Origin of the sequence: Pandoraea aquatica (genome assembly GCF_902459565.1) — a bacterium.
Lineage (GTDB): Bacteria > Pseudomonadota > Gammaproteobacteria > Burkholderiales > Burkholderiaceae > Pandoraea > Pandoraea aquatica.
Map to the genome: position 1 here is coordinate 114,525 of NZ_CABPSN010000011.1, position 57,671 is coordinate 172,195.

52 protein-coding genes and 1 tRNA gene (2 of these 53 cut by a window edge) are annotated in these 57,671 nt (G+C 62.0%); 37 read left to right on the plus strand and 16 right to left on the minus strand.

Annotation, left to right across the window (positions count from 1 at the left end):
• The 25 genes from mlaE to tatC form a co-directional block, all read left to right on the plus strand.
• Positions 1-568 carry the 3' portion of a lipid asymmetry maintenance ABC transporter permease subunit MlaE gene (gene mlaE, locus PAQ31011_RS24955; protein WP_039393637.1) on the plus strand. The gene continues 200 nt to the left of window position 1, outside the view, so only the last 568 of its 768 coding nucleotides appear in the window; its start codon lies beyond the left edge, outside the window; its stop codon occupies positions 566-568.
• A gap of 53 nt (positions 569-621) precedes the next feature.
• Entirely contained in the window at positions 622-1,161 is a 540-nt protein-coding gene (gene mlaD, locus PAQ31011_RS24960) for an outer membrane lipid asymmetry maintenance protein MlaD (RefSeq protein WP_150578325.1), read from the plus strand.
• Between the two features lie 6 nt (positions 1,162-1,167).
• A complete protein-coding gene (locus PAQ31011_RS24965) occupies positions 1,168-2,058 on the plus strand; it encodes an MlaA family lipoprotein (protein WP_150578326.1) in 891 nt (296 codons plus the stop codon).
• Between the two features lie 177 nt (positions 2,059-2,235).
• Positions 2,236-2,856 carry an MlaC/ttg2D family ABC transporter substrate-binding protein gene (locus PAQ31011_RS24970; protein ID WP_150578327.1) on the plus strand — a complete coding sequence of 207 codons (621 nt, stop codon included), beginning with the start codon at positions 2,236-2,238 and terminating at the stop codon, positions 2,854-2,856.
• 4 nt (positions 2,857-2,860) lie between these two features.
• The gene (locus PAQ31011_RS24975; RefSeq protein ID WP_150578328.1) at positions 2,861-3,118 is read left to right on the plus strand and encodes an STAS domain-containing protein; all 258 of its coding nucleotides are present in this window, start codon (positions 2,861-2,863) and stop codon (positions 3,116-3,118) included.
• A 292-nt stretch (positions 3,119-3,410) separates the two neighbouring features.
• Positions 3,411-4,337 carry an ABC transporter ATP-binding protein gene (locus PAQ31011_RS24980; RefSeq protein WP_150578367.1) on the plus strand — a complete coding sequence of 309 codons (927 nt, stop codon included), beginning with the start codon at positions 3,411-3,413 and terminating at the stop codon, positions 4,335-4,337.
• Positions 4,334-5,089: an ABC transporter permease gene (locus PAQ31011_RS24985; RefSeq protein WP_039393623.1), complete on the plus strand. Its 756-nt coding sequence runs from the start codon at positions 4,334-4,336 to the stop codon at positions 5,087-5,089. The genes PAQ31011_RS24980 and PAQ31011_RS24985 overlap by 4 nt, the downstream gene beginning before the upstream one ends.
• A gap of 18 nt (positions 5,090-5,107) precedes the next feature.
• On the plus strand, positions 5,108-5,347 hold the full coding sequence (locus PAQ31011_RS24990; RefSeq protein ID WP_039393621.1) for a BolA family protein: 240 nt from the start codon (positions 5,108-5,110) through the stop codon (positions 5,345-5,347).
• A complete protein-coding gene (murA, locus tag PAQ31011_RS24995; RefSeq protein ID WP_150578329.1) occupies positions 5,344-6,684 on the plus strand; it encodes a UDP-N-acetylglucosamine 1-carboxyvinyltransferase in 1,341 nt (446 codons plus the stop codon). The genes PAQ31011_RS24990 and murA overlap by 4 nt, the downstream gene beginning before the upstream one ends.
• 32 nt (positions 6,685-6,716) lie before the next feature.
• The gene (gene hisG, locus PAQ31011_RS25000) at positions 6,717-7,370 is read left to right on the plus strand and encodes an ATP phosphoribosyltransferase (RefSeq protein WP_095178579.1); all 654 of its coding nucleotides are present in this window, start codon (positions 6,717-6,719) and stop codon (positions 7,368-7,370) included.
• The gene (gene hisD, locus PAQ31011_RS25005; protein WP_150578330.1) at positions 7,367-8,689 is read left to right on the plus strand and encodes a histidinol dehydrogenase; all 1,323 of its coding nucleotides are present in this window, start codon (positions 7,367-7,369) and stop codon (positions 8,687-8,689) included. Before hisG ends, hisD begins: the two co-directional genes overlap by 4 nt.
• A gap of 1 nt (position 8,690) precedes the next feature.
• Positions 8,691-9,266, plus strand: coding sequence for a hypothetical protein (locus PAQ31011_RS25010; RefSeq protein WP_150578331.1), 576 nt, complete (start codon positions 8,691-8,693; stop codon positions 9,264-9,266).
• 48 nt (positions 9,267-9,314) lie between these two features.
• Positions 9,315-10,379, plus strand: coding sequence for a histidinol-phosphate transaminase (gene hisC / locus PAQ31011_RS25015; RefSeq protein WP_150578332.1), 1,065 nt, complete (start codon positions 9,315-9,317; stop codon positions 10,377-10,379).
• Between the two features lie 27 nt (positions 10,380-10,406).
• Positions 10,407-10,994 carry an imidazoleglycerol-phosphate dehydratase HisB gene (gene hisB / locus PAQ31011_RS25020; protein WP_039393608.1) on the plus strand — a complete coding sequence of 196 codons (588 nt, stop codon included), beginning with the start codon at positions 10,407-10,409 and terminating at the stop codon, positions 10,992-10,994.
• A 130-nt stretch (positions 10,995-11,124) separates the two neighbouring features.
• On the plus strand, positions 11,125-11,751 hold the full coding sequence (locus PAQ31011_RS25025) for a MarC family protein (RefSeq protein WP_039393607.1): 627 nt from the start codon (positions 11,125-11,127) through the stop codon (positions 11,749-11,751).
• Positions 11,748-12,389: an imidazole glycerol phosphate synthase subunit HisH gene (hisH, locus tag PAQ31011_RS25030; RefSeq protein WP_039393605.1), complete on the plus strand. Its 642-nt coding sequence runs from the start codon at positions 11,748-11,750 to the stop codon at positions 12,387-12,389. The genes PAQ31011_RS25025 and hisH overlap by 4 nt, the downstream gene beginning before the upstream one ends.
• Positions 12,390-12,580: 191 nt before the next feature.
• Positions 12,581-13,330 carry a 1-(5-phosphoribosyl)-5-[(5-phosphoribosylamino)methylideneamino]imidazole-4-carboxamide isomerase gene (gene hisA, locus PAQ31011_RS25035; RefSeq protein WP_150578333.1) on the plus strand — a complete coding sequence of 250 codons (750 nt, stop codon included), beginning with the start codon at positions 12,581-12,583 and terminating at the stop codon, positions 13,328-13,330.
• Between the two features lie 38 nt (positions 13,331-13,368).
• Positions 13,369-14,142, plus strand: coding sequence for an imidazole glycerol phosphate synthase subunit HisF (gene hisF, locus PAQ31011_RS25040; RefSeq protein ID WP_039393600.1), 774 nt, complete (start codon positions 13,369-13,371; stop codon positions 14,140-14,142).
• Positions 14,143-14,168: 26 nt separating this feature from the next.
• The gene (hisI, locus tag PAQ31011_RS25045; protein ID WP_039393598.1) at positions 14,169-14,567 is read left to right on the plus strand and encodes a phosphoribosyl-AMP cyclohydrolase; all 399 of its coding nucleotides are present in this window, start codon (positions 14,169-14,171) and stop codon (positions 14,565-14,567) included.
• A gap of 5 nt (positions 14,568-14,572) precedes the next feature.
• A complete protein-coding gene (locus PAQ31011_RS25050; RefSeq protein ID WP_046293169.1) occupies positions 14,573-14,929 on the plus strand; it encodes a phosphoribosyl-ATP diphosphatase in 357 nt (118 codons plus the stop codon).
• 222 nt (positions 14,930-15,151) lie between these two features.
• Entirely contained in the window at positions 15,152-15,469 is a 318-nt protein-coding gene (locus PAQ31011_RS25055; RefSeq protein ID WP_150578368.1) for a DUF4870 family protein, read from the plus strand.
• A 54-nt stretch (positions 15,470-15,523) separates the two neighbouring features.
• Positions 15,524-15,898, plus strand: coding sequence for a histidine triad nucleotide-binding protein (locus PAQ31011_RS25060; RefSeq protein WP_039393594.1), 375 nt, complete (start codon positions 15,524-15,526; stop codon positions 15,896-15,898).
• Positions 15,899-16,213: 315 nt separating this feature from the next.
• Positions 16,214-16,456, plus strand: coding sequence for a Sec-independent protein translocase subunit TatA (tatA, locus tag PAQ31011_RS25065; protein WP_150578334.1), 243 nt, complete (start codon positions 16,214-16,216; stop codon positions 16,454-16,456).
• A 12-nt stretch (positions 16,457-16,468) separates the two neighbouring features.
• Positions 16,469-17,011: a Sec-independent protein translocase protein TatB gene (gene tatB, locus PAQ31011_RS25070; RefSeq protein ID WP_150578335.1), complete on the plus strand. Its 543-nt coding sequence runs from the start codon at positions 16,469-16,471 to the stop codon at positions 17,009-17,011.
• Between the two features lie 75 nt (positions 17,012-17,086).
• A complete protein-coding gene (gene tatC, locus PAQ31011_RS25075) occupies positions 17,087-17,890 on the plus strand; it encodes a twin-arginine translocase subunit TatC (RefSeq protein ID WP_150578336.1) in 804 nt (267 codons plus the stop codon).
• Between the two features lie 223 nt (positions 17,891-18,113).
• Here the strand turns inward: tatC and PAQ31011_RS25080 are convergent, their stop codons facing one another.
• Entirely contained in the window at positions 18,114-19,331 is a 1,218-nt protein-coding gene (locus tag PAQ31011_RS25080) for a Do family serine endopeptidase (RefSeq protein ID WP_150578337.1), read from the minus strand.
• Positions 19,332-19,349: 18 nt separating this feature from the next.
• On the opposite strand from PAQ31011_RS25080, the gene PAQ31011_RS25085 reads away from it, so the two are divergent.
• Complete coding sequence (locus PAQ31011_RS25085; RefSeq protein ID WP_150578338.1) at positions 19,350-20,099, plus strand: Nif3-like dinuclear metal center hexameric protein; 750 nt, start codon at positions 19,350-19,352, stop codon at positions 20,097-20,099.
• Between the two features lie 65 nt (positions 20,100-20,164).
• Here PAQ31011_RS25085 and PAQ31011_RS25090 read toward each other — a convergent pair whose 3' ends face one another.
• The 10 genes from PAQ31011_RS25090 to mscL all read right to left on the minus strand — a co-directional run bounded on the left by PAQ31011_RS25090 (position 20,165) and on the right by mscL (position 29,693).
• Complete coding sequence (locus PAQ31011_RS25090; RefSeq protein WP_150578339.1) at positions 20,165-21,766, minus strand: hypothetical protein; 1,602 nt, start codon at positions 21,764-21,766, stop codon at positions 20,165-20,167.
• An 11-nt stretch (positions 21,767-21,777) separates the two neighbouring features.
• Complete coding sequence (locus PAQ31011_RS25095; protein ID WP_150578340.1) at positions 21,778-22,707, minus strand: glycosyltransferase family 2 protein; 930 nt, start codon at positions 22,705-22,707, stop codon at positions 21,778-21,780.
• Complete coding sequence (locus PAQ31011_RS25100; protein WP_150578341.1) at positions 22,691-23,080, minus strand: GtrA family protein; 390 nt, start codon at positions 23,078-23,080, stop codon at positions 22,691-22,693. Before PAQ31011_RS25100 ends, PAQ31011_RS25095 begins: the two co-directional genes overlap by 17 nt.
• A gap of 1 nt (position 23,081) precedes the next feature.
• Positions 23,082-24,032, minus strand: a complete 951-nt coding sequence (locus PAQ31011_RS25105; RefSeq protein ID WP_150578342.1) for a transketolase family protein — start codon at positions 24,030-24,032, stop codon at positions 23,082-23,084.
• Complete coding sequence (locus PAQ31011_RS25110) at positions 24,029-24,841, minus strand: transketolase (protein WP_150578343.1); 813 nt, start codon at positions 24,839-24,841, stop codon at positions 24,029-24,031. The genes PAQ31011_RS25105 and PAQ31011_RS25110 overlap by 4 nt, the downstream gene beginning before the upstream one ends.
• Positions 24,838-25,893 carry an NAD-dependent epimerase/dehydratase family protein gene (locus PAQ31011_RS25115; RefSeq protein ID WP_217424896.1) on the minus strand — a complete coding sequence of 352 codons (1,056 nt, stop codon included), beginning with the start codon at positions 25,891-25,893 and terminating at the stop codon, positions 24,838-24,840. The genes PAQ31011_RS25110 and PAQ31011_RS25115 overlap by 4 nt, the downstream gene beginning before the upstream one ends.
• 4 nt (positions 25,894-25,897) lie before the next feature.
• Positions 25,898-27,223, minus strand: coding sequence for a lipopolysaccharide biosynthesis protein RfbH (gene rfbH / locus PAQ31011_RS25120; protein ID WP_150578344.1), 1,326 nt, complete (start codon positions 27,221-27,223; stop codon positions 25,898-25,900).
• A gap of 7 nt (positions 27,224-27,230) precedes the next feature.
• Positions 27,231-28,301, minus strand: a complete 1,071-nt coding sequence (rfbG, locus tag PAQ31011_RS25125) for a CDP-glucose 4,6-dehydratase (RefSeq protein ID WP_150578345.1) — start codon at positions 28,299-28,301, stop codon at positions 27,231-27,233.
• A complete protein-coding gene (gene rfbF / locus PAQ31011_RS25130; protein ID WP_150578346.1) occupies positions 28,298-29,071 on the minus strand; it encodes a glucose-1-phosphate cytidylyltransferase in 774 nt (257 codons plus the stop codon). The genes rfbG and rfbF overlap by 4 nt, the downstream gene beginning before the upstream one ends.
• Positions 29,072-29,246: 175 nt before the next feature.
• On the minus strand, positions 29,247-29,693 hold the full coding sequence (gene mscL / locus PAQ31011_RS25135) for a large conductance mechanosensitive channel protein MscL (RefSeq protein WP_150578347.1): 447 nt from the start codon (positions 29,691-29,693) through the stop codon (positions 29,247-29,249).
• A gap of 315 nt (positions 29,694-30,008) precedes the next feature.
• Between mscL and petA the strand changes: the two genes are divergently transcribed.
• The 6 genes from petA to PAQ31011_RS25165 all read left to right on the plus strand — a co-directional run bounded on the left by petA (position 30,009) and on the right by PAQ31011_RS25165 (position 34,187).
• Complete coding sequence (gene petA / locus PAQ31011_RS25140) at positions 30,009-30,623, plus strand: ubiquinol-cytochrome c reductase iron-sulfur subunit (protein ID WP_150578348.1); 615 nt, start codon at positions 30,009-30,011, stop codon at positions 30,621-30,623.
• The gene (locus PAQ31011_RS25145) at positions 30,624-32,009 is read left to right on the plus strand and encodes a cytochrome b (protein WP_150578349.1); all 1,386 of its coding nucleotides are present in this window, start codon (positions 30,624-30,626) and stop codon (positions 32,007-32,009) included.
• A gap of 31 nt (positions 32,010-32,040) precedes the next feature.
• A complete protein-coding gene (locus PAQ31011_RS25150) occupies positions 32,041-32,760 on the plus strand; it encodes a cytochrome c1 (protein ID WP_150578350.1) in 720 nt (239 codons plus the stop codon).
• Positions 32,761-32,842: 82 nt separating this feature from the next.
• On the plus strand, positions 32,843-33,454 hold the full coding sequence (locus PAQ31011_RS25155; protein ID WP_044457268.1) for a glutathione S-transferase N-terminal domain-containing protein: 612 nt from the start codon (positions 32,843-32,845) through the stop codon (positions 33,452-33,454).
• A gap of 76 nt (positions 33,455-33,530) precedes the next feature.
• The gene (locus PAQ31011_RS25160) at positions 33,531-33,992 is read left to right on the plus strand and encodes a ClpXP protease specificity-enhancing factor (RefSeq protein ID WP_150578351.1); all 462 of its coding nucleotides are present in this window, start codon (positions 33,531-33,533) and stop codon (positions 33,990-33,992) included.
• Positions 33,993-34,111: 119 nt separating this feature from the next.
• Positions 34,112-34,187 (plus strand) — tRNA-Thr (locus PAQ31011_RS25165).
• A 96-nt stretch (positions 34,188-34,283) separates the two neighbouring features.
• Here the strand turns inward: PAQ31011_RS25165 and PAQ31011_RS25170 are convergent.
• From PAQ31011_RS25170 to PAQ31011_RS25190, 5 genes are all read right to left on the minus strand, one after another.
• Entirely contained in the window at positions 34,284-35,393 is a 1,110-nt protein-coding gene (locus PAQ31011_RS25170; RefSeq protein WP_150578352.1) for a porin, read from the minus strand.
• 173 nt (positions 35,394-35,566) lie between these two features.
• A complete protein-coding gene (locus tag PAQ31011_RS25175; protein WP_150578353.1) occupies positions 35,567-36,355 on the minus strand; it encodes a 2-keto-4-pentenoate hydratase in 789 nt (262 codons plus the stop codon).
• A 7-nt stretch (positions 36,356-36,362) separates the two neighbouring features.
• On the minus strand, positions 36,363-37,208 hold the full coding sequence (locus PAQ31011_RS25180) for an alpha/beta fold hydrolase (protein ID WP_150578354.1): 846 nt from the start codon (positions 37,206-37,208) through the stop codon (positions 36,363-36,365).
• Positions 37,209-37,259: 51 nt separating this feature from the next.
• Positions 37,260-38,162, minus strand: coding sequence for a VOC family protein (locus PAQ31011_RS25185; RefSeq protein WP_150578355.1), 903 nt, complete (start codon positions 38,160-38,162; stop codon positions 37,260-37,262).
• On the minus strand, positions 38,159-39,712 hold the full coding sequence (locus tag PAQ31011_RS25190; RefSeq protein WP_150578356.1) for a bifunctional 3-(3-hydroxy-phenyl)propionate/3-hydroxycinnamic acid hydroxylase: 1,554 nt from the start codon (positions 39,710-39,712) through the stop codon (positions 38,159-38,161). The genes PAQ31011_RS25185 and PAQ31011_RS25190 overlap by 4 nt, the downstream gene beginning before the upstream one ends.
• A gap of 154 nt (positions 39,713-39,866) precedes the next feature.
• Here PAQ31011_RS25190 and PAQ31011_RS25195 point away from each other — a divergent pair, with 154 nt between their 5' ends.
• The 5 genes from PAQ31011_RS25195 to PAQ31011_RS25215 all read left to right on the plus strand — a co-directional run.
• The gene (locus PAQ31011_RS25195) at positions 39,867-40,523 is read left to right on the plus strand and encodes a TetR/AcrR family transcriptional regulator (protein ID WP_150578357.1); all 657 of its coding nucleotides are present in this window, start codon (positions 39,867-39,869) and stop codon (positions 40,521-40,523) included.
• A 475-nt stretch (positions 40,524-40,998) separates the two neighbouring features.
• Positions 40,999-43,020, plus strand: a complete 2,022-nt coding sequence (locus tag PAQ31011_RS25200) for a filamentous hemagglutinin N-terminal domain-containing protein (RefSeq protein WP_150578358.1) — start codon at positions 40,999-41,001, stop codon at positions 43,018-43,020.
• Positions 43,021-43,022: 2 nt separating this feature from the next.
• A complete protein-coding gene (locus tag PAQ31011_RS25205) occupies positions 43,023-44,855 on the plus strand; it encodes a ShlB/FhaC/HecB family hemolysin secretion/activation protein (protein WP_246179775.1) in 1,833 nt (610 codons plus the stop codon).
• 75 nt (positions 44,856-44,930) lie between these two features.
• Entirely contained in the window at positions 44,931-45,851 is a 921-nt protein-coding gene (locus PAQ31011_RS25210; RefSeq protein ID WP_246179777.1) for a peptidylprolyl isomerase, read from the plus strand.
• 190 nt (positions 45,852-46,041) lie between these two features.
• On the plus strand, positions 46,042-57,671 hold the 5' portion of the coding sequence (locus PAQ31011_RS25215; protein ID WP_150578359.1) for a beta strand repeat-containing protein. Its footprint extends 343 nt past the window's final position; the window shows 11,630 of its 11,973 coding nt (coding positions 1-11,630); it begins with the start codon at positions 46,042-46,044; the stop codon falls past the right edge of the window.

The window sequence follows — 57,671 nt, forward strand, 5'->3', positions numbered from 1 at the left end:
CCTGCAAGGCTATTACACGCTCAACAAGTACGGCTCGGAACAGGCCCTCGGTCTGCTCGTGGCGCTGTCGCTGGTGCGTGAGCTGGGGCCGGTCGTCACGGCCTTGCTGTTCGCCGGACGCGCGGGCACGTCGCTCACCGCCGAGATCGGTTTGATGAAGGCGGGCGAGCAACTGACCGCCATGGAAATGATGGCGATCGATCCGATCGCGCGTGTGGTCGCCCCGCGCTTCTGGGCGGGCGTGATCGCCATGCCGATCCTCGCCGCGATCTTCTCTGCGGTCGGCATTTTCGGCGGCTATCTCGTCGGCGTCGAAATGATCGGTGTGGATTCCGGTGCGTTCTGGTCGCAGATGCAAGGCGGCGTGGACGTATGGTCGGACGTCGCGAACGGCGTCATCAAGAGCATCGTGTTCGGCATTGCCGTCACCTTCATCGCGCTGTATCAGGGCTTCGAAGCACAGCCGACGCCGGAAGGCGTGTCGCGTGCTACGACGCGTACGGTCGTGCAGGCATCGCTGGCCGTGCTCGGCCTCGACTTCCTGCTTACGGCACTCATGTTCAGCTAACGGGCCGGCTCGCCTGCCAAGACATAGACAGACAGTTTGCGCACACTGACACAATGAAAAAACACCCTCTCGACTTCTGGGTCGGCCTGTTCGTGGTACTCGGCTTCGCTGCCCTCCTGTTTCTCGCGCTCAAAGCGGGCAACATGAGTTCGTTGTCGTTCTCGAATACGTATCCGGTCACGGTGCGGTTCGACAACATCGGCGGCCTCAAGCCGCGTGCGGCGGTCAAGAGCGCCGGCGTGGTGGTGGGGCGCGTGGCGTCGATCAAGTTCGACGACAAGCGCTATCTGGCCGACGTCACGCTCAATCTGGATTCGCAGTACCAGTTCCCGAAAGACTCGTCGGCGAAGATTCTGACGTCGGGTCTGCTCGGCGAGCAATACATCGGACTTGAGCCTGGTGGTGATGATCAGATGCTCAAGGGCGGTGATACGATCACGCTCACGCAGTCTGCCATCGTGCTGGAAAACCTGATTGGCCAGTTCCTGTACAACAAGGCAGCAGATGCCGGCGGCGCCCAGGCGGGCGGCGCATCGGCAGCACCGGCGGCAGCGCCGGCGGCTGGGGCAGCACCGGTAACCCAAGGAAAATAAGAGAAAATGACCAGCTTTCGTACTTCGGCAGTGTTGGCCGCTGGCGCGTTGGCGCTGGCAGGCTGTGCCACTGTCACGAACCCCAACCCCGCTGATCCCATCGAAGGTTTCAACCGTTCGATGTACAAGTTCAACGACACGCTCGACAAGGCCGTGCTCGTGCCCGTGGCGAAGGGCTACCGTTTCACGGTGCCGGAACCGGCGCGTGACATGGTCACGAACTTCTTCTCGAACGTTGGCGACGTGTACAACGTCGCCAACAACCTGCTTCAACTGGAAATCACGGCTGCCGTTCAGGACCTGATGCGCCTGACGATCAACACCTTCTTCGGTGTCGGCGGTCTGTTCGACTTCGCCACGCCGGCGGGCTTGCCCAAGCATAGTCAGGATTTCGGCGTGACGCTGGGCAAGTGGGGGGTTCCTGCAGGCCCGTACCTCGTGCTGCCGCTGCTCGGCCCAAGTACGGTGCGCGACGGCGTCGGCATGGCCGGTAACATGTTTATCGACCCGACGTCGTACATCAAGCCGGACTGGATCAGCTACTCGCTGTACGGTGTGCGTCTCGTGAATACGCGCGCCAACCTGCTCGACGCGTCGAACCTGCTCGAAGCCGCCGCGCTCGATCCGTACTCGTTCACGCGCGATGCGTATCTTGCACGTCGCAAGTATCTGGTGAACGGCGGGGCGACGAGCGATACGTCGCTGCCGAATTACGAGGATGAAGACGGCGCAGGCGCTGCCGGTGGTGCTGGGGCACAGCCGATGCCCGCTGCCAAGCCGGCGTCGGGTGCGAGCGCTCCGGCCTCCGCGTCGGGTGCCCAGGCGGAACCGGACGCGCCGCAAGGCTCGCCGGTGCCGGGCAAGATGGTGCCGGGCGGTCTGCCCTTCCGTCGCTAATCGTTACCGATTGTCGCTAACTGTCGTTGCACCGGGGCCGGGCGTGGTATCTACGCGATCGCCGCGCCGTCTCCGGGCAACAGTTTGTTACACGACACTCCCGACAATCCGAGAACTCACGACGCAACGCGGGTATCCAAACCCGCAACACTCGTCACTCGAAAGAGGAAGTCCACAATGAAGAAGTTCTGGCTCATTCCCGTCATGGCTTTCATGACGTACACCGCCGCTGGCTCGGCCATGGCACAGGCTCAATCCCCGGATGCGCTCGTTAAGCAGACCGTGACCGACGTGATGGCAGCAGCCAAGAGCGATCCGAACATCCAGAAGGGCGATCTGAACAGCATTACGCGTCTGGTCGAGCAGAAGATCATGCCGCACGCCGACTTCGCCAAGACGACGCAACTGGCAACGGGCGCTGCATGGCGCACGGCTACGCCCGAGCAGAAGAAGCAACTGACCGAACAGTTCAAGACGCTGCTGCTGCGCACGTATGCCGGCGCCATTGCCCAGATTCGCGACCAGCAGGTCAACTACAAGCCGTTCCGCGGTCAGCCGAACGATACCGATGCCGTGGTGTACACCGACGTCGTCAACAACGGTCAACCGATCGAACTCGACTACCGTCTGTACAAGACGGCGAGCGGCGAATGGAAGCTGTATGACCTGAACGTGCTGGGCGCTTGGCTGATTCAGACGTACCGCAATCAGTTCGCCGAGAAGGTCAACCAATCGGGCGTCGACGGCCTGATCCAGTTCCTGACGCAACGTAACCAGCAACTCGCAGGCGGCAAGTAAGCCCATGCTCGCGTTGCAAACCGACCTGACTCACGACACTGCCGGCGACGTCCTCGCGCAGGCCATCGATCGCATCGACGCGGGCGAGACCCAGATCGACTGCGCCGGGCTCACGCACTTCGACTCGTCGGCGCTCGCGGTGCTGCTGGCGCTGCGCCGTCACGCGAGTCGGCGGGGTGCGGTGTTGGCGTTCACTAACTTGCCGACGGGGCTGGCCAGTCTTGCGCTGGTGTACGGCGTCGATCATCTGCTTTCGAGCTGATTCGTCCGGCCGGACTGCCGCCCTTTCGAAGAAGCGCCGTCATGTGACGGCGCTTTTTTCATGGCCGCGCAGACCTGAGGCACAAATGCCGTGCCGCGAATGCGTTACCAGGGTTACAGGCCGGGTAAGGTGGGCGCAAGCACGGCCGCCACCGGCTTCCTTTATAATCAGGGGTTTTCTGCCGACTTTTGGGCAGTGACCCCCGTCCGGGCTCCGACGCTGCCACCCTGGGGCAGTCCCCCCGATCCGGAAAACAATAATGGCGCTCCCGCGAAGACGGGTGCGTGCAGTCATGGCCGCCATCGAAATCCGTAACGTCAAAAAACGCTATGAAGCGTTGCAGGCGCTCAAGGGCGTCAGCTTCTCGATCGAAGAAGGCGAATTCTTCGGTCTGCTCGGCCCTAACGGCGCGGGCAAAACCACGCTGATCAGCATTCTTGCGGGCCTCGCGCGCGCGGACTCGGGCAACATCAGCGTGCTCGGTCACGACGTGGTGCGCGATTACCGCGACGCCCGCCGCAAGCTCGGTGTGGTGCCGCAGGAGCTCGTCTTCGATCCGTTCTTCTCCGTGCGCGAGACGCTGCGTATTCAGTCCGGCTACTTCGGACTCAAGCGCAACGACGACTGGATCGACGAAGTGATGGCTAACCTCGATCTGACCGACAAGGCGGACGCGAACATGCGTCAGCTCTCGGGCGGAATGAAGCGACGCGTGCTGGTGGCGCAGGCGCTGGTGCACCGCCCGCCGGTGATCGTGCTCGACGAGCCGACCGCCGGGGTCGACGTCGAACTGCGTCAGACGCTCTGGAAGTTCATCTCGCGTCTGAACCGCGAAGGTCACACGATCGTGCTGACCACCCACTATCTCGAAGAAGCAGAAGCGCTGTGCGACCGCATCGCCATGCTCAAGCGTGGCGAAGTCGTGGCGCTTGAGCGTACGGCGTCGCTGTTGCAGCGCTTTGCAGGCACGCGTCTCGTGCTGCGCTTCAAGCAGGGCACGTTGCCGGCCGAGCTGCGTCCGTTGCTGGTCGACGGACAGGACACGAACGGCCATCAGTTCGCGCTGCGCCTGTCGGGCTGCGACGAAGTGGAATCCATTCTCGCCACCTGCCGCGCGGCCGGCGGCATCGTCGAAGACATCGACATTCAGAAGGCCGACCTCGAAGACGTATTCGTGCAGATCATGTCGGGTTCGCGCGCGCAGGAGGTGGCAGCATGACCGGCTTTAGCACGTTGTTCTACAAGGAAGTGCTGCGCTTCTGGAAGGTGAGTTTCCAGACCGTGGCTGCGCCGGTGCTCACCGCGCTGCTGTACCTGATGATCTTCGGCCACGTACTCGAAGACCGCGTGAAGGTCTACGACCAGATCAACTACACGTCCTTCCTCGTGCCGGGGCTGGTGATGATGAGCGTGTTGCAGAACGCGTTCGCCAATAGCTCGTCGTCGCTGATCCAGTCGAAGATCACGGGCAACCTCGTGTTCGTGCTGCTGCCGCCGCTCTCGCATTGGGAGATGTATGGTGCGTATGTGCTGGCCGCTGTCGTGCGCGGGCTGGCGGTCGGACTCGGCGTTTTCCTGGTGACGGTGGCGTTCACGCATCTCACGTTCGCTGCCCCGCTGTGGATTTTGGGCTTCGCCTTCTTCGGCGCGGCGATCCTCGGTACGCTGGGGTTGATCGCGGGCATCTGGGCCGAGAAATTCGACCAGCTCGCAGCGTTCCAGAACTTCCTGATCATGCCGGCGACGTTCCTCGCAGGCGTGTTCTATTCGATTCAGTCGTTGCCGCCGCTGTGGCAGGCCGTGTCGCACTTCAACCCGTTCTTCTACATGATCGACGGGTTCCGTTACGGCTTCTTCGGCGTGTCCGACGTGGCCCCGACGACGAGTCTCGCTGTCGTCGGCGTGACTTTCCTGATACTCGCAACCGTGGCGCTGAATCTGCTGCGCCGTGGCTACAAACTGCGTCACTGAACTTCTCCAGGATCAGCCATGCTGCCTACCCCCGAACAAATCAAACAGTACATCGAAGCCGGTCTGGCTTGCGATCACGTGGCCGTCGAAGGTGACGGTCAGCACTTCTTCGCGACCATCGTGAGCGCGCAGTTCGAAGGCAAGCGCCTCATTGCACGTCATCAACTCGTGTACGGCGCGCTGGGCGACCGCATGAAGGCCGAAATCCACGCGCTCTCGATGAAGACGCTCACGCCGGCGGAGTATCAGGCGCAATGAGGATTACGCAAGAAAGCGCTGGCGCTGCCGGCAACGGCGAGGCTCTCGCCGGCGAGCGTGTGGCCGCGGACCACCTGGAAATCGAAGGCGGCGAGCGGCTGGAAGGCGAGATTACCGTCTCGGGTGCCAAGAACGCGGCGCTGCCCATTCTGTGTGCGAGCCTGCTGACGGCCGAGCCGCTGGTGCTGGGCAATGTCCCGGACCTGCACGACGTGCGCACCATGCTGACGCTGCTCGCGCGCATGGGGGTGAAGGTCGAACGCGATGGCGAGTCGGTGACGCTGGACGCGTCGCAGATTACCGAGCCAGCTGCACCGTACGAACTGGTGAAGACCATGCGTGCGTCGATTCTGGTGCTCGGACCGTTGCTCGCCCGCTGTGGCGAAGCGCGCGTGTCGCTGCCGGGCGGATGCGCCATCGGTGCGCGGCCGGTCGATCAGCACATCAAGGGCCTGCAAAAGATGGGCGCCGAGATCACGCTGACGCATGGCGACATCGTGGCACGTGCCTCACGTCTGCGCGGCGAGACGCTGGTGACCGACATGATCACCGTGACGGGGACGGAAAACCTGCTCATGGCGGCCACGCTGGCCGACGGCGTGACCGTGCTGGCCAACGCCGCACGCGAGCCGGAAGTGACCGATCTGGCCCACCTGCTCGTGAAGATGGGCGCGAAGATCGACGGCATCGGAACCGATCGTCTGGTGGTCACCGGTGTCGCACGCTTGCATGGTGCAACGCACGATGTCGTGCCGGATCGTATCGAAGCGGGCACGTTCCTGTGCGCGGCGGTGGCCACGCGTGGTGACATCACGCTGCGCCGCGTGGTGCCGGGCACGCTCGACGCCGTCATCGAAAAATTGCGTGAGACCGGCGCGAATGTGACCGGCGGCGCGGATTGGCTGCGCGTGCAGATGGATCGTCGCGCGCAGGCCGTGAGTTTCCGGACGTCGGAATATCCGGCGTTCCCGACCGACATGCAGGCGCAGTTCATGGCGCTCAATTGCATTGCACAAGGCGCGTCGCAGGTCGTCGAGACGATCTTCGAGAACCGCTTCATGCACGTGCAGGAATTGATGCGTCTGGGCGCGAACATCGGCATCGAAGGCAACACGGCGCGGATTTCCGGCGTGGATCGTCTGTCCGGCGCGCACGTGATGGCGACCGATCTGCGCGCGTCCGCCAGTCTGATCGTCGCGGGTCTGACGGCCGACGGCCGCACCCTCGTCGACCGCATTCATCACCTCGATCGCGGCTATCATCGTATCGAGGCCAAGCTGTGCGCCGTGGGCGCACGAATCCGGCGTGTCGAAGCATGCCAGGGAGAGATTGCATGAGTACCGTGAAGTCGGCCAAGCCGGCCCAGCCGCTGGCCCAACCGCTTACGCTGGCGCTCTCGAAAGGGCGTATCTTTACGGAGACGCTGCCGCTACTCGCAGCGGCCGGTATCGAGGTGACGGAAGATCCCGAAACCTCGCGCAAGCTGATCCTGCCGACGACCGATCCGAATCTGCGCGTGATCATCGTGCGCGCGACGGACGTGCCGACGTATGTCCAGTACGGGGCCGCCGACTTCGGCGTGGCCGGCAAGGACGTGCTCATCGAACACGGCGGTGGCGGCCTGTATCAGCCAATCGATTTGAACATTGCGCGTTGCCGCATGTCTGTGGCTGTACCGAAGGGTTTCGACTACGCGAATGCCGTACGTCAGGGCGCACGTCTGCGTGTGGCGACCAAGTACGTGCAAACCGCGCGCGAACACTTCGCGGCCAAGGGCGTGCACGTCGACCTGATCAAGCTGTACGGCTCGATGGAGCTGGGCCCGCTCGTGGGTCTGGCCGACGCGATTGTCGATCTGGTGAGTACCGGCGGCACGCTGCGGGCCAATAATCTGGTGGAAGTGGAGGAGATCATGGATATCTCGTCCCGCCTCGTGATCAACCAGGCTGCGCTCAAATTGAAGCGTGAGTCTTTGCAGCCTATTCTGGATGCCTTCGAGCAGGCGTCCCGGCAAACAGCATGAAACTCGATATTCGCAAACTCGATTCGTCCGCTGAAGGATTCGCTGCGCAGTTGCGCGACGTTCTGGCGTTCGAAGCGAGCGAAGACGCCGCCATCGACCGTGCGGCCGCCGAAATTCTCGCCGACGTGAAAGCGCGTGGCGATGCTGCCGTCATCGAATACACCAACAAGTTCGACCGTCTCAGCGCAGCCGACATGGGCGCGCTGGAGCTGCCCGCCGATGTGCTGGCAGCGGCGCTCGAAGGGCTTGAGCCGAAGCGTCGCGCTGCTCTCGAAGCGGCGGCGGCGCGTGTGCGTGCGTATCACGAGAAGCAGCGCATCGAATGCGGCAGTCATAGCTGGCAATACACCGAGTCGGACGGCACGGTGCTCGGCCAGAAGGTGACGCCGCTCGATCGCGTCGGCATCTACGTGCCGGGCGGCAAGGCGGCGTATCCGTCGTCGGTGCTGATGAATGCGATTCCGGCGCGTGTGGCCGGCGTCAAGGAAATCGTCATGGTGGTGCCCACGCCGGACGGCGTGCAGAACCCGCTGGTGCTGGCCGCAGCGCATATCGCCGGTGTGGACCGTGTGTTCACCATCGGTGGCGCACAGGCGGTCGGTGCGCTGGCGTATGGCACCGAGACGGTGCCGGCTGTCGACAAGATCGTTGGCCCGGGCAATGCCTTCGTGGCGGCGGCCAAGCGTCGCGTGTTCGGCACGGTCGGTATCGACATGATCGCTGGTCCGTCGGAAATCCTCGTGATCTGCGACGGTTCGACCGATCCCGACTGGGTGGCGATGGACCTGTTCTCGCAGGCCGAGCACGACGAACTCGCCCAATCCATCCTCCTGTGTCCGGACGCCGAGTACATCGCGCGCGTGTACGCCTCGCTGGAGCGTCAGATCGACGAGATGCCGCGTCGTGAGGTGATCGCCGCTTCCCTGCAAGGCCGTGGCGCGCTGATCAAGGTGCGCGATATGGCGGAAGCGTGCGAGATCGCCAACGTGATCGCGCCCGAGCACCTGGAAATCTCGGCCGAGACGCCGCAGCAGTGGGGCGACAAGATCCGCCACGCCGGTGCGATCTTCCTCGGCAAGTTCACGAGCGAAAGCTTGGGCGACTACTGCGCCGGGCCGAACCACGTGCTGCCGACCTCGCGCACCGCGCGTTTCTCGTCGCCGCTGGGTGTGTACGACTTCATCAAGCGTTCGAGCCTCATCGAAGTGAGCGAGGGCGGTGCCCGCATGCTCGGCGAGATTGCGGCCGAACTGGCATACGGCGAAGGCCTGCAAGCGCACGCGCGCAGCGCCGAATACCGTTTGCACCACGAGTCCTGACATGCGCGACGACGCCCTGCGGCCCGCGTATTGTCCTTCGACGCCGGCCACTGCCCGGCGTCGGACCCGCGCAAACGCTTTTCCCAAGTTTCCTAAACTGGTTTCGCTGCCAGCCCGCTTCGCGCGGGCTGCGCTGCGTTCTGTCGTCAAGACGGTTGCGCTGTTCGGCATCGCCATGACGGCGGCCACGGCCGCGCACGCCGCCGGCAGCTATTGCCAGCACGCGAAATTCGAAGGCACGTCCGTCGAGAAGATGACGGTGTGCGTGCGACGTCAGGCGTTCGATAACGACGTATATGTGCTGCGTCTGGACGGCAAGACCGCCCTGCGCGGCACCGACGAGGAAGTGGCGCACGGCGTGTTCGGCCGTGTCGGCAATCGGCTCGTCGCCATGCGTTGCGAGGCCGAGGAGTCGCCCGCGCGCGTGAGCCCGGCTGTGGCGCAGGCGTTGTCGTGGCAGACGGGCGTGCGCGTGCAGCGCATTACCGACGCCCTCGGCAACGTGGAGACCGGCCGCCGCTGCACCGTCAAGATCGACGGCGCGGACGCCGGTTTGCTGACGTTCGCGTTTAACTGAGCCGCCGCTTCCGTCCCTAACCCCCACCCCCATCGCCTCCGATTCGCCATGTCCGTCGACCAAGTGATTCGCCCCGATGTGCTCGCCATGAGCACCTATCCTGTGCCCGATGCCAGCGGTTTCCTGAAGCTCGACGCGATGGAGAACCCCTACGGCCTGCCCGATGCGCTGCGCACCGCGCTGGCGCAGCATCTGGCGGACGTGGCGCTCAATCGCTATCCGGCACCGCGTCCGCAGGCGCTGCTTGAGAAGCTCTCGCGCACGATGGGTGTACCGGCGGGTGCGAAGCTGCTGCTCGGCAACGGCTCGGACGAAATCATCAGCATGATCGCGATGGCGACGGCGCGCCCGGGCGCGGCGGTCATCGCACCGATGCCGGGGTTCGTGATGTACGAGATCTCGTCGCGGTTCGCGGGTGTCGAGTTTGTCGGCGTGCCGCTCACGGCCGACTTCTCGCTCGATATGCCCGCGATGCTGAACGCGATTGCGGCGCATCCGGGCGCGGTGGTCTATCTGGCGTATCCGAACAACCCGACCGGCAATCTGTTTGCCGACGAGGACATTGAGACGCTGGTGCGCGCGGCAGGCAACGGGCTGGTGGTGATCGACGAGGCGTACCAGCCGTTCGCGGGCAAGACGTGGATGCCGCGTCTGCCAGAATTCCCCAACCTGCTGGTCATGCGCACCGTCTCCAAGCTCGGACTGGCGGGGATCCGCCTGGGTTACGTGGCGGGTCGCGCCGAGTGGCTGGATCAGCTCGACAAGGTGCGTCCGCCCTACAACGTGAACGTGCTGACGCAGGCGTGCGCGGAATTCATGCTCGATCACCTCGATGTGCTCGACGCGCAGGCCGCCGAGTTGCGCGCGGAGCGCACCCGGCTGGCGGCCGCAGTGGCGGCGCTTCCCGGGGTGACGGTGTTCGCGAGCGACGCCAATTTCCTGCTCGTTCGCGTACCGGATGCCGACAAAACCCACACCGGCCTGCTCGCGCACAAGGTGTTGATCAAAAACGTGGGTAAAATGCACGTATTGCTGGCCAATTGCCTCAGATTGACGGTCGGCACCCCCACGGAGAATGCCGCAATGGTCAAGGCTTTGGCGGCATCACTCTAACAAGCTATACGACGAGAACTCACCATCATGCGCATTGCGGAAGTCGTTCGCGATACCAGCGAAACGCAAATACGCGTCAAGATCGACCTGGACGGCACCGGCCGGAAGACGCTCGATACCGGCGTGCCGTTTCTGGACCACATGCTCGACCAGATCGCGCGCCACGGCCTCATCGACATGGATGTCGAAGCCAAGGGCGATACCTACATCGACGATCACCACACGGTGGAAGACGTCGGCATCACGCTGGGTATGGCGGTCGCCAAGGCCATCGGCGACAAGAAAGGCATCGTGCGTTACGGCCATAGCTATGTGCCGCTCGACGAAGCGCTTTCGCGGGTGGTGATCGACTTCTCGGGTCGTCCCGGTCTCGAATTCCATGTGCCTTTCACGCGTGCTCGCGTGGGCAACTTCGACGTCGACCTGCTCATCGAATTTTTCCGTGGCTTCGTGAATCACGCGGGCGTCACGCTCCATATCGACAACCTGCGCGGTATCAACGCCCACCACCAGTGCGAAACGGTGTTCAAGGCGTTCGGTCGTGCGCTGCGCATGGCGGTCGAGATCGATCCGCGTGCGGCGGGTGTCGTGCCGTCCACGAAGGGAAGCCTCTGACATTGACGGGTCTGTAGCGCTCGTGACACCGGTCTGACCGGTGTCGCCAGCCGGATAGCCCGCCGGACGCGAGTCCGGCGCCCCTGCGAAGATTCATCGACCGGCCGGACGCCGGCGCCGTGTGCCCCTTATGACGCTCGACGCCTTCAAGTTCTTCATCTCGTTGCTGGCCCTGATCAATCCGCTCGGGGCGATTCCGCTGTTCATCAGCCTGACGTCCACGCAGACACGGGAAGAGAAGCGCCACACGATCAACGTCGCGGCGATTGCCGTGGCGCTCGTGGTGGCAGGGTCGGGACTGTTCGGCGAGGCGATCATCCGCTTCTTCGGCATCTCGATTGCGTCGCTGGAAGTCGGTGGCGGCGTGATCATGCTGCTTATGGCGGTGAACATGATCAACGCGCAGACCGGGAACACGCGGGCGACGGCGGAAGAGCGTCACGAAGCGGAGGAGCGGCCGAACATCGCCGTGGTGCCGCTGGCGATTCCGCTGCTCACCGGGCCGGGGACGATCAGTACCGTGATCATCTATTCCGGCCGTGCGCACGGCTGGGCGCAGATTCTGGCGCTCATGGCGATCGGCGTGGGGGTGGGTGCGGTGTGTTGGGTGGCGTTGCGCAGTGCCGGTCGCATCGAAGGCTGGCTCGGGCGCACGGGCATCAACATCGGCACGCGCCTGATGGGGTTGATCCTCTCGGCGCTGGCCGTGGAATTCATTATCGATGGTTTGAAAATACTGCTGCCGGGTTTGAGATGAATAAGATTGCGATTGTCGACTACGGAATGGGCAACCTGCGCTCGGTCTATCAGGCGCTGCGTGCCGCAGCCCCGGAGGCCGACGTGAGCATCAGCAGCGACGCCGCCGAGATTCGCGCCGCCGACCGCGTGGTGCTGCCGGGGCAGGGCGCGATGCGCGACTGCATGGGCTGCCTGAACGAGTCGGGCCTGCGCGAGGCCGTCGTCGAAGCCGCCGCCACCAAGCCGATGTTTGGCGTGTGCGTGGGTGAGCAGATGCTGTTCGATATGTCGGACGAAGGCAACACCCCTGCGCTGGGTCTGCTGCCGGGCCGCGTGGTGCGCTTCGATCTCGAAGGTCAGGTGCAGGACGACGGTTCGCGCTTCAAGGTGCCGCAGATGGGCTGGAACCGCGTGCGTCAGACGCAGGGCGCTCACCCGATCTGGGCCGGCGTGCCCGACGACAGCTATTTTTACTTCGTGCACAGCTACTACGTTGTGCCCGCAAAGCCCGAACTGACGGCCGGCGAGACGGTCTACGGTGTGCCCTTTACCTGTGCAGTGGCCCAAGATAATATCTTCGCCACTCAGTTTCACCCGGAAAAGAGCGCCCAGGCGGGCCTTGCGCTTTACCGCAATTTTGCACAGTGGAAGCCCTGATGAAGCCCCGTGCGACGCGCTGGACTCCGGTTTCCTTCCCGAGCGTGCTCTGCATCACGGCTTATACTGTGTCATGTTGATGAACCCGATCCCGACGCGCCGAAGTCCGGCAAGACCGGGGTCGGTTTTATGTTGTCTGCGTAACTTGCGCATTCCTTTTACTTCCCACTAGCGACGTTTCACGATTGCCTATGCTGCTCATCCCGGCCATCGACCTTAAAGACGGTCAATGTGTTCGCCTTAAACAAGGCGACATGGATCAAGCCACCGTATTCTCGGAGGACCCCGCCGCCATGGCTCGACATTGGGTCGAGCAAGGTGCGCGCCGCCTCCATCTGGTGGACTTGAACGGTGCATTTGCTGGCAAGCCGCGTAACGAAGCGGCCATCCACGCCATCATCGAGGAAGTCGGCACCGACATTCCCGTGCAACTGGGCGGCGGCATTCGCGACCTGGGCACCATCGAGCGCTTTCTCGACGCCGGTCTGTCGTACGTCATCATCGGTACGGCGGCGGTGAAGAACCCCGGTTTCCTGCGTGATGCCTGCAGCGCGTTCGGCGGCCACATCATCGTCGGCCTCGACGCCAAGGACGGCAAAGTCGCCACCGACGGCTGGAGCAAGCTCACCGGCCACGAAGTCGTGGATCTGGCGCGCAAGTTCGAGGACTACGGCGTCGAATCGATCATCTACACCGATATCGGCCGCGACGGCATGCTTCAGGGCATCAACATCGAAGCGACGGTGCGCCTGGCGCAGGCCGTGACCGTGCCGGTGATCGCCAGCGGCGGCCTGTCGAATCTGGACGACATCGATGCGCTGTGCAAGGTCGAGAACGAGGGCGTCGAAGGCGTCATCTGCGGCCGAGCCATCTACTCGGGCGATCTGAATTTCTCATCGGCACAAACGCGTGCCGACGAGCTTTCCGAAGGAGCGGCATAAGCGGGACTCCGGCTGCGGCCGTCTCGCGTGCCAACATCATGGCTCTCGCTAAACGCATCATCCCGTGTCTGGACGTGACGGCCGGCCGCGTGGTCAAGGGCGTCAACTTCGTCGAACTTCGCGACGCGGGCGACCCCGTCGAGATTGCCCGCCGTTATGACGAGCAGGGCGCCGACGAACTGACGTTCCTCGACATCACCGCGACCTCCGACGGACGCGATCTCATTTTGCCGATCATCGAAGCGGTGGCCGCGCAGGTCTTCATCCCCCTCACGGTGGGCGGCGGCGTGCGCGAAGTGGCAGACGTTCGCCGTCTGCTCAATGCCGGTGCAGACAAGGTCAGCATGAACTCGTCGGCTGTCGCGAATCCGCAACTGGTCGCCGACGCGGCGGCCAAGTACGGCTCGCAGTGCATCGTCGTGGCGATCGACGCCAAGCGTGTCTCGGCCGACGGTGAAGCCCCGCGCTGGGAAGTCTTCACGCACGGCGGTCGCAAGAACACCGGCCTCGACGCGGTGGCCTGGGCCAAACAGATCGAAGCGCTGGGCGCTGGCGAGATCCTGCTCACGAGCATGGACCGCGACGGCACCAAGAGCGGCTTCGACCTGGCGCTCACGCGCGCTGTGTCCGATGCCGTGAGCATTCCCGTGATCGCCTCGGGCGGCGTGGGTTCGCTGGCCGATCTCGCCAACGGCGTGACCGAAGGCCATGCAGATGCCGTGCTGGCCGCGAGCATCTTCCACTACGGCGAGCACACCGTCGGCGAAGCCAAGCGCTTCATGGCCGATAAGGGCATTTCCGTACGTCTGTAAGGCCTCTGAACGGGACTCGATGCATCATGACGCAAGACTGGCTGGATAAAGTAAGTTGGGACGCACAGGGCCTCGTGCCCGTGATCGCGCAGGAAGTCGGCAGCAACGACGTACTGATGTTCGCCTGGATGAACCGCGAAGCGCTCGCGCGCACCGTGGAGATCGGCGAGGCTGTCTACTACTCGCGCTCGCGCAAGCGTCTGTGGCACAAGGGCGAGGAGTCGGGTCACGTGCAGAAGGTGCATGAGATCCGTCTCGATTGCGACGAAGACGTCGTGCTGCTCAAGGTGACGCAGAACGATGGCATCGCCTGCCACACGGGCCGTCATTCCTGCTTCTTCCAGAAGTTCGAGGGCAACGCCGCGGAAGGTCAGTGGACCACCGTCGAGCCGGTGCTCAAGGACCCGAACAAGATCTACAAGTGATTGCCATGAACGATACGCTCGAGCGTGTTGCCGAAGTGATCGCGTCGCGTAAGGGCGGCGATCCCGACAAGTCGTACGTTGCCCGTCTGTTTCACAAGGGCGACGACGCCATCTGCAAGAAGATCGGCGAAGAAGCGACCGAAGTCGTGCTCGCGGCCAAGGACATTCGCATTGGCGGGGCGGACGATCTGCGTCAGAAGCTCGTCAACGAGACGGCCGATCTGTGGTTCCACTGCATGGTGCTGCTGGCTCACCACGACCTGAGCCCGAACGAAGTGCTTGCCGAACTGGCGCGTCGCGAGGGGCTCTCGGGCCTCGTCGAGAAGGCGCAGCGCGGCACGCGCGGCGAACACGCGGACTGACATCGGCGTCTGCCGCAGTCTCGCGGCAGCACCCCCCCAGCCCACTTTGCGCCCTGCACTCCATTTGTCCGACACTGCCGAGTCCACTGTCGAGTGATCACGCAGGCTCTCAAGAGGAGACGCTTCATGAACGATCCGCAACAATCCGGCGGCCCGGGCCATCCCTATACCGTCAACACGACGACGCTCGCAAATGCGCCGAGCGAAGAGCAGGAACGCGCGATGCGCAAGCTCACGCACGTGCTCTACGCGCTGTATGCGCTGTTCTGGCTCACCGGCGGCGTGACCGCCATCGTGGCCATCATCATCAACTACATCAAGCGCGACGACGCGGCCGGCACGCTGTACGCGTCGCATTTCACCTGGCAAATCCGCACCTTCTGGTGGTCGGTGGTCTGGGCGGTGCTGGGTGTGGCGCTTGCCGTCGTGGTGGTCGGGTTCGCGATTCTCTGGGTGCTGGGCATCTGGACGCTGTACCGGATCGTCAAGGGCTGGCTGTATCTGAACGACAACAAACCCATGTACGCGGCGCGCGCCTGAGGCACGCAGGGCGGCGCTTCGATTCATCAGAGCATTCGAGAGGAAGACACAAGCATGACGCACGACAACTGTATCTTCTGCAAAATCGTCGCTGGGCAGATCCCGAGCGCGCAGGTCTATAGCGACGACGACGTGGTGGTGTTCAAGGACATCAACCCGGCCGCCGATCTGCACCTGCTCATGGTCCCGCGCAAGCATATCGCCACGCTGCAAGACTGCCAGCCGGAAGATCAGGCGCTGCTCGGCAAGATGATGCTGCTCGCGCCGAAGCTGGCCCGCGAGCAGGGCTACGCGTTCGATGGCGACGCATCGAACATCGACGGCAACGGGTTTCGCGTGGTGATGAACACCGGGCCGGGCGGCGGGCAGGAGGTTTATCATCTTCACATGCACATTCTGGCCGGACCGCGGCCGTGGAAGCGCATGTAAGGGCAGCAGAGCTGCGCAAGCGTGGAATAACGCGACGAATTGCCGCGTTATGCGGATGGAACGTGCAACGCACCCGCATCGGGAAAGGTTTCACGAAACATTTATTTCTACCCGGCGCTGCGCCCGGTTACGATGCTGGACGGGACGCGCAATGTGCCACAATGGGGCACATGGTTGCGTACCATGAGTAAAGCGGATGAGTAACACGGGGCAAACATAGCGCACTGCGCCAAAGGCCGAGGAGGCCTGCGCAGTCAGGCTCGATAAAACCTCGTCGCGACGCGGCAGAGGTAGGTAAACGCAAGGAGAGTGGTCATGGGTTCGTTGAGTATTTGGCACTGGCTGATCGTGCTGGTGATCGTGATGATGGTTTTCGGCACCAAGAAGCTGCGCAACATGGGTAGCGATCTGGGCGGTGCAGTGAAGGGCTTCAAGGACGGCATGAAGGAAGGCGAAGCCTCCCCGGCCAAGGAAGACCCGGCGGCTGCCAAGGAACTGCGCGATTCGACCACCATCGACGTGCAGGCCAAGGACGCGAGCAATCACAAGCAAGGCTAAGTCGGCGTCGACATGATCGATCTCGGCCTTTCCAAACTGATGTTGATCGGCGTGGTTGCGCTGGTCGTGATCGGTCCCGAACGCCTGCCCAAAGTGGCACGCACGGCGGGCGCGCTGTTTGGTCGCGCCCAACGCTATATCAACGACGTGAAGGCCGAAGTGAGCCGCGAGATGGAACTCGACGAGCTGCGCAACATGCGCAACCAGTTCGAGGACGCGGCCCGCAGCGCGCAGAACACCGTTCAGAAGCAGTTGCATGAGCAGGAGGCGTCGCTCAACGACGCCTGGGCGAGTGCCACCGGCACGTCGACGAACGAGATCGCCGGAGGCGGCACCGATGCCGCGACCGGGTACTCCGACAGCTACCTGTCCGAACCGGTGGTGACGTCGAGCATCCGTGCGAAACCCAAGCGTCGCAACTGGCGCGTGCGCCGGGCCGCGACGCCCATGTGGTTCAAGCAGGCCAGCACGACGCGCACGCAGGTGCAGTCGGGTGCGGCGCGCGTGGCGCGTCACACGCCGGCCAAGCTGCGTCGGCCCATCAAGTTCTTCTGAGGCCTTCCGAGGCATAATCGCGCCGAACTTCCCGCCATCAGGCACTGTGCTGGCTTCATTCCTGGATAAGTCGACGTGAGCGACGAGAAACAAATCCCCGAAGGGGGCACCGAAGAGACCTTCATCTCGCATCTGGTTGAGCTGCGCAATCGCATCATTCGTGCGGGCACGTCCGTGATCGTGGTCTTCCTGTCGCTGGTCTACTGGGCTCCGGATATCTTCCGGCTGCTCGCCCGCCCGCTCACCCAATCGCTGCCGGCCGACGGCAAGCTGATCGTCACCGATATCACCGGTTCGTTCTTCGTCCCGATGAAGGTCACGTTGATGGTCGCGTTCGTGATTGCGCTACCCATCGTGCTGTATCAGGTCTGGGCGTTTATCGCGCCGGGGCTGTATCAGCATGAGAAGAAGCTGGTGATGCCGCTGGTCGTGAGCAGCTACTCGCTGTTCCTGATCGGCATGGCGTTCGCGTATTTCCTCGTCTTCCCGACGGTGTTCCACTTCATCGCGCACTACAACGCGCCGCTTGGGGCGGAGATGAACACCGATATCGACAATTACCTGAGCTTCGTGCTGACGATGTTCATGGCGTTCGGGGTGACGTTCGAAGTGCCGGTCGTGGTCGTGGTGCTCGCGCGCATGGGCGTGGTGAGCATCGCCAAGCTCAAGCAGATTCGTCCGTACGTGGTGGTGGGGGCGTTCGTGCTGGCCGCCGTCGTCACGCCGCCGGACATCCTCTCGCAGCTGCTGCTGGCTGTGCCGCTCTGTATTCTCTACGAGCTTGGACTGATCGCTGCACGGATCTTCGTCAAACAGGGGCAAGCCCCCAACGGCGAGGACAAAGACAGCGGCGAAGAGGACGGTAAGGCGACCTCCTGATCGGCACCTGACGGGCAACAGAAAAAGCACGGGTTTCGTCCCGTGCTTTTTTGTTGGCTAAAGGGGGGGGAGGCCGGTCGCATGTCATTGAACACTGATGAGCGTGGGCGGTCGTTCGTAGCCCTCGATCATGTCGCTTCGCAGGACAGACGCCCAAACGAAAACGGCTGCGCCGAAGCGCAGCCGTTATTCGTTACCCGGGGTGTTTCGTTTGCCCCGTCGATCAGTCAGCGTTGTTATCGTCGCTGCCGTCGTCCTCGTCCTGCACGGCGCGCTTGGGCGGCGGCGGACGCTTGCCGATGGTCACCGTCAGGTCCAGCTCCTTCTTCTTGCGCGTGACGTGGATCTTGGCCTGCGTGCCCGGCTTGATCTGGGCGATGACGTTGAGCAACTCGGTCGTGTCGCGAATCGACTCGTCGTTCACTTTCGTCAGGATGTCGCCCGGCTGGACGCCGGCCTTGTCGGCCGGACCGCCCTGCACGACGCCCGCGATGATGACGCCGGAGTCCTGTTGCAGGCCGAACGACTCGGCGATGTCCGAAGTAATGTCCTGCGGCTCGACACCGACCCAGCCGCGCGTGACGCCGCCGGTCGTGATGATGCTTTCGAGCACCGAGCGGGCCGTCGACACAGGAATCGCGAAGCCAATGCCCATATTGCCGCCGCTGCGCGAGTAAATCGCCGTGTTGATGCCCAGCAGATTACCGTTCACGTCGACCAGTGCGCCGCCCGAATTGCCGGGGTTGATGGCGGCATCGGTCTGAATGAAGTTCTCGAACGTGCTGATGTCGAGGTGGTTACGGCCCAGCGCGCTGATGATGCCCATCGTGACCGTCTGACCGACGCCGAACGGGTTGCCGATGGCGAGCACTACGTCGCCCACGCGCACCTGATCCATGCGGCCAAGAGTGATGGCGGGCAGATTGTCGAGCGTGATCTTGAGCACGGCGAGATCGGTCTCGGGATCGCTGCCGACCAGCTTGGCGCGGGCTTTGCGGCCGTCGGCGAGGGCGACTTCGATCTCGTCGGCGCCGTCCACCACGTGATGATTCGTGAGAATATAGCCTTCGCTGCTCACGATCACGCCAGAACCGAGGCTCGATACCGGGTCCTGACGCACCGTGCCGCCGCCGTCTCCGAAGAAATAGCGGAACAGCGGATCATCGAGGCGCGGGTCGCGATTCTGCTTTTGTTCCTTGCTGGAAAAAATGCTGACGACCGCGGGCATGGCCTTTTGTGCGCCATCCGCATAGGAGCCTGTTGCCGGTTTGTCGGACAGACTCGGCGCGACTTCCTGCAAGGCGATGATCGGATTGGCGAGTTGCTTGCCGAACGAACCCTGGCGTTGCAGCCACTGAGGCTTGAGAGTGGCGATGATGAAGAGCAACGCAAGCAGCACGGTGACCGCTTGCGCGAACAGTAGCCAGAAGCGTCTGAGCATGAAGAAGCGAGGCCTTATATGAATCGTGTTGAACTCGAATTGTATCTGAACGATACCCTGCAAACCGCGCAATTTCGCGATTACTGCCCGAACGGCCTACAAGTCGAAGGACGCAGCGAGATAAAGAAAATCGCCAGCGGTGTGACCGCCAGCCTGGCGTTTCTCGAAGCCGCGCGCGACTGGGGGGCGGATGCCGTGCTCGTCCATCACGGTTATTTCTGGAAGAACGAAGATGCCCGCATTACCGGGATGAAGCGCAAGCGTCTCGGGTTGCTGATCGGCAACGACATCAGTCTGTTCGCCTACCACCTGCCGCTCGACGCGCATCCCGAACTGGGCAACAACGCCCAACTCGGCAAGTTGCTGGGATTCGCCGACGATGGTGGCCGTTTCGGCCCCGATCAGCTCGGATGGCTCGGCGCGCCCGCGCAACCGATGACGCTGGCGGCCCTTGCGGCTCACGTCGAATCGCAATTGGGACGCAAACCTTTGGTGCTGGGCGACCCAAGCCGTCAGGTGCGCCGGGTGGCGTGGTGTACCGGCGGGGCGCAGGGCTTCTTCGAAGCGGCGATCGCCGCCGGGGCGGACGTATATATCAGCGGTGAGGTGTCAGAACCCACACAGCACCTTGCGATGGAGTGCGGCGTGGGGTATCTGGCGGCAGGGCATCACGCGACCGAACGTGGCGGTGCCCGCGCGCTCGGCGAGCATGTCGCCGAACGCTTCGGACTTGAACATCGATTTTTCGATATGCCGAACCCTGTCTAATTGAAGATTGAATTTATTTCAACCAATCATCGGCTGGGTGTACGACCGAAACGAGGGGCGCGCACTTACGGCGCTCCGGTGTACGGCACCACGCGAACATTGACGATGTGACGGACGTTCGCTTCGAAGTACTTCGGTTCGAAATAGCTTTGTTTGAGCAGGCGGAGTGTGTTGTTCAAACTCAACGGATAACCGGCGCGTTCAATGATGACCTCGCGGGTCGGCTGCCCTGGTTTGACGTCTGCAAGATGATATGAGGCAGTGAATCCGGGGCGGATAACGTCATAGGCATACAGTTCGCAGCTCCCGATTGGCAGACGGCTTTGTTCGTGAAATATCCGGCTGAACATACCGGCGTATTCGTAGAACGACATGCAGCGTCCGCTCCAACTCATATCAGTCGTCGTGTCGCGCATCGAGAACACTTGCCCGCCGCCTGCGCGCAAGTCGGGATTCTGTGCAGCGTTTAGCATGAAGGCATCTTGCTTGAAGGCATCGCCGATATAAAGAACGTTGTCTCGAATGTTGCTTGCGACGAACAAGCCGCAGAGAAGTGCGAGAACAGGGGCGACGGGGAGTCGTGTTGCCCTTCGGGCAACGCTGGCAATGGCAACGAACAGCCAGGCCGCGCCTAGCGGAACAAGCAACTGGTGCCGTGTTTCCCAGCTATTGATGGCGGGCATCTTGCCGACGACAAGGTACGGAAGGACAGCAAGGCCTAACAGCACGACGGCAACCAACAGATTGACCGGAAGAGAAACGAGCGATGGCGACCCCGTCCCATCCGCGCTTGGCTTGCGCACAGACTTCCATATCCAAACACAAATGCCGACGGTGACGACAATCACGATAGTACTCAGCCATTTCTCCGATCCCCCGGCAAGAAGTGCCGCGTTGACGGGATCGATCAGCGTCCCGTGCGTTGCCTGATCGAGACTCGGCAGTGAGAGAAGCGCGTTCTTCAAGCTAATCGTGTTGTAACCGTCATACAGTCCGTATGGCTTGCCCCATTGCTGCTTTGCCAGGAATACAAGCAACGGCAAAACCAGAAAGCCCAGATTGTTGATGACGATTGCGCGCCAGCGAACCCAAGTCGCGCGATCATTGATGCCGAGGTACAACAGGTAGATCGGTAGAACGCCGTAAAACACCAACAACGAATTGACGAGATAGGTCGACGCAAAGAACAACAGCCACGCGATGACACCATAGATCGTTCTACGCGAATTGATGTACGAGACGAACGCAAAGCAGGCAACGAAAAATCCCACATAGGCGATCGCGTAGTGCACCGTCGCAATCAGAATCCGAGCGCCATTCACGGGAAACACCGCGAAGATTATTGTGATGAAGAGGCGCTGGGTCCGCGAAATCGAGGGTATCTGTGCCAGCGTGCCATAAAGGGCAATTGCGGCAACGAGGTAGCAGGCAAATGTCAGGAGACGGTACGCAAAAACCCCGCCCTGTTGAAGAAACAGGTGGATATCCGCAAGGAACGGATACCCTAGCTGGCTCATGCTGTTTTTGATCAGGTCGGGCCGAAGATCGAACCAAACCCAGTCGTCCCAATAAATCCCATGGTTCAGCAGCATTAAACCGTACGCAAGGGCGTACACAACGAACAGAACCGCGATATCCCCCGCGTAACCGGAAACTGCTTTTCTCATCTTCATCCAGCTCAGAAATTGATTCGTTCGGCTTCCACTACAAGCGGCATTTTTCTGACTTGTGTATGGATCGAGGCGACATACTCACCTAATACGCCAATGAAGAAACATTGGACGGCACCAAAGAAGAAGATCCCGATAAGAATCGGTGCCATACCAAGCTGGAATTCGTTCCAGAAGAGCAGCTTTGCGATCAGAAATCCAAACGCGGCAATCAAGCTCAGGATAGCCAGCGCAAATCCGGCCATCGCCATGATTCGAAGCGGCATCTTCGAATGATTCGTAATGCCCAGCATGCCGATGTCGTACAGCGTGTAGAAATTATTCTTGGTAATTCCTCGTGTCCGACGCGGTTGCCGAAACGGCACCGTCGCAATCGGAAAGCCGATCTCGCAGAGCAAACCCCGGAAGTACGGGTACGGGTCCTGAATCGAACGCAATATGTCGAGTACCGCACGATCGAACAAACCGGCACCGGTGGCGTTCTGAATCAGCGGCACTTCAGAAATCCGGGAAATCAGGCGGTAGTAGGCGCGTCTTGCCAGGAACATCAGCTTCGATTCTTCGCTCTCTGGCTTGACTGCGAGGACCGTCTTGAATCCCTCCTCCCACTTCTTGACGAATTCCGCGATCATTTCCGGCGGATCTTGCAGATCGGAAGCAATTAGGACGCAGGCGTCGCCGTTCGCTTGCAGGATCGCGTGATACGGCGATTTGATATGGCCAAAGTTGCGGGCGTTGATAATCACCTTCAGTCGCGGGTCTTCACTCGCAAGCTTGCGCAGCTTGGCAACCGTTCCGTCAGTCGAACAATTGTCGATGCAAATATGCTCGTAGTCGTAAGGCAACGTCGCCATCACGGCGGCGACGCGCGCGTGCAACTCCTCGATGTTGCCTTCTTCGTTGTAGCAGGGGGTGACGATGCTAATGAGCTTTGACATGATGAAATACGAATCGCTTATTCAAGAGGTAAGCGAGCAGCGCCATCGGCAGTAACAGCAGCGCGCCCCCGACTGCCGGCGCAATGCCGGCCAGCGTGAAAAGCCGGATGCCGCTTACGTTCACGGCATAGACAACGCAGTAGCTGAGTACGAACCTGACGATCAGTCGATTGTCGTGAGAACGAAAGACCAGAATCCCGATGGACTTGAAGTTGAAAAGAACGCCAGCAATCGTAGCGAGCAGCAGAGCAGGGGCGTAGTGCACCCCCATCCAAAGCAACAGCGCGAAGCAGCCGTATCCGAACACCGTGTTAATGACACCGACGCATAGGAATCTCATCAGCAGCGCGTGTCGTGCCAAAACGCTCCTCATGCTACTTGTTCGTGCCTGAAGAAGGTTGGGTCGGAACCGCCGGGTACAGTTTTGCGACCTGCATGCGCAGTGAGTCGATGCCCAGACCGTGCTGTTCCATCAGATGGGCATAGTTGCCGCAGGTCTCAGAGAATCGATTGTCGATGCCGAATCGCGTGACTCGCGTCACGGACGATTCGCTAAGTACTTCTGCCACCAACGACCCCAGCCCGCCGCGCGTGGAGTGCTCCTCGAATGTAAATATGCGTTCGAAGGGCGCCGATATCCGGTGGAGCTGTGCGCGATTGAACGGTTCAAGATAAGGGGCGCTCCACACCGGAACTCCGCCAATCGCATCGGCTAGCTGCACGGCCCGGCTGACCATCGATCCTGTCGCCACAAAGGCGAATGGTGCGGCTCCGGGGCGAACTTGAATGAGATCGCCTTTCGGAACATCCGCGGCCATCGGCACCGCGTCATGAATGTCGCCGCAATCCGATTTGCCGAAGCGCAGATATATCGGCTTACTTGTGTCGAGAAATGCGCTAAAGCAGTACTCGAGCTCGAACTTGTCGGATGGCGACTGGATATCGATATTGGGGACCGCTCTCAAGGCGGCGACATCTTCCGTGCTTTGGTGGCTTGTTCCGAGTTGTGCATAGACGACTCCCGCGCCATCGCCGACAAAGCAAACGGGCAAGTTCGCGTAACAGACGTCCAGCTTGATCTGCTCAAGCACCCGAATGGGGACAAAGGCACTCAACCCATACACGATCGGCCGGAATCCGGCCATGGCGAGACCGGCTGCGACACCCACCATGTTCTGTTCTGCGACGCCGCAGTTGATGAACTGATCGGGCACCGCACGACGAAATTCATCGAACAGTGCATAGCCGTGGTCGCCAGTGAGCAACAGAATGCGGGCGTCTTGCCGTGCCGCTTGCGTCAGAAGACGTGAGAAGGCTGCTCTCATGCGAGTCCAAGCTCCTTCGTGGCTCGTGCGTAAGTCTCATCATTGAGACGGGTGTAGTGCCAGCTGTTGTCATTCTCCATAAAGCTGACGCCCTTCCCCTTTATGGTTTGCGCGACGATAGCCTTGGGTTTTTGATTTCTACGTTCGGTGAGCGATCGAATGGCCGCGTCGAGTGCCGCTTCATCATGGCCGTCGATTGTCACTGCGTCGAAGCCGAACGCAGTGAAACGTTGTTCCAGTTGATCGAGTTTCATGACGGCATTCGTCGCCCCCATTGCCTGAAATCGATTCTCGTCAACAATGACGATGAGGTTATCCAGTCCGAACTGCGTTGCAAAAAGCATCGCCTCCCACATGCTGCCTTCGTTCATTTCACCGTCGCCCGCGATAACGAAGCACCTCTGGTCACTCCCCTTGCGTTTTGCGCCTAGCGCCAGTCCCGCTCCGATTGGCAAGCCATGCCCCAACGACCCTGTGGTCGCCTCGATACCGGGCACGTGAATGTCCGCCAGTCCCTTCAAACGCGTTCCGTCACCGAAATAGCGATCGAGTTCGGCATCATCAAGCCACCCCAAGGCGTTCATGCATGCGTACTGCGCCATCACGCCGTGTCCCTTGCTCAGCACCAGATAGTCCCGCTCGGGGTCTTCAGGCGATTGTGAGGGGCCGAAGCGAAGATGCGATCGATAGAGAACCGCCAGCATCTCTACGATTGAAAACGCGCAGCCGATATGGACGGTTGAGCCCGCCTTCGCCATATCGAGAATCGTCTGGCGCAATTGGGCGGCATGGAGTTGCGGTCTGTTCATGACGGATGACGAGAGATAGCGGACTGTCGAATCCACTGGAGTGTGCGGGTAAGACCTTCGTCGAGCGAAACCGTAGTGTGCAGTCCGAGTGTTTCCCGGGCTTTTCGCGTGCACGGCACGTAGCGTTGCACGGGCCTGCTGCTGTCAGGCACACCCTGTATCGATACACCTGCAATGCCGTCGTCCAGCGACGCAATGCGGTGCGCGAGGTCGCCGATGCTAATCGCTTCTTCCGAGCCTACGTTATAGGCTTCTCCGGGAACGCCATCCAGGAGAATTGTCCACAGCCACCATGCCAGGTCGGACGCGTAAAGGTAGCTGCGCAACGGCGTTCCGTCGCCATTCACGACAATCGGCTTGCCTGTGTTTCGGTCAAGCAGGAAGTTGCCGACCGCAAGATGGCTGGCTAGCGGTATATAGGGGCCGACAAACGCGAAGCACCTCGCGATTCGGGCGATAGGGTAGTGTTCTTCCGCGCCGGTGACGGACAGCCATTCGGCGGCTCGCTTGCCTTGTGCGTACGCCTGACGGCTGTCGAGCCCAAGCGGCGTGCCGGGATAATCTTCTGCAATGCGTGTCAACGAGGCCGGTTGCTGGCCGTAGACGGCACCGGAGCTCACCAGAAGAACGTTCTGAGCTCCCGCGTCGCGCGCGGCGGCAAGAACACGCAGGGTGCCACTTACCGTGGTGTCGAAAAGCGCGATGGGCGACGAGTGCGCTGCGACGTCCGTTGCCGCATGAATCACGTGGGAAAACGTGCCCGGTGCTCGGGTAAACGTCCGAACATCGCCGCCCATCATGGTCAGCGCCTTATCTGACGCGAGATGTGGGTGCGCCAGCGCAAACTCAGTCGGGTTCCGGCTCAGAACCGTGACACTGACGCCAAGTCCGAGACGGCGGTTGCTGTAGAGCAGCGTCTCCAGGAGCCACTTGCCGACGAAGCCGGTGCCGCCGGTCATGAAGATGCGCGCGCCGCGCAGCGTGGCCATGCGTTCGCTGGCAACGTCCAGGAAGCGCGCGAGATCGATCTCCAGGATATTCCCGTGTGACATCGCGTCAGAAATTCACGCCAAAGAACGTTTCCAGATGGTAGGCAACGTGGTCGAGCATGGCTTTCGATAGCCCCGGATAGACACCAAGCCAGAACGTGTTGTTCATGACAATGTCGGTGTTCGTCAACTCGCCGGAGACTCGATAGTGCTGGTTTTGCATATAGGGCTGGCGAGTCAGGTTGCCGGCAAACAGCAGGCGCGTGCCGATCTTCTCCTGATCCAGGTAACGCAGCAGTTCGACGCGCTGCACATTGGCCGCATCACTCAGCGTAATCGGATAGCCGAACCAGGACGGATCGCTATTTTCAGTGGCCTTGGGCAGGATCAGAAATTCCTCGCATCCGGCGAGCTTTTCGGTCAGATACTGGAAATTGTCCTTACGCGCCTGGATGAAGCCGTCGAGCTTGTCCATTTGTGCCAGCGCGCATGCCGCCTGCATGTCGGTGATCTTCAGGTTGTACCCGAGATGCGAGTAGGTGTACTTGTGATCGTAGCCTTCGGGCAAATTGCCGAGTTTCCAGCAGAAGCGTTTTCCGCAGGTGTTGTCCTTGCCCGGTGGGCAGTAGCAATCGCGGCCCCAGTCGCGGAACGATTCGATGATCTGCTTGAGTTCGTAATCGTTGGTAAATACCGCGCCGCCTTCGCCCATCGTAATGTGATGGGCCGGGTAGAAACTCAGAGTGCCGATATCGCCGAACGTGCCCACGAGCTTGCCGTCGTAGCGCGAACCCAAGGCGTCACAACAATCTTCGATCAGCCAAAGTCCGTGGCGATCGCAAATTTCCCGAACGACTTGTAGGTTGTACGGGTTGCCCAGCGTGTGTGCCAGCATGATGGCCTTGGTGCGCGGGCCAATGGCGGCTTCAATTTTTTCCGGCGCGATGTTGTAGGTCGGAATGTCGATGTCGACGAACACCGGGACAGCGCCGAACTGCAGGATCGGATTGACGGTCGTCGGGAATCCGGCCGCTACGCCAATGACTTCGTCTCCCTTGCCGATGGCTCGGCTGCCCAGCTTGGGCGACGTGAGGGCAGAGAACGCGAGCAGATTGGCGGAAGACCCGGAATTCGTGGTCAGCAAGTGCTTGACCCCCAGATACTGCGCCAGGCGTTTTTCGAAAACGTCGTTAAAACGGCCCGTGGTCAACCAGCCATCGAGCGACGCCTCCACCATATTCTTGAGTTCGGCGCCGTCGATCACCTTCCCCGACGGCGGAATCATGGTCTGCCCGGGTTCGAATGCGGGCGGGGTGAGGGCGATCGACGCGTATTCGTCGACCAGGGCTGCAATGTTTTCTCGCAGCTGTTGTTTGCGGGTGTCGTTGTTCATTTGGGTTCTAGGGCGCGGGGCGCGCTTTTTCGAATGAGTCGATCTGCGAAAGTGTGACAGCGCGCATATCCGTTCCGGTATGCAGGGCTTTGTGCCACTCGCAGATTCGCGTTAGGGTCGTGCTGAGGTCCCAGCGTGGTGTCCAGTCGAGCAACGCCGCGGCCTTCGAGCAATCCAGCTTGAGGTAACGGGCCTCGTGATGAGTGGCGCCGGCTGTGTCGATCTCGTAGGTTGCGCCGTCGCCCCATTCGGAGACGAGGCGCTCCACGATCCATTGGACAGGCTTCGCGTCTGCGTCGGCCGGGCCGAAATTCCAGCCTTGCGCGAAAGCGCTCCCTTCGGAGAACAGGCGTTCGGCGAGTTGAAGATACCCGGACAACGGTTCGAGCACGTGCTGCCACGGCCGGATCGATTGGGGACTTCTGATCTGGACCGGACATCCTGCTTCAATGGCTCGAATGATGTCGGGGACCAGGCGGTCCAGTGCCCAATCGCCGCCGCCGATCACGTTGCCCGCCCGTGCACTGGCGAGGCAGACCTGGGAAGTGTCGCCGAAGAACGAGTCCCGATAGGCCTGCGTGACCAGCTCGGCACAGCCTTTGCTGTTGCTATAAGGGTCGTGGCCGCCCATGGCGTCGGTTTCCCGGTATCCCCACACCCACTCGTGATTCTCGTAGCATTTGTCGCTCGTCACATTGACGACGGCCCGTACCGAAGGCGTTTTTCGGATGGCCTCAAACAAATGCACCAGTCCCATGACGTTAGTCGAGTACGTCTCCACGGGATTGGCGTATGAATACCGCACCAACGGCTGTGCCGCCAAATGAAAGACGATCTCGGGCTGAGCCGCCTGCATTGCAGCATCGAGCGCAGCCGGGTCTCTGATGTCGCCGAAAATCGAGGTCATGCCGGTGCTGACTTCGGCGACGTCAAACAAACTGGGATCTGTGGCGGGCGGGAGCGCGTAGCCGGTCAGGATCGCACCTGAGCGCTGCAGCCAGAGCGCCAGCCAGCTTCCTTTGAAGCCGGTGTGTCCGGTCAGGAAAACGCGCTTGCCTTGCCAGAAAGCGGGTTTCATTCCCACACCTTCCAGGGGGCGCTACCGGAGGCCCACAAGGCCTCGAGATGCGTTTTGTCGCGAAGCGTATCCATCGGTTGCCAAAAGCCTTCATGCGCGAATGCGGCCAATTCGTTGCGCGCTGCAAGGATTTCCAGTGGTCTTTGTTCCCAAATTGTGTCGTCCCCGTCAATGAGGTCGATCACTTTCGGTGACAATACAAAGAAGCCGCCATTGATCAGGCCGCCATCGCCTTTGGGTTTTTCCTTGAACGTTGAAACCCTGTCGTCGTGAATATCCAGTGCGCCAAAGCGACCCGGGGGGTAGGTCGCGGTGAGGGTCGCCAGAACCTTCTGTTCCTTGTGAAAGGCGACCAGACGTCCGATGTCGACATCGCTCACGCCATCGCCATAGGTGAAGCAAAACGCGTCGTCGCTTTCGACATATTCCCGAACGCGCCGCAAGCGCCCGCCGGTCATCGTGGCTTCGCCAGTATCGACCAGGGTGACGCGCCACGGCTCGGCATAACGCTGATGGACTTCCATTCGGTTGTTCGACATATCGAACGTGACGTCCGACATGTGAAGGAAGTAGTTGGCGAAGTACTCTTTGATGACGTAGCCTCGATAGCCGCAGCAAATAATGAAGTCGTTAATCCCGTAATGGGAATAGATTTTCATGATATGCCACAGAATCGGCTTGCCTCCGACTTCAACCATGGGTTTGGGGCGCACGGAGGTTTCCTCGCTGATGCGTGTACCCAGGCCGCCCGCAAGAATCACTGCTTTCATCGTTGTTTCCTGATGCGATAGGAGGGGCAATCCCCCGCAGCTCAGGTCTTGCCCGATTTCAGACGGGAAAGCCAGTCGTCGGATGGCGGCGCGAGGGAGAAAGTTAGCTCGCGATTATATTGCAAAGAACACAAAAAGCCCCCGATTGACGGGGGCTGAGGGGGCAAAGTGGGTCTTAGCCGTTCTGCTTCTTGAGGCTGTCGCGTATTTCGCGCAGCAAAACAATGTCTTCCGGGGTCGCTGCCGGGGCGGCCGGCGCTTCCGGTTCCGGACGCTTCAGTCGGTTGATCTGCTTGACCATCATGAAGATGATGAATGCCAGAATCAGGAAGTTCAGGGCTACGGTAATGAAGTTACCGTAGCCGAACACGGCCACACCGGCCTTGGTCAGGTCGGCGTAGGACGTGGGGTTGCCTTTGAAGTCTGGCGGGATGGTGCCGAGCAGGATGAATTTGCTCGAGAAGTCCAGTCCGCCGAAGATCGCGCCGACGATCGGCATGATCAGGTCTTTGACGACCGAATCGACGATCTTGCCGAAGGCCCCGCCGATGATCACACCGACGGCGAGATCGATCACATTGCCTTTGACGGCAAATTCCTTGAATTCCGACATGAAGCTCATGCCATTCCTCCGCTATTTGAATGAGTGGCCGGGGGGAGCATCGCTGTCGCGCACGATGTCACCGGGGCGAGACAAGGAAAATGATGACTAAATGTCGTGCACGCGTCAACGAAAGCGGCGATCATAGCGGTTCTCGAGCAGCATCCCAAAAGCGAAACCCCGGGTGGGCGGTAGCCACCCGCAGGGTACGTTAATCCTTTGAAAATACGCGAAAACCACTAGGAGACTGAGGCGTTTTGCCGTTGTTTCAGGCATTTACGCTCGCGTATGATTTAAGGTTGACGGAAATACAAATTCAACCGTGTGGGGCTTGTGATGAGTAACAATCAGAAACGTGCCGTCGACAGCAACCGCCGGAACCTTTTGATTGCAACGTCCGTAGCTGGAGGCGTAGGCGGCGTTGCAACCTTGGTTCCTTTCGTCAGTTCCCTCGAACCGTCGGAGCGCGCCAAGGCTGGCGGAGCGCCCGTCGAAGCCGATATCAGCGGGTTGCGGCCCGGTGAGAAGATGACGGTCGCCTGGCGCGGCCTTCCCGTGTGGATCGTACGCCGCACGCCCGACGAAATGGCTTCGCTGTCCAAAGTGACCGCCGAACTGGCCGATCCGGACTCCAAGGAAACGTTTTCCTTTCCGATGCCGGATTACGCCAAGAACGAGTTCCGCACGCGCGTCGAGCATAAGGATCTGCTCGTCGTCATCGGCGTCTGTACTCACCTCGGCTGCATCCCTTCCGGCCCCTACGTGGCGAATACCATTCCGGCCCTTGGCCAGGACCCGGGCTTCCTTTGCCCGTGCCATGGTTCGACCTACGATATGTCTGGCCGTGTTTTCAAGAACAAGCCGGCGCCAAAGAATCTCGACGTTCCTCGTTTCATGTTCCTGAGCGACAGCAAGATCGTGATCGGTAAAGACGAAAAAGGAGAAGCGTAAATGGCCGCCGACAAACAAGTCGACACGACGGGCTTGCTGGGCTGGATCGACCGCCGGTTTCCGCTCACGCAGCTCTGGAAAGACCACGCATCCGAGTATTACGCGCCCAAGAACTTCAATTTCTGGTACTTCTTCGGCTCGCTGGCCATGCTGGTGCTGGTGATCCAGATCCTCACCGGCATCTTCCTGGTGATGAACTACAAGCCCGACGCCAATCTCGCGTTCGCGTCGGTCGAGTACATCATGCGTGAAGTGCCGTGGGGCTGGCTCATCCGCTACATGCATTCGACGGGCGCCTCGATGTTCTTCGTCGTGGTGTATCTGCACATGTTCCGCGGGCTGCTCTACGGCTCGTACCGTAAGCCGCGCGAGCTGGTCTGGGTGTTCGGCTGCCTGATCTTCCTGTGCCTGATGGCCGAGGCGTTCATGGGCTACCTGCTGCCGTGGGGCCAGATGTCCTACTGGGGCGCACAGGTGATCGTGAACCTGTTCTCGGCGATTCCGTTCATCGGTCCGGACCTGTCGCTGTGGATTCGCGGCGACTACGTGGTGTCAGACGCCACGCTCAACCGCTTCTTCGCGTTCCACGTGATTGCGATTCCGCTGGTGCTCATCGGGCTGATCGTCGCGCACATCATTGCGTTGCACGAAGTTGGGTCGAACAACCCGGACGGCATCGAAATCAAGGACAAGAAGGACGCCAACGGCCGTCCGCTCGACGGCATTCCGTTCCATCCGTACTACACGGTCCACGACATCATGGGCGTGGGCGTGTTCCTGATGGTCTTCTCGGCGATCGTGTTCTTCGCGCCGACGATGGGCGGCTACTTCCTGGAAGCGAACAACTTCATCCCGTCGGACCCTCTCAAGACGCCGCCGCACATCGCACCGGTGTGGTATTTCACGCCGTTCTATTCGATGCTGCGCGCCACGACCGACGACTTCAAGCATTTGCTGATGGGCGTGGCGGTGCTGGTCACGGCGGTCTGGTGGGTCAAGGGCAAGGCGGCGGTGACCACCAAGGTGGCCGCATCGGGCGGCGTGGTGTTGTTGCTGCTGGCGATGTACCTGACCGAGGCGAAGTTCTGGGGCGTGGTGGTGATGGGCGGCGCGGTGGTGACGCTGTTCTTCCTGCCGTGGCTCGACCATAGCCCGGTGAAGTCGATTCGTTACCGTCCGGGATTCCATAAGGTGTTGCTGGGTATTCTCGTCGTTGTTTTTGCGGTGCTGGGGTATCTGGGGATCCAGGAACCGACGCCCGTGAAGACGGCTATTTCGCAGGTTGGTGCGCTGTATTACTTCGGATTCTTCTGGCTGATGCCGCTGTGGAGCAAGCGCGGCACCTTCAAGCCGGTGCCGGAGCGCGTGACCTTCGCGGCGCACTGAGCGCACTCAAACGACGACTAGGGATATCAAGATGAGAAAACTGTTGCTTATCCTGGCGCTTCTGAGTGGCTTCACGGCGCCGGCTTTGGCTGAAGAGGGTGGGCCGCTGGACACGGCGCCCAACCGGATCGACGATCTGGCGTCGCTGCAGCGGGGCGCCAAGATGTTTGTGAACTACTGCCTGAACTGCCACTCGGCGGCGTCGATGCGGTATTCGCGGCTCAAGGATCTGGGCTTATCGGACGTGGAGATCAAGAACAATCTGCTCTTCACGACCGACAAGATCGGCGAGACGATGACCGTCGCCATGCGCACGGCGGACGCCAAGGAGTGGTTCGGCTCGGCCCCGCCCGACCTGTCGGTCGAGGCCCGCGCCAAGGGCACGGACTGGCTGTACACCTACTTGCGTACCTTCTACCGGGACGATTCCCGTCCGACCGGTTGGAATAACGTCGCGTTCCCTAATGTGGGCATGCCGAACCCGTTCTGGCAGTTGCAGGGACAGCGGGGGCTGAAGCACGTGGAGGGGGCGGAACATGGTCCGGCGCAGTTCGTGCAGATCACTCAAGGGACGATGAAGCCAGTGGAATTTGATTCTGCTATGGCGGATTTGGTATCTTATCTGGATTGGATGTCGGAGCCGGCGCAACGGACGCGTCGGCAGTTGGGTGTCTGGGTTCTTTTGTTCCTTGGACTCTTTACGGTACTTGCCTGGCGCCTGAATTCGGCCTATTGGAAGGACGTGAAGTAAAATAACGTCTGTACGACGGGGCCAGGGTTTGGGAAGCTCGGTTTCCCGCCCCGGCCCCGTTGGTTTTTAAGGAAGACGCGCTATGATGGTTTTGTACTCGGGCACGACGTGCCCCTTCTCCCAGCGTTGCCGGCTGGTTCTGTTCGAAAAGGGCATGGATTTCGAAATCCGTGACGTCGATCTGTTCAACAAGCCGGAAGACATTGCGGTGATGAACCCGTACGGTCAGGTGCCGATTCTTGTCGAGCGCGACCTGATTCTGTACGAATCGAACATCATCAATGAGTACATTGACGAACGTTTCCCGCATCCGCAGCTGATGCCGGCTGATCCGGTGCAGCGTGCGCGTGCGCGTCTGTTCCTGTTCAACTTCGAGAAAGAGCTGTTCGTGCATGTGAGCGCGCTCGAGAACGAGAAGGGCAAGGCAGCGGAAAAGAATCACGAGAAGGCACGTTTGTCGATTCGCGATCGTCTGACGCAGCTTGCGCCGATTTTCGTGAAGAACAAGTACATGTTGGGTGAGGAGTTCTCGATGCTCGACGTGGCGATTGCGCCGCTGCTGTGGCGTCTGGATCACTACGGCATTGAGCTGTCGAAGAACGCTGCACCGTTGATGAAGTATGCCGAGCGGATTTTCAGCCGTCCGGCGTACATTGAAGCACTGACGCCGTCCGAAAAGGTCATGCGTCGCTAATGTGTTGACATGCCCGCTGGCGAGGCTGGTTTGCCGGGAATGGCGAACGGGCTTCGCGGCGGGATAAGTTGGTTATATGCCTGAAACGTCTACCAAGCCTTATTTACTGCGCGCGCTGTACGAGTGGTGTACCGACAATGGGTACACGCCGTATCTGGCCGTGCATGTCGATGCCAGAACGCGTGTTCCGCGCGAGTTTGTGAAAGATGGCGAGATCGTGCTGAACATCAGCTTCGACGCCACGAGCGGATTGCAGATGGGCAACGACTGGATTGAATTCAGCGCCCGCTTTGGCGGCATCTCGCAGAAGGTGGAAGTGCAGGTGCCGAACGTGCTGGCGATTTATGCTCGCGAGAACGGTCAGGGTATGGCGTTCCCGGTCGACAAGCAGGCGTCTGCAGACGAGAGCCCCGAGCTGGAAGCGGTGCCGACGGTGCAGGAGCCGGAAGGCGACGATCCGGATCCGACGCGTCCCGGTGGCGGTAATGGCGCGGCTGGCGGCAACGCCGGACGTGCACACCTGAAGGTCGTGAAGTAATTCGTGACGGCGGTGAGACGCGAGACTTTCGGGTGTCGCGTCGCGCTGCGAAATATCGAGCGATTTCGCACTGACAGGTAGTCGCAGTGACCGACGAATCGGTTACAATACACGACTTCGCCGGCTTAGCTCATCTGGTAGAGCAGTTGATTTGTAATCATCAGGTGGCGGGTTCGAGTCCTGCAGCCGGCACCAAACACCTTTCCAGGGAATTCCTCGGGAATCAAAAAAACCGTGATGGCTCTAAGCCTCACGGTTTTTTTGATTCCTGAGGTATCAGTACGTCCCCCCTCAAAACCGCGTCAGCACCCCCACACGCGTCAACATCTGACTCGGCCCGCTCGACGTGCCATTCGGTTCAATGACACCACTAACCAGTGCCTGCGCGTTGGCATTCGTGCGCTGATACACCATCTCGGTATAGACCATCGTCCGTTTGGAAAACGAATAGGCCAGTAGTGCCGATATTTGGTGTGCGTGGTTGTTGTCGAGGTAGCCGTTCCCTTTCATGTACATGTAGTCGATGCCGGTTCGCCACTGAGGCGTCAGTGTGTATGCCAGCCCGATTTGACCTTGAGCGATCGCACCACCGTTTGCCGTATTACGCACCGTGGTAATCAGCGCATTGACACCGAGCGAACCGAAGTCGTAACGCATGCCAACGCCCCAGTTCCTAATACCCACTTGCGGCATTCCGGCTTGCAAATACTTAACCTCGGTGTACGCCGCCCCCATTCCGAACGAACCACTTTCGTAATTCAGCCCCGCACTCACGGTATTCCCGCTACCTAACGCACCGGGCACACCACCGATCCCATAGAGCGCCCCGAAGCTCAGCCCGGCAAACGAAGGCGATTGATACTTGACCGAGTTCGAGACCGATTGCCCTGACATGCGGTCCCAGTCGAATTGGCTCGCATACGGCGGGTTGTACGGAAGCGCAATCTTTTGAAACGGACCTGCCCGGAAGTTGTAGATGCCGCCGACCGTCAGCGCGGCATCCGTGCGGCCGAAGAACAGCGCGTCGATCATGAAGTCGTACTGATTGCCGAAGCGCACCGTGCCGAAGCGTTCATTGCTGATGCCGATCCAAGCGTTGCGCCCAAAGATGCCCTTCGTCGGCGGCTGAATCGCTCCCGTCCCCACAGCAAACTGATTCACGAGATCGAATTCGACATGCGTGCCACCACCCAATTCCTCCACACCGCGAATGCCGAGCATGTTCGGTGACTGAATGCCATCGTCGAATTTCAGGTTGTGACTGCCGCCCGAATTGCTGACGTAAGTGAGACCCGCGTCCATCACGCCATAAAGCGTCACGCCACTGCCGGACGCACCGTGGGCCTGCGAAACGATGCTACATAGCGCGAGTGCCGCGCCACCAAACGCAACTGCTTTCATACCTTGTCTCCAAAAGGTTCGAGCGGGTATCCGCTTCTTTTATCTGCTTGATGCGCATTGCCTGACTTACGATGAGATGGCTTTCTCCGGGGCGTCAGAGGGCCGGGCGCACGCGAGCGAGCGCGTGCACCCAAGTACTCCAACGGGTGTTCAGGAAGGCTGTCCGGGTGTCTTCAGACGCAGAACGTGGCGCTAACCGCACCGAGTCCCGCGACGTCGGCAACGTACGTGCCGGGCGCAGTCACCGCGACCATCGGACCGAGTGCGCCGGTGAGCACGACATCCCCCGCCCGCAACGGCGTGCCAAGTGCGACCATGCGATCGGCAAGCCAGACGGCTGCGTTGAGTGGATTGCCCAGACACGCAGCGCCGCTGCCTCGCGAGAGCACTTCACCGTCTCGCGACAGTGTCATGGCGCTGTCGGCGAGTTCGATGTCGGCAAGCGATACCGGTCGGCTACCCAGAACGAACCGCGCGCTCGATGCGTTATCGGCGACGGTGTCGACGAATCGGATATCCCAATCGCGAATCCGGCTGTCGACGACTTCGATGGCGACGGTTGCGAACGCACACGCGGACAGAATGTCGGCGTAGGTGTGACGTGTGTGCGTGAGATCGCGGGCGAGCACGAGCGCGATCTCGGCCTCGACCTTGGGCGCGATCAACGTGGCGAGCGAGATCGGCGCGTTGTCGCCGCATGCCATTGAGGCGAACAGCGTGCCGAAGTCCGGCTGATCGACGCCAAGCTGCGCCTGCACCGCCAGCGACGTCAGCCCGATCTTGCGTCCCACGACACGTTCACCCCGACCGACACGCCACGCGACGTTCGCTTGCTGTACGGCGTAAGCCGTCTCCATATCGTCCAGGGCGATGACGTCGCGCACAGGCGCGATGGGCTGGCAGGCAAGCTCCGCGTTTCGCAGTCGCTCGGCAATCGAATCGATGAATGAGTGCTCGGACATGACGACCTCACGCATTCGCGATGAAGTCGCCCACCAGACGATTGAACTCGTCCGGATGCTCGATCATGGCCCAGTGTCCACAGCGATTGATGAGCACCAGCCGCGAGTGCGGAATGTTGGCGAGCAGGAACAACGATGTTTCGAACGACACCACACGATCGTCGCGTCCGTGAATCAGCAGCGTCGGTACCTTGATGCCAGCGAGCAACTCCGGCTTGACCCACTTGGGCAACGGCGCACCCTTCGGCAGTCCGTCCACGTAATTGCGCAGGTGCTCGGGGCGAGCTTGCGCCGCGTCCGAGCGAGCTTGACACAGTTCCGGCGTCGCGAACCTGGCTTTGTCATAGACCATCACTTCGACCAGACGGCGCATGTTGTGGGCCGTCGGTTCCTGATAAGCCTGAATCAACACCTTGAGCCCTTCACTGGGGCCGTCGCCTGCGCCGAAGAGCGTCGGCCGACGTCCGACCGGCGGGCCCATCGTGACAAGATGCGTGATCCGATTCGGGTACTCCGTGGCGAGACGCAGCGACGTTTGTCCGCCCATCGAATTGCCGACGAACGCGGCCTTTTCGATACCGAGTGCATCCATGAACTGGATCGCAGCGTCGACGTGGTCCAACTGCTCAACGGTTGCTGCGTCCGACTGTCCCCAACCGGGCATGTCGACGGCATACACGTGGAACCGCTGCGCGAGCGCTTCGATGTTGCCGGAGAAATTGCTCCAGCCAGTGGCACCCGGGCCGCTGCCATGCAACAGAATGACGGGATGACCCTGTCCGGCTTCGTGATAGTGAAGATGCCAGTCGCGGGTCTGGATCGTACGGCGGGTACCTGCTTGTGTGAGTGTCATGTCGATTCCTGATTCGATGAGTGGTAGAGCGGAAGGCGGCAGGCGTGACGCTCAGGGCGTCAGCAATGCCGCGACCGCTTCGGGCGCACGATGGCCCCAGGTGCTGAGTTGATCGAGGTGCTGAACGGTCCAGGTGGTTTCGTCGATGATGCGTCCGCCCCAGCCGAACTCCACGCTGAAGCCCGAAGGCGTGTGCACGTAGAAGCTGAACATGCGATCGTTCGGGTGCAGGCCCAGGGTCATCTCGAACGGCTGCTTCGCGTCCATGCAACGATCGAAAGCGAGGCCGACATCGTTCATGTCGGCGGCTTCGATCATGAAGTGATGCATGCGCTTCGGATGCGGCATGTTCGCGAGCGCAAGCGAGTGATGCCTTCCGTTGCAATGCAGGAACGCCACACTGGCGACGATCCCCGGTGCCACTTCCTGATCGATGACGTCGGTCAATCGAAAGCCGAGCAGGCCATACCAGTCGACCAGACGCTGCCGGTCCATCCCTTTCTCGATCAGTACCTGATGGCCAGCACCGTTCTCACCGGTCACGAAGCGCGAAACGTGCTTTGGCGAGACGAATGGTGTTGGCGCATCGGCGAGCCCCACATACAGCTCGACGCGATTTCCAAGAGGATCGGCAGTGATCGCAATGCGCTGCACCTCCCGTGCAGCAGCAAGCTTCGCATCGCCCTCTGTGACGGTGCTTCCACTTGCGCGAAGCCGTTCGCTGATCACATCGAGATCGGCGTGGCTCGCACAGCCGAAGCCAGTGAACGCCAGGTCATCTGCGGTGCCGCTAACGACGATCCACCGATGCGCCTTCTCATCCATGCGGAGCGTCAACGCGTCTGGAGAGCGGCTGCCGAGTTGCATACCCATCAGTTCGGTGCCGAAGCGCTCCCACGCGTCGAGCTGCGTCGCTTCGATGCCGACATAGCCGAGTTCGACGACCTGGCTCATTGCTGTGCCTCCATCTGCGGCACCTGTAAACCACCGGTATCGGCGGCGGCCACGAAGCGGTCCGGACGCAAGGCAACGACGCGCACGCCGTACTTGTGCATCCATTGCCGAAGCACGCCATCCAGATCGATGAATTCGTCCTGTCCCTGTGTGTGCTGGTGCTGCTGGCGCAAGGCGACATATCGCGCGCCGAGCTGGTCCCAGCCGGCTTTCTCGTCGGCGGTGAGTTGCGTCGCGGGATCGATGTCGTCGCCCAGCAGGACAAAGCCGTCCCCAAGCAGATCGTCCAGACGCGCCATGACGCCCCGGTTGTCGCCGACCACCGGCTGCGGCACCATGCGCCCGACAATGCTCTCGCTGCCGAGTGGGCCACGCAGCCAGCCGGCCGTGAGCACTGGCGGTGCGATGAGCGGCGGCTCACCCGCGTCGGGGGATGGCGGGCAGGCCAGCGCCGCTTGTTCTTCGTCGGACAGCTCCTGTTTGATGATGCGACCCAGCTGAACCGCCAGTTCGGTATAAAACGCGGCGTTGGGGCGGCGCTCCGCCTCGTAGGTATCGAGGAACGCTGCCGGCAATTTGCCGTTCAGCACACCCGCGAGTTTCCATCCGAGATCGAAGGCATCGCGCATGCCGGTCTGCATCCCCGCACCTGCCCAGGGCGGCATCAAGTGCGCCGCATCGCCTGCGAGAAAGACGTTGCCGACGCGCCACGTCTGCGCCATGCGCGTGTGGTGACGGTAGAAGGCGTGCTGATGGATCTCGACATCGTCTTGCGTCACGCCCAGCGCATTGAGCAGCGGCCAGATCTGTTCGTGTGTCGCGAAATCGGCCTCGGTCTCTCCCGCCTTCAACGGCAGTTCCCAACGGTGATTCCCGTTCGCCAGCGCGATGTCGACAACCGGACGCTCCTTGTCAGACCAGAACGTCAGCAAATTGCGATCCGGCCACCAGCGCTTGACGCGGCAATCGATCACGATCCATTGCACGTTCAGCGTGTCGCCGAGCATCTTTACGTCGAGCATGCCGCGCGTGGCGCTGCTGCCGCCGTCGCTCGCGATGACGTAGCGAACGCGCGATGTCTGTACCTCTTGCGTCGCAGCGTCCTTCGTCGTGACGGTGACGCCGTCGGTGTCCTGTTCGAGACCGACCACCTCCAATCCGTAACGCACGTCGAGGTGCTGCGCGTGTCGGGCCGCGCATTCGCGCAGCGTCGTTTCCATCGTCGGCTGGTAGATGTTGAAGAAGCGCGGCTTGATGCCGAGCGTCGACGGCGGATGCTCCACGCGCATCAACTCCGTGCCGTCGTACAGCACCCAGCGCAGTGCACGCTGTGGGTCGATCTGCTTGAGCACCGGCTCGTCGACACCGAGATTCTGGAAGATGCGCATCGTCCAATCGTTGACCGTGACGGCACGGGCGCGTGGATAGATATCGCGATGGCGCTCATAGACGATGCATGAGATGCCATGTTTGGCCAGCGTGAGCGCGGCGATAACGCCGGTCGGGCCGTAGCCGACGATGGCAACGTCGGCGTCATAGGGTTGGGGCATTGGGTGTCTCCTTCGCTGCGTTGACGGCCCGGCAGCCAATGCAGATGCCGGACACTCGATGCGAAAGATTGTACCGATTGGTCCAAAACTAAAAATAAGGGAAAGCCATGATTGGACCAATTGGTCCAATAGTGCTCGGCGATATACTTCGCCAATGGAAAATATTCAGCAAATCGGCAATCGGCGGGGCCAGCGCTCGCGTCAGGAGATCCTGGAGGCGGCATCTCGGGTGATGTCGAGCTATGGCTACGCGGGCACGTCGATGTCCGCGCTGGTCGAGGCGACGGGCATTCCCAAAAGCGCGATCTATCACCACTTCGGTTCCAAGGCGGGGCTGCTGGCCGAGGTCATGGCGGAGGGGGCGCACGGATTTTTCCTTGCCATGCGCGACGCACACCGCGATCCGCCGCAGAGCGCGTCACCGCGTGAGCGGCTGGGCTGGTATCTCGGACGAACCGGCGAAGTATTCGTGCACCGCGAAGAATTCCTGCGGCTGTTGCTGATGATCGTGATGGGCGATCAGGCGGTCGAAGCACCGGAAGCCATGCAGACCGTGATCAAGGTCCGCGACGAGGGCCGAGACTATATGCGGGTGATGATCAAGAGCGCATTCGCCACGGAAGGCGATGCGGTGGCGACAGCGGTGGCCGACGAACTTGCCCACTTCGGTATGGTGGGCTTCGACGGCGCGTTCATCTCCTTGCAGTCGGGCGACGGCAAACCGATGGCGGAGTACATGGCACAGCTCACGGACGCGATGGTCGCTCTGGGGGAGGCTTCTGCCGCAAGGCACCGGGCAACCCAAGGCTAAGTGCACAGCGGGCGCAGCGCGCCAATGCGTGTTGCATGCGGCTCCCTGAGAACCAGTGGCACTCCAATACATCAATAAATCGGGTTTCCTAAGAAAAATCCAATAAAAAAAAAGCCGAAACCCTAAAGAAATCCACATCTTGATCCGTAATGCTCTGTCTGGGCTGGTTCTCACCAGTTAGGAATCCGAGGGGCGCGGCGTCTTGCGCAAAGCTGGCACATCACGATAGCCGGCGCATGAGATGCCGTTTCGGGGAACGCAGAGGATGTGACTGTGAGTCGCATTCGACGCGGCCTTCGGATGTTGCGAGCAGTATCACAATCAAAAGAACGAAGATCAGATGCCTTGGCAATCAACGCGCGAAGTCTCGCCGTTGGCCGGCGGGATTGGCGGGCACAGTAAACGCAGTCATCGCAGTTCGGGGATTCAGCGGTTCCAACAGTTTCAACGGGTATCGAGGTACGGCCTGGCGACCATGCTCGCTGCGGCCGCGCATTGCCATGCCGCCGGCATTGTGCCGGACGGCGGCACCGCGACCTCCGTCACCGTTGGCGCGGACGGACGTCAGAACGTCAACATCGCAGCCCCCGTCTACGGCGTCTCACACAACACATACACCAGCTTCAACGTCGATCGCGCCGGTGCGACCCTGAACAACACAGGGATGAACGCACGGACCATCGTCAACGAAGTGACGGGAACCGCGCCCAGCCTGATTCAGGGCCAGATCGCCGTGGCGGGGCCGCGCGCGAACGTCATCCTCGCGAATCCGAACGGCATTACCGTCAACGGAGGATCGTTCGTCAACACCGGCCACGTCGCGCTCAGCACCGGCCAAGTGTCGTTCAGCGACGTCCTCGTCGCCCCAGGCCTTTACCAGCGCAATGTGGTGCTCAACACCGGCCAGGGCACCATCGAAGTCACAGGCGGCGGGCTCGCAGGCACGCTGATCGGTCTGGAGCTCATCGCCAAGACGGTCAAGGTCAGCGCCCCTATCACCAACGATTTCTCGTCGCCCACGGCGTATGTGCGCGTCATCGCCGGTAGTAGCAAGGTCTCGCTCAAGACCAGCTTCTCCCCGGACGACAACAACAACGACTGGGTGACGTTCGCCAACAGCCAGCAGTCGAACCCCAACGCCATCGCCCTCGACATCGAGCCGACCGGCAGCATCACGTCCGGACGCATTCAGTTGTTGACGACGGACCTCGGCGCAGGCGTGCGTCACGCAGGCGCGATGATGGCCAACGCGGGCGACTTCTCCCTGACTTCCGCAGGCGACGTGCTCCTCGCCCCGTCGAGCAAGATCAACGTCGCGAACAATCTGTCGTGGCAGGCGAGCGGACAAACCGCGATGCGCGGCGCGTCGATCCTTACCGGCGGCTCGATCAACCTGTCCAGCGGCAGCGTACTCGTGGCGAATGCGGGCGCGATCCAGTCGACGCTCGTGTCCTCGCGTAGCGGCATCGTCGTCAACGCTCAGGGCGACATCACGAACGTCAGCAGTCTGATTCAGGGCGTCACACGCGAGCGCGCATTGACGTCGTCCGAGGGCGCAATCACCTTCAACGCCGGCGGGACGATCACCAACACCTCTGACCCCGGCAATCCTGCCGGTGCGTTCGGTGTCGTCTTCGGCGTGAACGACGATGTCGTCATGCGCGCCGCTCGCGACATCGTCAATCTGAACGCACGCGTCGAATCGAACCAGTCGGTCACGATGGCGGCGCAAGGCGATCTCAGCAACGTCATTTCCCATACCGAAGGCGCGAACGGTGGCGTTGCAACCGCCTACGCCAACAGTGGTCGACGCTGGTTGCTCTTCTCCACCCGCGACGAAGGCTTCTCGGTCGACTACGGCTCGCTTCCTGCGCCGAGCCAGCTTTCCTACATCATCGCGGACGCCGGCAACGTCACGCTCTCGGGCCGCAACGTCTACAACGTGGGCGGCACCGTGCTGACCAACGGCGGCGATATCCGCGTGACGGCCGCGAACACGCTCGTCAATCAGGCAATCATGACGGGACAGGCGTCGTACCAGCGCTCGTGCTTCATCTTCTGCCGGGCGCAGGCGTCGAGCACGACGGCGTCCTTTGGCGGCCAGATGCAGGCATCGGGCAACATCTCGCTCGCCGCCGGACAAAGCGCGACGAACATCGGCGGCAACGTCATCGCATGGAGCGGCAATCTGACGGTCGACGCGCCACTCGTCACCGCTCAAGGCCTGCTCGGGTACACCGCCTACAACGGCACGCGTGGCCTGAAGGCGTGGTTCGGCAATCGCTGGGCGGCGATCTACGCGCAGAACGACGGTGGCTTGTTCTCGGCGGCTTCCGGTGAAGTCGTGCTCACCGGGCGTGGCGTAATCAAGGGCGGTGTCATCACCGGGGCGAAGGGCGTGCGCGCGGTGCAAGGCATCGAGACGGCCTACGTGCCGTATCGCGAACCGGCGAGAATCGGCACGCACCTCGGTCTGACGACGTGGTTCGGCCTATGACCATGCGCCACACATTTCGCCGCACCTATCTCGCACACATCGTTGCTGCATCGCTGATGGTCGTCTCCGGAGCGATGCACAACGCGTTCGCGCAAACGCCCCCCGGGTTGCCGCCCATACCGTCCGCTCCTGCGGGCGTCACACCGCAACAGGACCCCGCGCAGCGCCTGCTCGACGAACAACGCAACCGCGAGCTGCAACGCGAACTTGACCGTCAACCCGCGCAGATCGATGTCGCGCCGTCGTCGTCGTCCGCATCGCAGCAGGTGCCGGACCTCCCGGCCGACGCGGACATCGACACGCTGCCGGACCCGGAGCCGACGTTCCTCATCGACCGCATCGTCTTCAAAGGCGACACGGTCCTCAGCGCGTCGGAACTCGACCGGATCACCGCGCCGTTCCTGCATAAATCGCTCGGGCGTCGACGCATCGACTTACTGATGCGTCGACTGACGGAAGCCTTCGTCGCACGTGGTCTCATCACCACACGCGCTTACCTCGCCACCCCACAGAACCTGTCGTCCGGCACGCTGGCGATCACGGTCGTCGCGGGCCGCATCAGCGGCTTCACGTTGAACGGGGGCGCATTGCGTCCCTCCGCCACGGGCGACGGCAAGCAAGGCGACGGCGGCGGCCTGGTGACGGACGCAGGTACCGCATGGGCCTTCCCCACATCGGTCGGCGACGTTCTCGAACTCCCTGCGCTCGAACAAGGCGTCGACCAGATCAACCGTCTGCGTCGCAATCAGGTGCAGATCCAGATTCTCCCCGGACAGGCGGCGGGCGAGTCGATTGTGGCGATCCAGAACCCGTTCGGCAGCCGTCTGAACTACAACGTCGGCTTCGACAACTACGGCAGCACGGCGACCGGCAAATGGCGCACGCGCGCGTCGGTGGAGGCGGGTAACGTCATCGGCTTGCAGGAATCGCTGAGCCTGTCCTACGTGGGCACACGCGACAGCAACGCGCTCGTCGTGTCGGCGGCCGTCCCCTACGGCTTTCAGACGTTCAGCTACACCGCAGCCCTCTCCGAGTACCAGCAGATCATCGGCGGCACGGCATTGCTCTACGGCCGCACGCTCAGCCAGATTTTCGGCTGGAACAACGTGCTCAGACGCTCGTCCTCGGGGCGAGTGAGTCTCGACGTCACGCTCACGAAGCTCTCGACCGAGCGCGACGTCAACGACATTCCGCTGTCGCCACAAGACCTGACGATCCTGCGCGTCGGTGTGTCCGGCCTCTGGCGCTTCACGCGCAATGGCCAGCCCGGCGCGCTGACGGCATCGCTCGGCGTGTCGCAGGGCTTGCCGTGGCTCGACGCCTCGCGCGACTTCGACGGCATTCAGAAGCAAGACGCCCACGCCCAGTTCACCAAGCTCGACGCCAGCACGACCGTCCAGATGCCGCTCGCGCAGATCGGCCCGACGATCTGGACGTGGCGCACCACGCTTACCGGTCAGTACAGCGCCGTCGCCCTGTTCGGCAATGCGCAGATATTCCTCGGCGGGACGGACTCCGTACGCGGCTTCATGCAAGGTGGCATCGCGGGCGACAGCGGCTTCTACGTCCGCAACGAAGCCGTCTGGGCCAACGCCCCCGTCTGGCAAGGGCTGCGCTGGGAGCCGTACGCGTTCCTCGACGGCGGCAAAGCGCATCTGGTGGCCGAAGCGGGTTGGCCGACGCTCATCGGCGTCGGTGCCGGGGTCCGCGCGCAATGGCAGTTCCGTGGACAGACGTTCTCCGGCGAGCTGATGGCGGGCCGTGCGCTCGTGCAGCCGTCGTCCATGGGGCCGAAAGGCAGTGTCGTTCTCGTCACGCTCAACTGGGCGGGATGAATTCCGAAGATGCGGGCCTACGAGCCGTCAGGCAACTGGCTCGCAGCGCTCGTCAACGTTGTGGGAGAGGTATCGATGAAAGCGAAGTTCAGCCGTATGTGGATGGCTGCGGGGGTATGCGCAGCGTTGGGTGGGGTGACGTTACCGGCCATGGCGGCGAAGTCTGCGGCCGCGCCGTCGTCAGTGAAGGCGGATGCCAAGGGCGACAGCAAAGCCGACAACAAGGCGAACGCACAGAAGCCGCTGCCGGCGGACGCCATCGCCAGCGTCAATGGCGTGGCGATCCCGAAGGTGTCCGTCGACGCGATGGTCAAGGCGAGCGGCCAGCCCGACAGCCCGCAACTGCGTGAGTTGTTCAAAGGGCAACTGATCGCCAACGAGCTGCTCAAGCAGGCGGCGCAGAAGCAGCACTACGAAGCGCGTCCCGAAGTGCAGGCGGCCGTCGAAGCGGCGAAGACGATGATCGTCACCCGCGCGTTCATGACCGAGCACCTCAACGCTGCGCCGGTCAGCGACGCCGACGTCAAAGCGAAGTACGACGCGGTCGTCGCCACGCTGGGCGAGAACGAGTACCACGCGAGTGTGATCGCCGTGCGCGACGCCGTCACCGCACAAACCGTGCTCGATCAACTGAAGAAGGGCGGCGATTTCGCGGCATTGGCGCGTCGGTACAGCCAGGGGCCGAACGCTGCGCAAGGCGGTCAGTTGAACTGGGTGTCGTTCAAGACGCCGATCACGGCAGGCAACACGCAGAACTGGCCGCAGCCGATTGCCGAAGCGCTGGTGAAGCTGCCCAAGGGCGGCGTGTCGAGCGAGCCGTTGCAGATCGGCGAGCAACTGTGGATCTTGCGCGTCGACGACAAGCGCGCCACGCAGATTCCGAAGTTCGAAGAGAGCGCGCCGCTGCTGCGCAAGCAACTCGAACAGGTGGCGATGGAAAAGGCCACGGCGCAAATGATCGGCGATCTCGTCAAGAGCGCACGCATCCAGCAGTAATCCGGAAGTCATTGAGCGATGCCGGGTGTGATTGAGACGCCCGGCATTGCTCGACATCGTCGCCTTCCGACGATTCGCAGTCAGTACTCAGAAGTCAGTACTCAGAAGTCCGCAGTCCGCAGGTCATCGAGTCGCCGCAGGGGGTGCGGCGGTCTCGCGCTACGCACGTCAAAAACGAACAGGTCACGCCATGAACGCATCTTCGCGAGGATTCACCGAAGTTGGGGAAAACGCACGTCAGTCGATGGATATCGACGACGAGGCGATGGATTTCCACTTCCCGGAGAAGCCCGCGATTCGTCTGTGGCAGCGTGCCATCGCCGCTTGCGTTGCGCTGACACTGCTCGTCAGCCCGATCTCGGTGACGTTCGAACTGAGTCAGTCGGCCGCACGCGAGTTGGCTACCAACGCGACTGGAAAAGCAGGCTTCGACGAGACCGCCCTGACGGTCCTGCGCTCGCTCGCGTCGTTGCGTGTGCACGTCGGCATGCAGACAGCATCCGCCGCGCCGATCACCGACCCGACCGCGCCGGTCGTCTTCGCACCGAAGATCACCACGAGCGGCAACGGCGTGCCCGTCGTCAACATCACAGCACCCAATGCAGCGGGCATCTCGCTCAATCAGTACCAGAGCTTTAACGTCGACGCTGCCGGTCTGATTCTCAACAACAGTCTGCTCAACGGCACGTCGCTCAACGGCGGAGCGATTGCCGCCAACCCGAATCTGGCGGGCCGCACCGCGAGTACCATCGTCAATCAGGTGACGTCGTCCGGCGGTGCTTACGCGTCGGCGCTCAACGGTCCGCTCGAAGTCTTCGGCGCACCGGCCACGGTGATCATTGCGAACCCGAACGGCATCTCCGTGCGTGGTGCGGGCTTCACCAACACCATCGGCGTGACGCTGACGACCGGCACGCCGCAGTTCCTCTCCGGGCCGGGCGGCACGCCCACCGATTTCGCGAACGCCAACGCGCTCGGCTACAACGTCAATAGCGGCCACATCCAGCTGGAAGGGAATACCGGGATGAACGGTCCCGGTAGCGGCATCGAAGGTACCGTCGGCGCGATCGATCTCATCGGCCAGACGGTCGGTATCAACGCGCCGCTGTACGCGGGCACGCGCATTAACGTCATCACTGGCAATCAGCAGGTCTTGACGGGGGCCGTGGACGGCACTGGCACGCGCTACATCACGTCGGCCAACGGGGCGGCCAATACAGCGCAAGCCATCCAGAGCGCGACGGGCAACGCACAGGCGTTTGCCATCGACGCGACGCGCTTCGGCGCAATGACTGCCGGACAGATTCAGGTCATCGGCACAACAGCTGGCCTCGGCGTGCGCATGGCGGGCGATCTCGCATCGACGACCGGCGACCTCACGCTTTCGTCGGGCGGCGATCTCACCGTTGCCAATCACGCAGCTCAGCAACAGGTGCAGATGACGAGCGGGGGCAACGTCGCGCTCAGCGGCACAGGCCTCGGCGAGACCGGCTATCGATTGACGGCGACCGGCGATGTGACGTCGGCCGGATCGCTGCAATCGGGCAAGGCGATGGACGTGCAGGCGGGCGGCAATCTCACGCTCGCGAACCTTCAGTCGAACGGCGACACTGCGTTGAGTGCAACGAAGGCGTTGGCGCTGAAGGAAGCGCAGATCGGCGGCAATCTGTCGCTCGCGACGCAAGACAGCGCGCTGGGTGACATCCGTCTGACGGGGCCGGTGACGGTGGGCGGTACCCTCGTTGCAAACGCCGCACGCAGTCTCGTCGTGACGGACAGCACGGGAGCCAACGGCAACGTGTCCATCGTCACCGGCGGCGATTTCCAGATTGCGCAAGGCGCGCGTCTGACGGGCCACAGCGCGATATCGACGCAATCGGGCGGCGACGCGCGCATCGACGGCACGCTGGCATCCGGCGCGCAACTCGACATGACGTCGAATCGCCGCGTCGACGTGCAGGGCGACGTGGCGTCGAGCGGCACCGCACGCCTGAGCGCAGGCGAGACGCTCAACGTCGACGGCACATTGCTCGGCCAAGCCGATGCGACGCTGCGCGCAGGCAGCGATATCACAGGCAAAGGCAAGTTCGCTTTCGGTACCGATGCCACATTGCGCGCCGGGCGCGACATCTCGCTAACCGGGGCGCTGCTCGCGGGCGGACTGGACGTCGAAGCAGCGAACGGCCTCTCGCTAGCCGATGTACAAAGCACGGGCGTCGCCGCGTTGCGCGCGTTGGGCAGTGCAGGTGGCGGCGACATCGCTCTGCAAGGCAAGGTCTCGTTCTATGGCGCGGCGGCGCTGACGGCAGCGCGCGACATTCTCGTGAACGGCACGACGGCCGGTGCAGATGCCGTGACACTGAACGCCTCACGCGACGTCAACGTCGCAGGCTCGCTTCAGACGGCGGGCACCGCGAATCCGCTGACGATCACTGCGGGTAATGCCATCACGGTCCCCGGGACGATTCAGGCGAGCGCAGACCTCAAGGCGACAGCCGCTACGACGCTCGACGTGGCAGGCAGTGCGACCGCAGCGGGCGACGTCGCTCTGCAATCCGGCGGCGACATGCGCGTGGCAGGTAACGTCTCCGGTCAACGTACCGGCAAGCTCGACGCCGGTGGCAATCTCGACATCGGCGGCGGCGCGCATTTCCTCGGTGACACCTGGCTGACATCCGGTGCGAACGCCACGCTGGGCGGCAAGTTGCAGACGGCGAACCTCGTCGTCACGAGCCGCAACGCCGTCACGCTGGGCGATGTCCAGACCAGCGGCACGCTCGACGTGCTAGCGCGCGGTCTCGACGGTAGCGGCGACATTCGCGTGGCCGGACCGTTGGCGTCCTTCGGCGTGGCGACGTTGACTGCTGCGCGCGATTTCGTCATTGCCAGCACCGGCACGATTGCTGCGAACGACAAGCTCATCGTCACGGCGCAGCGCGATGCACAACTCGACGGCGGTGTGACGGCAGTCGGCGACGTGGCGATCACCGCGACGTCCGGCAATCTGAGCACGACGGCGAACCTGAGCACGAATAGTCAGCTCGCATTGACCGCCGGGCAATCGGTGACGCTCGGCGCACCGCAGACGAGCGCCATCGGCAACGCCACGGTCACCGCAGGACAGGACATCGTGCTGAACGGCGCGCTGGTCGGGCTCGCGGGTGTTCTGCAAGCCGGGCGCGATCTCGTCGGCGCAGGGGCGTCGGCGTTCACCAACACGGCGACGCTCGGCGCGAACCGCAACGTCAATCTGTCCGGCGTTCTGCAGGGCAATGGCGTGAGCGTGACGGCGGGCAACAACGCGACTGTTTCCAGCGTCACGTCCAACGGTCTGTTCTCGGTGTCGGCCAACGGCAATGCAGGGGGCGGCGACGTTGTCGTCAATGGCGAGTCGAGCGTGGTCGGTGCAGTCAATCTGAAGGGCGCGCGCGACGTCACTGTCGCGGGCACTTTGCAGACAGGCGAAGACGCGACGCTCATCGGCGCACGCGACGTCAACATCACGGGCACGATCAAGACCGCGAAAGACGCAACGCTGACGGCGACGCAGGGCAATGTCAACGTCGACGCGCAGGGCAAGCTCGGCGTCAACGGGCAGTTGACCGCGTCGGCAGGGACGGACGTCGTCATGGGCGGCCAGACGGCCGTCGCAGGCAACACGACGCTGACCTCCGGGCGCGACACGGTCATCCAGGGCGCGTCGAACGGTCAGGGCACCGGACGCATCGATGCGGGCCGGGACGTCAGTGGCGCAGGCACGGCCTCGTTCACGGGGACGCTCGACGTGAGCGCAGCGCGCGACGTCGACCAGAGCGGCTTGTTGCAAGGCGGTGGTCTGACGGTCGTCGCAGGTAACAGCGTGACCGTTAAAAACGCGCAGTCGACCGGCGCATTGACGCTGACCGCCAAGGGCCTCGCGGGCGGTGGTGACGTCGTCGTCAATGGCGAATCCGGCGCACCGGGCACCGTGTCGTTGCAGGCTGCGCGTGACATCACCGTGGCGGGCACGCTCGGCGGCGGCGCGGGCACCACGCTCGACGCGCAACGCGACATCGCCGTAAGCGGTGCGATCCAGTCGGTGGGCGACGCTAACCTGACGGCGCGTGGCGGCAGTATTCGCGCGACGGGCGGTGTGAGTGGCGGGGCCAACCTCATCTTCAACGCAGCGCAAGACGTCGCACTGGGTCAGTCGACGAGCGCGTTGCGCGACGTCACGATCAACGCCGGACGCGATCTGCAACTCGGCGCGGTGTTGCTCGGCGTGAATGCAAACCTGACGGCGGGTCGCACGTTGTTCGATACCGGCGACGGCAGCAGCAAGGCTGTCTTCACGGGTAACGCCACACTCGCATCGGCAGGCGACACGCGACTCACGGGCGGCGTGCAGGCGAATGCCATCGACGTGACGGCCGGAGGCAATGCGACACTAGGCGTCCTCAACTCGGCCACCAGCATCAAGGTCGCAACGACCGGCACGGCGGGCGCGCTGGGCGGTCCGGGCGACATCGTCTTCAATGGCGCAGTGTCGTCGCCGAATGCATTCTCGGCGACGGCCGCACGTGACATCCTCCTTGCAGGCAGCGTGGCGTGCGGTGCGGCGTGCGAACTGACCGCACAGCGCAATCTGTCGGTGACGGGCACGGCGCTCACGATGGGCGACCTCTCGCTGATCACGCGCATGGGCGACCTCGCCATCAGCGGTGAGGTGACGACTGCGGGTGCGCTGCTGGCGACGAGCGCGGGCAACGCAACGCTTGGCGGCAAGCTGAGCGTGCAGGGCGACTTGCGCGCTACTGCTACCAACGATCTCACGCTGACGGGGCAAACCAACGTGCAGGGAATCGGCGCGCTGCGCGCCGGTCGCGACGTTCTCGGGGACGGCACGGCATTGTTCGGTGGCGATGTCACGCTCGATGCCGGGCGCAACTCGGCGCTGACGGGGGCACTGTCCGGCCAGAACGTCGACGTCCACGCCGCGAACAACGCGGGTCTGCATAACGTGCAGGCGACCAAGGCACTGACGGTGACGGCGGACGGCGGCGATGTGGCCATCACTGGCGACGCAGTCGCACTCGGTACAGTGACGCTGACCGGCGCACGCGACGTCGCCGTGACTGGCAAGACGGTCGGTGGCGACACCGTCACGGTGACCGCGGCGACGGGCGACATTCGTCTGCAAGGCGACACGGCTTCCGAACGCAATCTCACGCTGACGGCGGCGAACGGTGCAATTACGACGGGCAATGCGGGCGCGCAAGGCGACGTCACCGTCAACGCGGGCAAGTCGCTGACAATGCAAGGCGACACGACGGCCAACGGTCTGGTGCGTCTGACGTCCGGCGGCGACATGACGCTGGGCAATGTGCGCAGCGTCGTCGCAGACGCGATCGCCGGGCTGCTGACGGCAGGTGACAAGCTCAGCGCTACATCGCTCACGTTCGGCAATGGCGGTCTCACTACGGTGTCCGGCGGCGCGACGCAAGTCACGGGAGCTATCGTCGCAGGCGATGCGCTAACGATGACCACGACAGGCGACCTGTCTGCGGGCGCTATCCAGGCGGGCAAGTCGGCCACGCTCACGGCGGGCGGTGCGGGTGACGTTCGCGTTGCGGGCGACGTGGGCACAGGCACGCGCCTGACCGTCAATGCAGGACGCGATGTGACGCTTGGTGGCGCAGTGACGGCGGGCGAGGGCGTGACCGTCACGGCCGCGCGCGACCTGACGGTGACTGGCGCGCTGTCGGCGAATCAGGACATCGCACTGACGGCCACGCAAGGCAACGTCACGCTGACCGGCCCCGTTACCGCGATCCAGAACTTCACCGCGAAGGCGGGCAGTGCGCTGACGATGGGGGCCGCACAAGTCAACGGTGACACGACACTGACGTCCGGCACGACGATGTCGCTGGGCGGTCATCTGATCGGCAAGGGCACGGCGACGCTGCAATCCGGTGGCGACCTCACGGGAAGCAATGGGGCGCTGACGTTCGGCAAGGACGTGGCGATCACGTCCGGCGGCAAGCTGACGCTGGGTGGCGTGGATACCGCGGGCGATGTGAAGGTGACGTCGGCAGGCGACGCGTTGCTTGGCGCGGTGACGTCGATTGGCAAAGCGTCGCTTACCAGCACGTCGGGCAGTCTGACGGTGGACAAGGTACTCGTGGGCGGCACGCTCGATATGACCGCGGCGACGAACCTGACGGCATTGCAAGGCGTGTCGAGCATGGGTGCGATGACGTTGACCGCGCAGAGCGGCAACCTCAGCGTCGCGAACGTCTCCGGCAACGACACGGTTGCACTGCGCGCGGGACAAACGCTCACGCTCGGTGGCACCAACACCGTCGTCGGCGACATGACACTCAACGGCGGTAACGTCGTCATCAACGGCGCTACGACGGCGTCCAAATCTTTCACGGTCACGGCAACCGGTGCGCTCGATGCGAGCGGCGGGCAGCTCTTCGTCACTCAAGACGCGAAGCTGAGCGGCGCACGCATCGACACCGGCGCGATGATCGTCGGCGGTGCGCTGGATGTAACGGCAACGCAGTGGATCAAGACACACGGCCTCGCGCTCATCAATGGCGCGACGACCTTCAATGCAGGCGCAGGCACGTTCACGAATTCGGCGGGCGCGTCGGTGCTGAGTGCCGGACCGTTGTCGGTGACGGCGGGCGGCATCGTCAACGAGGCGAACGGGCAATTGGCGTCGACGAAGGCACTGACGCTGACGTCCACCGGCAACATCGTCAACAACGGGTTGATGAACGGCAGCACGACGTCGATCACGGCGGGTGGCGCGCTCACCAACACCGGGACGGTGCTCGGCGCGAATGGCGTCACGCTCAACGTCGGCGGGCTGAACAACAACGGCGGCATGATCCTCGCGGGCGACGTGACGGGCGCGACACCGGCGAGCGCGGATCTTGCGCTGACGGTCAACGGCGCCGGCACGGTCACGACGGCGGGCGGCGAGCTGGCCGCGACGCGCAACCTCGCGGCGTCGATGGGCGCGGCGACGTTCGACGTGACGGGCGGTGCGTTGCAGGCTGGCGGCACGATGTCGATTACGGCCAACGTCATCAACAACACCGGGTCGCTGCAACTCGGCGGCGCGAACACCGTGCTGACCGGGCTGGCGTCGTTCCTGAACAGCGGCACGATCCAGAGCAACGGCGCGCTGACGCTCGCGAGTAACGGCTGGTTCACGAACAGCGGCAGCGTGGTGGGCGGCAGCGATGTGACGATCAACGCGGCGACCATCAACGGTGTGGGCGCGACGATTCACGCCGACCGCGATCTGTCGCTGACCCGCGACGTCATCAACAGCGGCCTCATCGAAGCGAACCGCAACCTGAGCGCGACGGGCGGCAACTTCACGAACGCCGGTGCGAAGACGCAAGCGGCCGGTGACATCACCTTCTCGCTGCCGGGCACGCTGAACAACATCGGCGGCACGATCATCGCAGGGAACAACCTGACGGTGAATGCGGGGGCGGTGATTAATGATCAGGCGGCGGGTTCGGGCGCGGTGACGACTACGACGACCGTCGTCGATCCGAGTCTGATCTGGAGCGCGATTATCGGAACCCGTGGTTCGAAACTCAGCCTTGGTGCTGGTGGCGGCGAAGGCGACATGAACGTGCGGTGGCTCGATGTGACGGCCGCTGCAACGCTCGGAGATTTGCTGTCGCCGACGGGCGTGACGCTGGAAGGTAAGCCGGACGGCATCAATCCGTGGACGGGAGACCGCTGCAACGGCGGGCTCGCTCCGCTGTCATGTAATGCAGGCACTGCTGCGCCGACGACCGGTTCCGGAACGTTCTACATGAACAAGTTCCGGGGAAGTCGCATGGTCGGCGATAACCCGGTCGATTACGACTATTGGCAGGCGAGTGCGTCGCCCATGCCGAATGCGCTGACCTCTGTGGCGATCAACTTGCCTACGGTCAATCAGACGTCCACCGTGACGCAAATGGGTGCGAACGGCGTCATGATTGCGGGTGGCGACATTTCAGTCACGACGTCCAGCCTGTCGAATCGGGGTGGGCAGATTGCTGCGGGACGCAATCTGACGCTCAACGTCGGTTCAATGGCCAACGGCGCGGTCTCGCCCACAACCACCAGTGCTGTCGTGAACGCGGTCGATCAAGGACAGTACTCGGCATTCCTCGCTCAGCTCGCATCGCTGGGTGCCATCGAGGTTCCTACATATCAAAACGAGAACTTGTCTGATGCGCAGCTCGCGCACCAGACGGTGTCGTTCAACATTGCGACGGGTTCGGCGGCACCCACGTCGACATCAACGATTGGCTGGTCGTCGTCGCTCGGCCTGATCACCGCAGCGAACACGATCAATCTGTACGGCGGCAATCTCGTCAACGAGGGCATGATCTATGCCCAGAACAACGTCAACATCTTCGCTTCGAGCGTCACGAACCAGGGCGGTAATACCCAGCAATTCACATCGCAGGCAGGATGTGCGGCGGGCACGAGCAACGCTGCCTGCTACCGGGGTAACGACGTTCGCGGGCAAAACCCGAACACCACGTCATTCACCTTCGCGCAGAACAATGCCGCAATCATCGCAGGCAACAACCTCACGATTGCGGCGGGCACGATCAACAACAAGTACGGCGATCTGATTGCGGGTCACGATCTTGTGATCGGTGGCATTGGCTCGTCGGCGACGGGCACGACGGCGGCCGATTCGCTGACGAACACCTCGGGCAACATCCTCGCGGGGAACAACCTGACGCTGAACGTCGCGGGCGGTATCACCAACACGTTGCCGCCGCCGGTTCAGGTGCACGAAAACTACGGCAAGCTCGAAAAGTATTCAGGCTGTATGACGGCGGGTGGCTACAAGGAGAGCTACTGCGAGGCGTACGTCGATCAGCAGTCGGGCAACTCGTCGATCATCGGTGCGGGGAACAATCTGACGATCAACGCCGGGTCGCTGACGAACGTCGGCAGTCTGATCACCGCGGGGCTTAACGCGACGATCAACGTCAGTGGCCCGGTGGTCAATAGCGCGCAGACGCTCAATGCCTACTGGCACTCGCACTGGGTGCAAGAGACGGGCATGTTCGAGTCGGACAAGCGTCATGACGTGTGGAGCTGCGGCAGCGCAGCGGAATGTACGTCGCTGTATGGCGATGCCTATACAAGCGTAGGCGGCGTGATCAACCCGCCGACACCGGTGGGCAACATCGCTGCAACGATTCAAGCCCCGAATCTGACGGTGACGTCGGGTGGTCAGATCGTCAACGTGGGTAATGTGGTGGGGCAGTCGGTGTCGCTGACCGGTACGAGCCTGATCAACGGCATCACGACGGCGAACACGTACACACCGCAAGTCGGCAACGCGCCGCGAGTGATCAGTTTGGCTCCGGCAAACGGCGGCTTGAATCTGACGATCCCGGCGAGCTTGGGCGGTGCGGGTTCGTCAATCCTGACGGGAGCTACCGGCCAGCAGAACGGCCCGAGCTATGTCGTCGGTGGATTGGGCGCAACGCTCGATCCCATCTCCCCACAAGTGCTGATCTCTAACTTGCCGGCGTCGCTGCAACCGAGCACGACGACGTTCTACTTCTCGCCGCAACAAGAGTCCATTCAGCTTCAGCAAGCCGCCCTGATGCAAACGGGCAAGGCAAGCTTCATCAATGGGTTGTCGACGGACAGCACGTCGCAGTTGAGCGTCAACGACCAGCAGAAGCTGGTGCTGTACGGCAACGCCGTCGAGTACGCGAAGACGAACAACATCCAGTTGGGTCAGGCCCTGACACCAGAGCAGATCGCAGGGTTGTCACAACCGATGCTGTGGTACGTCGAGCAGACGGTGCCTGAGCCGGGGTGCACGGCAACGGGCAATGCGAAATGCCCGACCGTGACCGCGCTGATGCCGCAGGTATATCTGCCGGAGAACTTCACAGCGCTGTCCGCAGGCGGCCAGATTCTGGCGAGCAATGACCTGTCGCTGAACTTCGGCAGCACGGCGACGGGCGGCAGCATCCTCAACACAGGCTCGATCACCTCAGGCGGGACGCTGACGGTGAACACCGGCACGCTGACGAACCGCGCGAACGTGGTGGACGTCGGTGAAATCTGGAGCTACATCAAGGACGCGGGTTACCTGAAGACCACCGGCACGATGGTGCAGCCGGGTGGCTTCATGAGCGCAGCAGCGGGCGGATTGACGCTCAACGTCGACCAGTTCAACCAGATCGGCGGCGCACTCCAACTGCTCGATCCGAACGGTCAGGTGGATCAAGCCGCAACGCAAGCGTTCATCGCAGGCGTCGCGGCGCAACTGGGCGACAACTTCGTCCAGCAGACGCTGCAAAACGACTTGCACACGGATTTCGTGAAGCAGGGCGGGAATTTCGGGATTCAGCAGGTTGGGATGATCATGGCGGCGGCCATGACAGGCGCAGCCCTCGGCCCGCTGTTCTCGGGAATGATCGCCGCCCAACTCGGCACAACGGCTGCGACATTCGTGGCGGGTGGGCTGGGCAACGTGATGGCAAGCGCAGCACTCACCGCCATGACGAGTTCAACCCTCACGCAGGTGATGTTCACTGGCTCGTTGGACTTCGGCTCGGTACTGAAAACGGGCTTGTCGGCGGCGATTACCGCCGGGTTGCTGAACGGGATTACGTACTCGAGCGCCGATGGTTTGGGATTCTCGACGACAGCGTCCCCGAACAGCCTGAGTAGTCTCGCTGGCGTGAAGCCTACTTTCGTGGAAGGTACGGCGAGCCAAGCTGGTACGGCCTCCGCTGGGTTCTCAATTACTCAAGGCCTCGCAATCGCAGGTCAGTCAGTGATTCAAGCGGGTGTGCAGTCGACGATTCAGGGCGGAAGTTTTCTTGATGCTTTGAAAGCCGCTGGCGTTAGCAACATGAGCGCGGCATTGGCGTTCCAGATTGGTGATGCAAAGGGTGATCTCGGCCAAATCTTCGGACAGAACGGCGGCGAGATTGTATCCACAATTGCACACGGTGTTCTGGGCTGTGCAAGTGCGGCTGCATTGGGCAATGGATGTGGCGGTGGTGCGATTGGAGGTGCGCTTGGTTCCGCACTGAATTCAATATTCGACCCGAGCCAGGTACTCCCGCCCGAATTGCATGTCGGACTTATGGGTATAGCGGGTGCATTGGTTGCAGGCGCATTGGGGCAGGACGCGAATGCTGCAGCAAATGCGGCACAGAACGAGACGCAGAACAACTGGCTTAAACATAAGGCAGAAGGATTTAACAAGCCATCAGAGGCGGATCAACTCAAGGCGGCAGCGTCAGCTTGTAGTGCTAGCGGAAGTCTCAGCTCTGAGAGTTGCGGAAAGCTCAACGAATTGAGAGCGACTTCTCTAGCTCGTGATCAAGCATTGACGAGTGCCTGTGCCGACGCCAGCTCGGCAGCGTGCATGCTCGCGGTCGCAGACGCCAAAGCGAATGGCAATATCGTCGTCCGTGCTTCGAATGGTCAGATGTTTGCGGTTGATCCTGCAGACGCGCAAATCCTTTCCGGAGACGCGAACTCCAAGGCGGCACTGCTGGACAAGCAGTTGGGTAGCCCACTAGGGGCGATTCTCTCAGCCTTAGTCGTTGCGCTGGGCGGTTCCACAGAGACAGCGTTGGAGTGGGCGCAACTGGGGCAGGCTGTGGAAGGTGTCGGGGGTGGTCTCACGTCATTTGGTACCCCGACGACTGCTTCACCTGCGCCGGTGAGGACTGGAAATTTCACAAACAACTCTCTCGGGAGGACGCTTGGCAGCTATGATGCTGTGAATCCGGGGCCGTTGGCAGATTCGCTGGCCGAGTC

Bases quoted from the DNA above. Each gene is read 5' to 3' on its own strand.
- PAQ31011_RS25180 (WP_150578354.1), bottom strand. From the start codon at position 37,208: ATGACACTCACACAAGCAGGTACCCGCCGTACGATCCAGACCCGCGAC.
- PAQ31011_RS25050 (WP_046293169.1), top strand. From the start codon at position 14,573: ATGAACGATACGCTCGAGCGTGTTGCCGAAGTGATCGCGTCGCGTAAG.
- PAQ31011_RS25195 (WP_150578357.1), top strand. From the start codon at position 39,867: ATGGAAAATATTCAGCAAATCGGCAATCGGCGGGGCCAGCGCTCGCGT.
- hisH (WP_039393605.1), top strand. From the start codon at position 11,748: ATGAATAAGATTGCGATTGTCGACTACGGAATGGGCAACCTGCGCTCG.
- tatA (WP_150578334.1), top strand. From the start codon at position 16,214: ATGGGTTCGTTGAGTATTTGGCACTGGCTGATCGTGCTGGTGATCGTG.
- PAQ31011_RS25190 (WP_150578356.1), bottom strand. From the start codon at position 39,712: ATGCCCCAACCCTATGACGCCGACGTTGCCATCGTCGGCTACGGCCCG.
- PAQ31011_RS24970 (WP_150578327.1), top strand. From the start codon at position 2,236: ATGAAGAAGTTCTGGCTCATTCCCGTCATGGCTTTCATGACGTACACC.
- PAQ31011_RS25110 (WP_150578343.1), bottom strand. From the start codon at position 24,841: ATGAACAGACCGCAACTCCATGCCGCCCAATTGCGCCAGACGATTCTC.
- PAQ31011_RS25100 (WP_150578341.1), bottom strand. From the start codon at position 23,080: ATGAGGAGCGTTTTGGCACGACACGCGCTGCTGATGAGATTCCTATGC.
- PAQ31011_RS25155 (WP_044457268.1), top strand. From the start codon at position 32,843: ATGATGGTTTTGTACTCGGGCACGACGTGCCCCTTCTCCCAGCGTTGC.
- PAQ31011_RS25170 (WP_150578352.1), bottom strand. From the start codon at position 35,393: ATGAAAGCAGTTGCGTTTGGTGGCGCGGCACTCGCGCTATGTAGCATC.
- mlaD (WP_150578325.1), top strand. From the start codon at position 622: ATGAAAAAACACCCTCTCGACTTCTGGGTCGGCCTGTTCGTGGTACTC.
- hisD (WP_150578330.1), top strand. From the start codon at position 7,367: ATGAAACTCGATATTCGCAAACTCGATTCGTCCGCTGAAGGATTCGCT.
- rfbH (WP_150578344.1), bottom strand. From the start codon at position 27,223: ATGAACAACGACACCCGCAAACAACAGCTGCGAGAAAACATTGCAGCC.
- rfbF (WP_150578346.1), bottom strand. From the start codon at position 29,071: ATGAAAGCAGTGATTCTTGCGGGCGGCCTGGGTACACGCATCAGCGAG.
- PAQ31011_RS25185 (WP_150578355.1), bottom strand. From the start codon at position 38,162: ATGAGCCAGGTCGTCGAACTCGGCTATGTCGGCATCGAAGCGACGCAG.
- PAQ31011_RS25105 (WP_150578342.1), bottom strand. From the start codon at position 24,032: ATGAGAGCAGCCTTCTCACGTCTTCTGACGCAAGCGGCACGGCAAGAC.
- PAQ31011_RS25080 (WP_150578337.1), bottom strand. From the start codon at position 19,331: ATGCTCAGACGCTTCTGGCTACTGTTCGCGCAAGCGGTCACCGTGCTG.
- PAQ31011_RS24965 (WP_150578326.1), top strand. From the start codon at position 1,168: ATGACCAGCTTTCGTACTTCGGCAGTGTTGGCCGCTGGCGCGTTGGCG.
- PAQ31011_RS25150 (WP_150578350.1), top strand. From the start codon at position 32,041: ATGAGAAAACTGTTGCTTATCCTGGCGCTTCTGAGTGGCTTCACGGCG.
- PAQ31011_RS24985 (WP_039393623.1), top strand. From the start codon at position 4,334: ATGACCGGCTTTAGCACGTTGTTCTACAAGGAAGTGCTGCGCTTCTGG.
- PAQ31011_RS24990 (WP_039393621.1), top strand. From the start codon at position 5,108: ATGCTGCCTACCCCCGAACAAATCAAACAGTACATCGAAGCCGGTCTG.
- hisC (WP_150578332.1), top strand. From the start codon at position 9,315: ATGTCCGTCGACCAAGTGATTCGCCCCGATGTGCTCGCCATGAGCACC.
- hisI (WP_039393598.1), top strand. From the start codon at position 14,169: ATGACGCAAGACTGGCTGGATAAAGTAAGTTGGGACGCACAGGGCCTC.
- PAQ31011_RS25025 (WP_039393607.1), top strand. From the start codon at position 11,125: ATGACGCTCGACGCCTTCAAGTTCTTCATCTCGTTGCTGGCCCTGATC.
- petA (WP_150578348.1), top strand. From the start codon at position 30,009: ATGAGTAACAATCAGAAACGTGCCGTCGACAGCAACCGCCGGAACCTT.
- PAQ31011_RS25210 (WP_246179777.1), top strand. From the start codon at position 44,931: ATGAAAGCGAAGTTCAGCCGTATGTGGATGGCTGCGGGGGTATGCGCA.
- PAQ31011_RS25160 (WP_150578351.1), top strand. From the start codon at position 33,531: ATGCCTGAAACGTCTACCAAGCCTTATTTACTGCGCGCGCTGTACGAG.
- hisF (WP_039393600.1), top strand. From the start codon at position 13,369: ATGGCTCTCGCTAAACGCATCATCCCGTGTCTGGACGTGACGGCCGGC.
- PAQ31011_RS25090 (WP_150578339.1), bottom strand. From the start codon at position 21,766: ATGAGAAAAGCAGTTTCCGGTTACGCGGGGGATATCGCGGTTCTGTTC.
- hisB (WP_039393608.1), top strand. From the start codon at position 10,407: ATGCGCATTGCGGAAGTCGTTCGCGATACCAGCGAAACGCAAATACGC.
- PAQ31011_RS25010 (WP_150578331.1), top strand. From the start codon at position 8,691: ATGCGCGACGACGCCCTGCGGCCCGCGTATTGTCCTTCGACGCCGGCC.
- PAQ31011_RS25085 (WP_150578338.1), top strand. From the start codon at position 19,350: ATGAATCGTGTTGAACTCGAATTGTATCTGAACGATACCCTGCAAACC.
- PAQ31011_RS24980 (WP_150578367.1), top strand. From the start codon at position 3,411: ATGGCCGCCATCGAAATCCGTAACGTCAAAAAACGCTATGAAGCGTTG.
- PAQ31011_RS25095 (WP_150578340.1), bottom strand. From the start codon at position 22,707: ATGTCAAAGCTCATTAGCATCGTCACCCCCTGCTACAACGAAGAAGGC.
- mscL (WP_150578347.1), bottom strand. From the start codon at position 29,693: ATGAGCTTCATGTCGGAATTCAAGGAATTTGCCGTCAAAGGCAATGTG.
- PAQ31011_RS24975 (WP_150578328.1), top strand. From the start codon at position 2,861: ATGCTCGCGTTGCAAACCGACCTGACTCACGACACTGCCGGCGACGTC.
- PAQ31011_RS25175 (WP_150578353.1), bottom strand. From the start codon at position 36,355: ATGTCCGAGCACTCATTCATCGATTCGATTGCCGAGCGACTGCGAAAC.
- PAQ31011_RS25205 (WP_246179775.1), top strand. From the start codon at position 43,023: ATGCGCCACACATTTCGCCGCACCTATCTCGCACACATCGTTGCTGCA.
- rfbG (WP_150578345.1), bottom strand. From the start codon at position 28,301: ATGAAACCCGCTTTCTGGCAAGGCAAGCGCGTTTTCCTGACCGGACAC.
- PAQ31011_RS25055 (WP_150578368.1), top strand. From the start codon at position 15,152: ATGCGCAAGCTCACGCACGTGCTCTACGCGCTGTATGCGCTGTTCTGG.
- PAQ31011_RS25115 (WP_217424896.1), bottom strand. From the start codon at position 25,893: ATGTCACACGGGAATATCCTGGAGATCGATCTCGCGCGCTTCCTGGAC.
- PAQ31011_RS25145 (WP_150578349.1), top strand. From the start codon at position 30,624: ATGGCCGCCGACAAACAAGTCGACACGACGGGCTTGCTGGGCTGGATC.
- PAQ31011_RS25200 (WP_150578358.1), top strand. From the start codon at position 40,999: ATGCTCGCTGCGGCCGCGCATTGCCATGCCGCCGGCATTGTGCCGGAC.
- murA (WP_150578329.1), top strand. From the start codon at position 5,344: ATGAGGATTACGCAAGAAAGCGCTGGCGCTGCCGGCAACGGCGAGGCT.
- PAQ31011_RS25060 (WP_039393594.1), top strand. From the start codon at position 15,524: ATGACGCACGACAACTGTATCTTCTGCAAAATCGTCGCTGGGCAGATC.
- hisA (WP_150578333.1), top strand. From the start codon at position 12,581: ATGCTGCTCATCCCGGCCATCGACCTTAAAGACGGTCAATGTGTTCGC.
- tatB (WP_150578335.1), top strand. From the start codon at position 16,469: ATGATCGATCTCGGCCTTTCCAAACTGATGTTGATCGGCGTGGTTGCG.